Here is a 57,671-nt window from a genome sequence, read left to right as displayed (position 1 = left end):
TGCTCTACCTCTCTCAAAGGTGAGGTCACCTGTAGATTCACAAAGACCTGCTCTTCCTCAAAGGGCTGCAAAAAGTCTCGTAAGGTCTCTAGACTAGAGGTTGTCGCCAAGGCCAATTCTTTTGGTCTATGGACACAGCGAATCTCTGGATAGGCTTGCTGACAGAGTTCTAGATAGGCTAGTGAGTCTGAGGAAACCCAGATGTCACTAAATAGCTTGGAGGCTAGAGCGACTTCTATAGTATAGAAAACCAAGGGTTTACCTGCAAGCGATTTGATATTTTTATCCACTAAACCGCGCGAACCTGAACGGATCAAAATGACGGCTATGGGTTTAGATGTTGCTTTCATATAATCTTCCTAGAAGTGAGATGAAAAGGGCAGATAGGGTGGTGATGATGCTATTTAACCAAGGATTTGGATTGGCAAAAAGACCACTGTAATGATAGAGGACCAAAGCTCCCAGACTAAAGACCAGATAGATTTTAGCCAGTTGTAAACTCGGTCTTTTTAGGAGTAAGACCAAAAGGTACAATCCACCTATTACACCTAGCGTCAAGCCCATAAAGCCATTAATCCACTCATAGATGGAGTAGATTTCCGCATTCATGAGTAATAAGCAGAGAAGCCAGGATAGGCCTGCTATGACAAAGGATAGGATACTTGGCGACCAGCGAATCTTTGACCAAGCAAAATCCATCTTCAAGCAGGTCACGATTGCATTCATACTGGATGAAACCGTGGATTGGCCCGCTGCCAAGAGAGCCAGCATGATGAAACTTCCAAACCAAGGTGCTAGCCCTTCCCGAGCGTAGGCAATGAGAACGGGATTGGTCGATGTGGTGGCAAAATTTTCCTGACGAATCAATAGGCCAATCAGATACAGTAAACTAGCAATCCCAAAGGACAAGAGTCCCTGAAGCCATAAGATTTTTCCAATCTTATGACGCCCCATTTTGCTGTTAAAACGTTGGACGATATCCTGTGAAGAAACGTAGGAAAACAAGCTACTAAAACCTGCTCCTACAACTAAGATTAAGACCGTCTGCCCATCTAACGTCTCTGCAAAGTGAGATAGCTGTAGACTGCTGTTTACGACTAGACCAGATTGAGCAATTCTTGGTAGAAAGAGGGCCAATATAGCCAGCAGGACCAAGCCTTGAAAGAAATCTGTCCACAAGACAACCAAGAGACCGCCCCTTGCTAAATAATAGACCGTCAAGAGAAGGAGTAAAGCTGACAAGACCAGCTGATTGATCGGAATAAAGGGCTCTAAGGCCTGAGACAACAAATAGGTCACAACTGCTATTCGCCCCAACTGGTAGAGGATAAAAAGACCCGAGGCCAGTGAGCGAATACCAGACGATTGAAACTTGTCTTCTAAAAGATGATAAGCTGTTTCGTAGTTTCCCTTTTGATAGAGGGGTAAAAAGTAACGGTGGGCGAGGGGAATGGCTAGAAAGATGCCACACTGTGCAAACCAGAGATAGGACCTGCCTGTATAGGCATTCCCCACCAGAGTCAGAAAGGAAATAGGACTGAGTAAGGTCGCAAAGACCGAGAAGGCCAAAACTGTCACAGGAACAGCTTTCTTAACCTGATAGTAGTCCTCTTCGCTCCCTTTTTTCCGATAGGCTATCCAGGAAATCAAGCAGAAATAAAGCGATAGGGTGACTAAAATTCCCAACATCTTAGAATTTCCTATCTAGTAGTTCGCGGTAGCTTTGAGCCACCGTTCCTAGTGAATAGTGAGCCGCTAGGGCGATATTTTCTGCATTGGACTGGCGATAGTCTGCCTGCTCCATCTCTTCTATCATTTGAATCAATTGTGCCTTATTTCTGAAAAGGCGGATGGCATCTGACTGTTCGGCATAGAAACGATGGGCAATCTCCACATCTGATAACAAGGCAAGCAAACCTTGATTGAGGGCTTCGACGCAGGCGTTGGCAAATAATTCTGTAAAACTAGCAGACAGGTAGCACTGGTGGAGGTGGTAAGGAACCTCATTGACAATGCCTTTGAACTGAATGGTTGGTGGCAGATCGTAGCGATTACGCAGTTCCTCCAGACGTTCCTCTGTTCCACCATAAAAGGTAATTTGGGCCTTGGAGCCACGTTTGTAGAGTTCGATAAAGGCTTCAATGACAAACTCAACGTTCTTACCTTCTCCCATGTGACCGACCAAGCAATAGTCTAGCACAGGTCCCACTTCTTTGATTTGACCGGGATCTTCTGTAAACATAGGTGGCAGGAATCTTGTCTGATAACCTTCTTTGGCCAAGCTCTCTGTCAACTTCTCACTGGCAACCAGGTATTTATTTGCCTTGCGCAGATTGGCGAGACGTAAGTCTCGCATGATGTTTTCATGGACGACTTCATAGTAATTTTTGTCCGTGTTTTCCATGTAACGCCAAAGGCTGGGTTTGGGAACGATTTGTTGGTCACGAATGAAGAGGTCGGTTTGCTGGGCCCATCTAGCTAGAAACTTAACCAGCAAGTCCTCCTCGGAACAAATTTCTCCCTCGATACGGTAGATATACTCTGGATAAAAAATCGTTACAGGAGAGGGTTCTTTGAAAGGATCGAGAAAGCGTCCTTCAAGAGCCAGTTCTCCATTTTCGTGATACCAACGCAACTCCTTTTCTTTAAAATCTTCAAACAAGAAAGGACCCTTTGTATAGTAATATTTACCCGAACCATCTCCTAGGGTAACAGAGGCCACAAAGCCGTCCTCATTGAGCTCAACCTGATCTCCCTCTGCTAGAGTTAGGCTTTCTGGTCTCACTGTCAAATCCGCATGGCCCATATCTGAAAAGAAATGAGGAACACAGAGCAGTTCCTTTTCTAAAAATCCTAACTTAATCAAGTCTTTCTTCCAATCAGGACGAAGCTGAGGACTCGATACCAGGTGGACATATTCCAAACCCAGATGTCGTGCTATACGTGCTCGATAGACCTGAGTAGCCTCAAAACCATAGCGACGGATTTCCTTAGCTGGATGGATGGTGATAATTCTCGACATGATATGCATTCTTTCTCTACTATTTTCTGCTTACAAATGAAAAACCACCCTCACAAAAATGTGAGGGTAGTTAATCCGTTACAATGCTTGAGGATTTCCTAGCAAGTTCCCCCTCAAAAGGACTTTATGCTATTCTATCACAAAGATCGACCATCTGCAAGATAGACTAATTTAGAGATGATAGCTTGGGGGAGTCTTCTGAATAGCTCAATAATTGTCTAGAATCTCTTTATTGGTCAAGTGCATACGAAAAGCAGAGCGACAAAATCGCTTATCGCTGAGTTTACGGCTATCCTGTTGTATGAGCTTCCAATAACGCTCGATAACTTTGTATTCATGAGGTTTTCGATTAAACTGGTTCATTATTTGAACGTGCATACGACTCATAGCACGGCTAAGATGTTGGAATAAAAACAGTTCAGTGAACTGTTTCAGCCTGAACCTAGAAATATGAAAGAGAAGCTGTTTTAGCTAAGTCATAGTAAGTGCTGAACAGATTCATAGTGATGATATTAAATTTGTCAAAATCTTGAGCAATATTTTGATTGATGATACAAGGAATTTGGTGATTTTTCTTGACGATAGATGTCTCAGCGACCACCATTATCAAAAAACACGGTGCTCTCCTAGCTAAAGAAAGACTTCTCGGTATCCAATTTACGAGCAACAAAATCCTGCTGTTCTTTTTTGAATTGGGCTTGATAAATCCAAACCAAGAGACCAATCGACTGCATGATGGTGAAACAGAGAGTTGTCAAAACCTCACCGTAGAAGCCTTTTTGAAGGGCAAGCACAAGATAAATGACGGAATTGACCAAACCAAAGAGATAGTTACTGGCACGACCTTCAGCTTCTCAAAGAGCAGAAAAAAGGTTAGTAAGGCTTGAGAGATGAATCATTTTAAAGGCAAACAATTCCAACAAGACGTCATCATTGTCGCTGTTGGTTATTACCTACGTTACAATCTGAGCTATCGTGAAGTTCAGGAATTGCTTTATGACCGTGGAATAAATGTTTGTCACACTACGATTTATCGGTGGGTTCAAGAATACAGTAAAATCCTCTATCATCTCTGGAAAAAGAAAAATAAACAGTCCTTCTATTCGTGGAAAATGGATGAGACCTATATCAAAATTAAGGGGCGTTGGCATTATCTCTATCGAGCGATTGATGCGGACGGTTTAACATTGGATATCTGGTTATGAAAGAAATGAGATACTCAGGCGGCGTATGCTTTCTTAAAGCGACTCCATAAACAATTTGGACAACCGAGAGTTATCGTAACAGATAAAGCACCCTCTATAGGATCTGCATTTAGAAAGTTACAGAGAAACGGATTATACACCAAAACTGAGCATCGAACTGTGAAGTATCTGAACAATTTAATAGAACAAGATCATAGGCCAATTAAGCGACGGAATAAATTTTAACGAAGTCTCCGGACTGCCTCATCCACGATTAAGGGGATGGAGACCATTCGAGGAATATATAAAAAGAACCGAAGAAATGGTATATGATTATGACCGTGAAACAAAGTAAAATCAAACCGAGTGATCTGAGGAAGCACCCGATGATCATAAAACGTTATTAAACACAAAAGTCACCCATGTGAGTTCTTGCCAGAAGCTGAAGTTAATCCTTCAACCTGGAAAACCCGCAGAGGTGACTTTTTCTATACATCTCGATTTTTCTGGCAATAATCATTAACCGATAAATATGTCTGTGAATCACCCAGCGACTCCGCTATGTCCATAATCCGCGGTGGTAGTAATCCCACTCGCTGGACAAGTTCGTGATTGCTGAACAATTCCCGTGGACTGCCGGCAAAGCCAAACTTCCCGTGTTCCATAACATACACCGACTCAAACTCGGCAGCGACCCAATCCATGTCATGGGTGATGGTCACAACTTGGTGGCCCGAATCAGCCAACTGATGGAAAATTGCGGTCAACTTGCGCCGGCTTTCCCAATCAAGCGACATCATCGGCTCATCAAATAAATAAATCGCCGGATCCACTGCCAAAACTGTGGCAACGCTCAACAGCTTGCGTTCCGACAATGACAGGTCATATGGACTTTCAGCTGTTTTATCATCCAAGCCAACTCTTTTTAGAGCCGCTAAAGCCCGCCTCGTAATCGTGTCGTGGTCATCCATGACCTGCGCGACACTCCACTCCACCTCTCGTTGAACGGTCGGGTTGAAAAGCTGATCGTCAGGATTCTGAAAAGTAATCCCAACCTTCAGTAACTTTTCGACTGGTTTAAGATCATTAAAATTTTCTCCATCGATTTTAATCACACCGGTTTGTGGTGTCAGCAAGCCCGTCAACAATTTGAAGAGCGTTGATTTGCCGGCACCATTTTGGCCGACAATCGCCACCATCGGATCGGCGAAGTGTTTGTCTTCAACCTCCAAGCTAAAGGACCGTTCCGGATAAGTGAACGTTAGGTGGTTCAGTTCAATTGTGGGCATAACGAACCTCCTTCAAATCAGCGTCATTCACCGGATACCGGCCATCAGCCAAGTGCCAATCCATTTTTTGAGCAAGTTGCTGGATTGTCGGGGCTGGAATCTGCCAGTCAGCTGCCAAATGATTAAACACCTCACCCGGCCTACCCTGGGCTACCATTTGACCCTCGTGCAGCACCCACACAACGTCGGCGACTTCGCACAAATCGTCAATTTCACTAGTGACAATGAAGACAGTCGTCTCTTTGACTTGGGCCAGCCATTGGAAAAATTGTCGGCGGCCAAGGGGATCCATCTGACTGGTCGGATCATCCATAATCAAAACAGCCGGGTTAGCCGCAATCGCCGTGGCAATTGCCAACCGCTGGCTCTGACCACCGGAAAGGCTCTCGGGACTCAAATTCAGCTGTTCAATCAGCCCCATTTGCGTGGCAACTTCTTCAACCCGTTTTTGAATCAGTCCTTCATCCATTCCCTGATTAATCAAGTCAAAGGCGATTTCATCGGCAACCGTGTCTGCCAACCCGCTTAGTTGGCCAGCTGGATTTTGCAGTACAACTCCATTCATGGCATTATAAACGGGCCAATTGTCGGACACTCGCTGGCCAAATATGTGCCAGTCGCCCTCAATCTCAGCAGACACAATTTTGGGAATGACCCCTGCCAGCACACGGCACAAAGTCGATTTGCCGGAGTGGCTATTCCCGATAATTCCAACCACCTGGCCGGTATGAACCTCCGCGTTAATCTGACGCAGTTGTGGTTGCTCAGTACCCGGATAACGGGTGGTCAAATTTTCAATTACAATACGTTTATCTTCGTCCATATCTTCCACCCAATCAATAAAATTGCCAATCCAGTCAGACCAATGTGCAGCGTCCGCGACAGGCGATACACGCGCTGGGAGGTTCTGACAGTCCGGTTGAGATTATCAAAACCTCTCAGTTGGAGAGAAATCGACCGCGCCATCGATTGATCCAAGGTCTTAATCACCAATGGAATTAGAACCGGCAGGACTGACTTTAATTTCTGAATCAACGTTTTTTGCGGATTGGTTCCGCGAACTTTTTGTGCCTGCTGGATTTTCCGCATATTGCGCATCATTTCCGGCAAAATATAACACACCGACATCAGAACGTAGACGGTTTTATAAGACAATCCGGACAGTTCCAAATAGGCCGCGTTTTCTGAAATACTCGTGGTCACCATAAAAAAGCCACTGGTCAAAATAATCACCAATACTCGACAACCCAGAGTGGTGGCGTAAATCAAGCCTTCTTTGTAGAACGACACTCCAAGCACAGAAAACAGCACAGTTTGATTTCGACTGTAAAATAACCCTTGGATGATCAGCATGGTGCAAATCAGAAACAGGCTGAATCCCAGCGCCTTAAAGATGGTAGAACTCAATTTGGAAAATAACAATAGCAGTGTTGCGACAAGAATTAATCCGACCTGAAGTAATAAATTCATACTGGCAAAGCTCAACAACGTCATGTCCAAGATGAACAAGAGCTTAGTAATCGGATCGATCATCTGGTACCACTTGAGCTTGACCCGTGGCGCTCCAGAAATCAATGTTTGATCAGTCATCATTTATCATCCATAAAGAAGTGCACCATCCGCTTCGGCAGCTGACGATAGATGAAGAATGCCAGGTAGGCCACGCAGACTTTATCCAAAATATCCAAGACAAACTCATCGATAAATGAGGCCAGCCACACTGGTGCATGATTAGCGACCATTACCGCAAACAATGAGTCACCCCAAGCGATACCGGTCTGACCACCCCAAAAGATGACATTGAGTGGCGTTGAAATGGCAGCTGAAACGAAGGCAATAATAATAGCAGAAACAAATACTCGTCGCGCAGACGAGAACCACCCATTGGCGTGCAAAACTCCGACAGCAATCCCAATTCCGATGCTGGTAACCGCATACACGGTTGAAATTGGCGATAAGGTCATCCCATAAATCACGTTGTTGATGAAACCACTGATGGCACCGGCAACCGGCCCAGCCAACATGCTGGCAAGAAAGGTTCCCAAAGACCCCAGCCAAACGGGCAACTTTAACCCCTCCGCCAAGGCTTTGGCAACATAGTTAATCCCCACGGCAGCGGGAATCAAAGTCATGGTGGCAGCACTTAACTTAAATTTCCACATACTGGTACGATGAATCGATTCTGTTTTCATAATTTTCTCCTTTGGTTTTATTAAATCAAAAATCATAGATCTTGGACAGCAGATGCGAAGATTACACAGATAATCCCTGCACCTAAGCTACGATGTGCAAAAAGGTCAGACCAGATAGCTTTTAGGCTACCTTCAAACCCCAGCTTCTTCATCCCAGCAACCATGCGATAGTAACCACCTACCATCTCAGAAAGCGTCAAATTAATCTTTGCAATTCTCTGTTGGAAATAATTATTCATTTCGTCTCCTTTTGTTTTTAAAGAGCCGTGTCAGGAATGACTTTCGGACGCAACGCTCTATAGAATAGTTATTAGAACCATCTAGTCACTTCACCATACCAACCGTAGTCGACATGAGTTAATATAGTAAAATTACTATTTTTTCAAAGTTCATAGTCTTATCATACGCTTATTCTCGAAATTGTCAAGTCTTTTCTGAAAATTCTGCGAAAAAGTTCGGTAATTGAAAATGCCTAGCTTTTGCTAGACATCTTTTGTTTTTATAATGACTTTAATCGTTATTACTTATACTTCTTTTTTTAACAAGACAACATCTAGTCTGTTACATAAATCTCGCCACGGCTATAGAGGACAGATTTTTCTGCAAGGTAAATCCGATTTCCCTCCAAGCGACAAATAAGAACTCCGCTTCTCTCAGAAGCTTGGAAAGCCTTAAATTCTGTTTGTTCCAACTTACTAGCCCATAAAGGAATGACATGACAGTGTCCTGAACCACAAACTGGATCTTCCTTGACTGACAATTTTGGAGCAAAACTACGTGTGACGGTATCGTATTTTTCCCCTCTGGCAGTGATATTTAAGAGGAGACCATCTAAAGCTTTGACTCTGTTAAAATCTGGAGTAGCATTGATGACATCATTTTCATGGGGTAAGATACAGACTAGGTCTCTTCCCAGCCACGCTTCAAGCGGACACACTCCGATTGCTTCTTCCATCTCACTTGTGACTGGAACTTGCTGCATAGCGTATGCTGGGAAATTGAGCTCATAATAATCTGCTTTTCTAGTAACTACAAGTTCGCCACTTTGTGTTGCAAAGGTCAGTTTTTCAGCTTCTATTTCTTTAAATTGAAAGAGAACAAAGGCCGTTGCCAAAGTAGCATGACCACACAAATCGATTTCTCCACCCGGAGTGAACCAACGTAATTCATAGTAGTCGCCATTTTTAACCGTAAAAGCTGTCTCTGAAAGATTATTTTCTTTAGCGATATTCTGCAAGGTATTATCTGACAACCATTCATCCAAAAGACAAACAGCCGCCGGGTTCCCTTTAAAAACGGTATCTGTAAAAGCATCGACAATAAATTGTGGGATGGTATATTGACTCATTAACATCGGGGCTCCTTAAATTGTTATCTTTATTATATCTGAAAATAGGAGAGAAAACAGACAAATAGTAACTAAAAAAATCCTAAGACAAAGAGTCTTAGAATTTTTTTATCGTAACCAACTTTCGTCTAACTGGCCTTTACTTTTGCTAAAAGCTTTCCCATGTTCATCAATGACAGTATGAATCTCTTGGCATTGTTTGAGAGTGAAGCCTTCCAACACACCACCATATACATCATGCATTTCACTATAGGTTTTAAAGTTTCCAAATCCTAAACGTCGAAAAAGTCTCCTCGCATATTCATCCGAAATAAAAACTGGACGATCAAAAAGATAAAGTAAAAGTGCATCTGCAGTCTCTGGTCCAATCCCTTTTAACTCCAAAAGTTGCTTTCGTAAATCTTCTGTTCCAATTCTAGCATGAACCTCAAAACCACCAACTTCTCTTAACCAGATCAGAAGTCCCCTAATCGTTTGAGACTTTTGCTTAAAAAATCCGGCAGGTCGAATACGTTCCTGTAACTCTTCTAGCGGTAAAGCCAGGATACTCTCTACTGTCATGACATCCATAAGACCAGCTAAAGCCAACTTAGCATTCTTCTCTGTTGTTCGCTGGATCAGAATAGTCGATACTAAGTCTTCAATCTTGTTATCCAATTGCCACCAATTTTGTTCTCCATAATGCTTACAGAGTCGCAAAAGAGTCTCTTGTATTTCTTCTTGCTTGATCATTTCTTCAATAGTCCCTGTTTTACCAAAAACTCACGTGCGACTTTAGCAGCTGGTTTCCCTTCTACCCCGACTTGGTAGTTCATCTGACTCATCTGAGTTTCCGTAATTTTACCCGCTAGCTTCTTAAGAATACCTTCCAATTCTGGATGCTTCTTAAGGAGAGATTCTTTCATGAGGGGTGCTCCTTGGTAAGGTGGGAAGAGGTGTTGGTCATCCTCTAGAACAACTAAATTATATTGAGCAATTTCTGGGTCTGTTGAATAGGCATCTGTTATTTGGATATTGCCTTGTTGGATTGCCTCATAGCGAAGGGCCGGCTCCATGGTAGCTACATTAAGGTTTAGTCCATAAACTGATTGAAGTCCTTTGTTTCCGTCCTCACGGTCGTTAAATTCCAACGTAAAACCAGCTTTAAGCTTGTCCTCAACTTTCTTGAGATCAGAAATCGTCTTCAGATGATACTCTTTCGCAATACTTTTCGGAACAGCAATCGCATAGGTGTTTTGATAAGCCATTGGTTTGAGCAAAGCTAGATCATCTTGTTTCTTTATCCCATCACGCGCAACCTCGAAAACTTCTTTGGAGTCGTTGCTGACTTTAGGAGCAGGTTGCAAGAGAGAGCTTGTAATGGTCCCTGTAAATTCTGGATAGATATCGATATCACCCTTTTTAAGCGCTTGATAAAGGAAATCTGTCTTCCCAAAGTTAGGCTTGACCGTTACCGCCATGTCACTATTCTCCTCAATGAGTAGCTTGTACATATTCATGAGAATTTCAGGTTCAGGCCCCAATTTCCCAGCTATGACTAAATTTTCTTTCTCTTTCTGAGGCATCATGCTTGTCACATAACTTGCTCCCAAACTAATCACCATGATAGCAAAAGCTGCAAAAATAGTGCGTAACTTAGCCTTTTCCATCCATTTGAGAACAATATTGAATAAAATAGCAAGAAGTGCTGAAGAAATGGCCCCAATCAGAATCAAGCTATAATTTCTTCGATCAATACCTAGAAGGATAAAGGAACCAAGTCCTCCAGCCCCAATCAAGGCTGCTAAGGTCGCTGTCCCTATAATCATTACCGCAGATGTTCTTACCCCTGACATCACCACAGGCATAGCCAGTGGAATCTCGAACTTCTTGAGTCGCTCCCACTTGGTCATCCCAAAGGCAATCCCAGCTTCTTCTAAACTAGGGTCAATCCCACGCAATCCTGTAATGGTATTTTGCAAAATTGGGAATATCGCATAGATGACTAGAGCTGTTAAAGCAGGAAGCGTTCCAATTCCCATAATAGGGATAAAGAGTCCCAGAAGGGCCATGGAAGGAATAGTTTGAAAGACTCCAGCAATCTGTAAGACCCAGTTACTGGCACGTTCGCGCGTGCTAAAATAAATGGCCAAAGGAATTGAGAGGAAAATTGCAATAATTAAGGTCAAAAGAGACAATTGTAAGTGCTGTCCGAGGGCCGTTAACCAGTCCCCAAAACGTTCTTGAAAAGTTGAAATCAAATTAGACATGAAGGCTACCTCCAAACAAGTTTGCTACAAATTCTGTCGCAGGCGCTTGTAAAATTGTTTCAGGTTCTGCGACCTGACGAATTTCTCCATCCTGCAAAACTGCAATTCGATCCGCTAATTTTAAGGCCTCATCCGTATCATGTGTTACGAAGATGGTCGTCATGCCGAATTCTTTATGTAAAGCCTTGGTCAATTCTTGCAACTGCTTGCGAGAGATGGCATCCAAGGCTGAAAAAGGTTCGTCCATCAATAGAATTTGGGGTTCCCCAATGATAGCTCGCACAATACCAATCCGTTGTTGCTCCCCACCAGATAATTCACTAGGCATACGCTTTGCATACTCTGCAGCAGGCAGTCCAACCTTGTCCAAGAGTTCGTCGGTTTTAGAGGCAATTTGCTCCTTGCTCCAGCCCTTCATCTCAGGAATGAGAGCAATATTTTCCGCAACCGTTAAGTTAGGAAATAGGGCAATGGCTTGAAGGACATAGCCGGTACTGAGACGTAACTCCCGTTCATCATAGTCCTTGATGCGTTTCCCATCCATATAGATATTACCATCTGTCGGTTCCAAAAGACGATTAATCATCTTGATCATGGTGGTCTTTCCAGATCCTGAAGGACCCACTAGCACCATGAATTCTCCATTTTCAATGCGGAGATTAACATCTCTAAGGACATCTTTTTCAGTGTAGCGTAAGGCTACATTTTTGTATTCAATCATTTAGTCTTCCTCAATAAGTTTTCTGTCTCTAAGAATATCCAATAAGCTACTTGCTGGACGTCCTAAGACTTTTTCGACGTCTGTTGAAACCCCAGCTTGTTCCCCAACTTTGATAGCTGTATAGGTGCTGACCCAGGCATCGTACTCCCAAGTTTGTGCTGGCCATTTTTTTCGTGACTCATAGGCTTCTTCTACCGATTCGTCTACATACGTGATGGCCTTACCGGTCTCCTTTGAGAGAAGCACTACGATTTCTTCCATGGAAAGATCCTCTGGCCCTGTCAGATTCAAGCTTTGATTTTCCCACTCCTTAGGATTTAAAAGAATTTCTGCTGCAACACTAGATGTGTCCTTACGGGCAACTGCTGAAACCTTCCCACCCCCTGCTGGACCACGAATCTCTCCGTTTTCAAGAGCAATATCTATCAAGAAATCCAAGTAAAAATTATCTCTTAGAAAAGTATAGGTGAACCCTAACTCCTTGATATAGCCTTCCGTCTGGGCATGATCTCGAGACAAGGTGAAAGTTTCCTTCTCATCTGCCCCATAAAAGGAGGTATAGACGATATGTTGCACCCCCGCTAGTCTTGCAACATCCAAAAACTCCTTGTGCTCCTTGACACGCTCTGGATTTTCCCTAGCAGAAACCATCAACAAGATATCGATACCCTTTAAGGCCTCAACCACTTCTGGAGTATTGGTATACGACATTCTACGGATTTCTGAAGACGCGTAAACTTTTGCACGCTCTGGACTTCTTGCTAGATGGACTGAAGCGATTCCCTTTTTATCGATAAGATCAGCCACATAGGAACCTAATTTCCCTGTTACACCTGTAATTCCAATCATAACTGTTACTTCCTTTCCCTACACATCACTTTCTTTAGCTTTTAGATTTGTGATAATACGCTCTTGATAAGCTTCGAATTCTCGGATTTCTTGATCAGAAAATCCTTGGTAGAAAATCTCTCCCAGTTCTTTGCTGACACGATCTCCGATTTCTTTTTGCGCCCAACCGAGATCTGTCAAAGAAATATATTTTTTCCTTTTATCCTGCGTGCAAGGTTGAATCGTGACCAAGCCTTGTTCTTCCAATTTCTTAACCATACTGGTCAATGTATTATTGGCTAGACCCGTCGCAAGGGCGATATCCGTAGCCGTTGCCCGACCATCTTCTTTTTGCCAAAGCACTGTTAAGATTTTCCCTTGTTCACTACGGTATTGAGCATCTGCTTCCTTGCTCAAGAGTTTTTGAAAAATACGCCCATTCAACAAACGAATCTGTAAAGCTTGATAGCCCCCTAACATCTTGTCCATTTCGTCTCCTTTTTCTTCTATGTCGAACTTTTCAAAACTATTGTAACTATTCACATTACATTTGTCAATTATTTCGATATAGAAATAACTTCAAAAAACAAAAAAACTTCCCTAATCATCTAGGAAAGTTCTTTCTATGATTTTTGATGTCTTTAAAAAATCTTATTCAGCCTTTGTAATATCTTCACGCATTTCATCGACATTGAATTTAGCAAAAAGATACTGACGGTCTTGCACTGGGAAACGTTGGTCGAGTTGGTCAACTGGACCAACTTCGATAATACCATTTTCAATGATAAAGTCCATAACGTGACCACCAAATGTCAAGTCGTCTGAAATAAAATGGAGGTGATAACCAGCAACACTCACACCGTGGAACATTTCTGGGGTCCAGATACCAACGATAGTACCTGAAATATCATCCACCTCATACTCAGGTTGGCGGGTAGCAACATCCGCAAACTTAATATCCGGATTTGATTTTGGAATCATGCGCACGTGCATATGCTTAAAATGACCTTTGATTTTGATAGAACGGAAAAGATTGACCCCATCATAATAAGATTCAATACGATCCTCAAGTTCTTTATCAGTCATTTCATAACGTTGACGGAAGATAACTTCAGCTTGGTGAGGTACGACTGCTGCATAGGGTACTTTTTCATCAGGAGAAACCTCTACCACTTCGACCTTACCCTCAGACCCTTTGGCTTGATAAGCTTTACCGTCAAGAACAATCAACTCACCATCGATACAATCTAATGTTCCGAGACCCAAGTCTCCATGCTCCAACAATTCACCAACTGTTAAAGTACCTCCATAAAGCCCAGCCATCAAGGCTCCCAAGGTATTATATTGAAATAATTTTATGGCTTCAGACATGTCTACACCCTCTTTTTAGTAAAATTCATCTGGCAAGATAGTTTCGCCAAGTTTAATATTATCTTTATAATCAATTGGAACATCAATAAGGACTGGTCCATCTACAGCTTGAGCCAAGGCCTCTTGAAGCAAGCTAGCAAACTCTTCCTTACTTGTTGCACGATAACCTTTTGCTCCAAAGCTCTCAGCATATTTTACAAAATCAACTGGACCAAAGTCAACCCCAGATGAGCGGCCATACTTCATTTCTTCTTGGAATTCCACCATATTGTAATGACCATCGTTCCAGATAATATGGACAATTGGCAATTTCAAACGAACGGCTGTTTCCAACTCTTGTCCAGAAAAGAGGAAACCTCCATCACCAGAAACAGAAATGACTTTTGTCTTAGGACGAACCAAAGCTGCAGAAATCGCCCAAGGAAGAGCAACCCCTAAAGTTTGCATCCCATTTGAGAATAGCAAACGACGTGGTTCATAAGATTTGAAATAGCGGGCCATCCAAATATAGTGACTACCAACGTCAACGGTGACTGTCATATCATCTTTGGTTTGGTCTTGCAAAACTTCAATCAAATCTAGCGGATGTACCTTTCCTTCTTCAGGTCGGCGATCAAACTTAACATCCTCAACAACGTTATTTTTCAACCCTTTAAGGTATTCGACTGAGCCTTCTGGTAATTTATAGCCCTGAATAGCTGGCAAGAGCAAATCTAGAGTTGCTTCTACGTTACCAATCAATTCACGTTCCGGTTGGAAGTAAGTATCCACTTCTGCCGGCTCAACATCAATAACGATGATACGGGCTGAAATCTCAGCATTCCAATTACGTGCTTCGTATTCAATTGGGTCATAACCAATGGCAATAACCAAGTCAGATTTTTTGAGCAACATATCACCGGGTTGGTTACGGAAAAGACCTACACGACCAAAGAAAGTATCTTCTTCAAGGTCACGTGACACGATACCAGCACCTTGGAAAGTTTCAACAACCGGCAATTTAACATGCTTCAAAATTTGGCGAATAGAGTAGGTTACGGCTTCTGATGAAGCACCATTCCCCAAAAGAAAGACTGGCAACACGGCATTTTTAATGGCTTGTGCGAGATAGTTTATATCAGAAACAGATGCTGAACCAAGTTTTGGATCTGTCATAGGCTTAATAGCCTTAACACTGACTGTAGCATCAGTTACATCTTGAGGAATTGAAATAAAGCTCGCACCTGGTTTCCCTGACTTAGCGTGACGATAGGCATTTGCTACTGTTTCAGAAAGGGTATTAGCATCATGTACTTCAGCTGCATACTTAGTAATTGGCTCAAGCATGGCAACATTATTCATTGATTGGTGGGCACGTTTCAAAAGATCTGAACGTTTAACCTGACCACCAATAGCAAGGACAGGGTCTCCCTCATCCGTAGCTGTTACCAATCCAGTAGCCAAATTAGAGACACCTGGCCCAGATGTTACCAAAACAACACCGGGTTTCCCTGTAATTCGTCCAATACCCTGAGCCATAAAAGCAGCATTTTGCTCATGACGGGCAACTATCAATTCAGGTCCTTTATCTTCCAAGGTATCAAAAACCCTATCGATTTTTGCTCCAGGGATACCAAAGACATAATCAACATCATGGTTGATTAAACTATCAACCACTAAGTCCGCACCATACAATTGCTTTTCATCTGACATGAACACAGTCCTTCTGGCTCTTCAAAAACAGAGCCCACTTTCCTTTCAAGTATAGGTCACAAAGAGTTAAAGTATGCTCCGTTTTTCACAAACTTTAATCACTTCACAATTCTGTTATCATTATAGCACAGTTTTTAGACAATCTTGTGAAAAAAAGATTGTGAATTTTTGCACTTCAAACGTAAAAAGAAACACCTGATTGCTATCAGGTGTTTAACTATTTTTTACCTTTGCAAATTCTCTATTAAGATAATTTTGTAAGCCTTCAAAAATTCCCAATAGCTTGAGGTAATTTGACAAACTTGATCGCCCAGGGATGTCCACCACGTCCAAAGAAATCCTATCCAGGTCCTTTTCGTATAGAATACGGAAAGACACCACAGCTTGATCAGAAAAATAATTATCCCCTGCCATAATGTAGCACTCATAAATAATACCTACAGGATTAGCAACCTTCAACTCAATACGAATTGCACCTAATCCCAAGGCCTCCACTTGCTGAAAACGTTCCAACATAGCCTGTCGCTGACTAGGAATAAAATTTGTGATATCCATAGTGGCCCTCCCAACATTCCTTTTTGTCTATTATAGCCTAAAGCTGAGAAAAATGCTTGTGATGGGTTTCCTGATAAGACTAAAAGCCCCATGAATCCTTATCTAGCTTCTTTATATTCTCTAAAGTCTGATTTTATAGTATTATCGTAATATAGTAAGTGGGTTCTTCCTGACTAATGGCAACATACTGATGGCGACTACCAAAAATCTCATTGTCAGTTACCTTATCCGCTTTTAGGGCAGTCAGTAATTCTGCTACATGCTTTGTATAGCCATTTCCTAAAAAGAAAAGTATTTAGTATAGTCGCAGCATAAATCCTTCCACGCTTTGAGAAGGGCAATTTTAAAATCTTCTTTATCATAACTTTTTTACAAAAATAGCCAGAACATCACATTCTGACTATTACTCTTATTTCTCATCTTCGTCCATTGAAAGCACTGACAAGAAGGCTTCTTGTGGTACTTCAACCGAACCGATGGCTTTCATACGTTTCTTACCGGCTTTTTGTTTTTCGAGAAGTTTACGTTTACGTGAAACGTCACCACCATAACACTTAGCCAAGACGTTTTTACGAAGGGCTTTGATATCTGTACGGGCAACGATTTTTTGACCGATAGCCGCTTGGATAGGTACTTCGAATTGTTGACGTGGAATGATTTTCTTAAGTTTATCAACGATAAGTTTTCCACGCTCGTAGGCAAATTCCTTGTGAACGATGAAGCTTAAGGCATCGACCTTGTCACCATTAAGGAGAATATCCATTTTCACCAATTGTGAACGACGGTATTCTGACAATTCATAGTCAAAGCTTGCATAACCACGTGTTGAGGATTTCAATTTATCAAAGAAATCAAAGACGATTTCGGCAAGTGGAATCTGATAAATAACATTAACACGATTATCATCGATATATTCCATGGTTTCAAAATCACCACGTTTACGTTGTGCCAACTCCATAACCGCACCAACATATTCTTGAGGAACCATGATTTGAGCTTTAACATAAGGCTCTTCGATGGCATCAATGCGTGTAGGATCTGGGAACTCAGATGGGTTAGACACTTCAAGCATCTCACCGTCAGTAGTGTTAACATGGTAAACTACTGATGGTGCTGTCATGATGAGATCGATGTTAAACTCACGTTCCAAACGTTCTTGGATAACATCCATGTGAAGAAGACCCAAGAAACCACAACGGAAACCAAAACCAAGGGCTTGAGACGTTTCAGGCTCAAACTGAAGACTGGCATCGTTCAACTGGAGTTTTTCAAGGGCTTCACGCAAGTCGTTATATTTATTTGACTCAATTGGGTAAAGACCTGCAAATACCATTGGGTTCATTTGCTTATAGCCATGGAGTGGCTCTGCAGCTGGATTATCCGCAAGGGTTACGGTATCACCGACACGAGTATCCGCAACAGTCTTGATTGAGGCTGCTATATAACCAACATCACCTGTCGCAAGGTAGTCCCGGCCAACAGCTTTAGGTGTGAAGATACCAACCTCAGTAACATCAAAAGTCTTGCCATTGGACATCATTTGAATCTTATCGCCTGGTTTAACCATTCCGTTAACCACACGCACTTGGAGGATAACCCCACGGTAGGCATCATAAACAGAGTCAAAGATAAGGGCTTGGAGAGGGGCTTCAATATCACCTTGAGGGGCAGGAACTTTCTCAACGATTTGTTCGAGAATCTCTTCGATACCAATACCGGCCTTAGCTGATGCAAGCACAGCTTCAGAAGCATCTAGTCCGATGACATCTTCAACCTCTGTACGCACACGCTCAGGATCTGCAGCAGGAAGGTCGATTTTATTGATAACTGGTAAGATTTCCAAGTCATTATCAAGCGCCAAGTAAACATTGGCAAGTGTTTGGGCTTCAATCCCTTGAGCTGCATCCACCACCAAGATGGCACCCTCACAGGCAGCAAGAGAACGTGACACCTCATAAGTAAAGTCCACGTGTCCTGGTGTGTCGATAAGGTGGAAAATGTATGTTTCACCATCTTTTGCTGTATAGTTAAGCTCAATTGCATTTAGTTTAATAGTGATTCCACGTTCACGCTCAAGGTCCATGCTATCAAGGAGTTGCGCCTGCATCTCACGACTTGACACTGTCTCAGTCTTTTCCAAGATACGGTCAGCAAGGGTTGATTTACCATGGTCAATATGGGCAATAATAGAGAAGTTACGGATCTTCTCCTGTCGTTGTTTTAATTCTTCAATATTTGGCATTTTTATCTTTCCTAGTTCTTACTTGTGATTATAAAAAAACTAATCGTTACCTTCTATTATACAAAAAAGACAGGCTTTTGCCTATCTCTAATATCTGCTTTCTGACCGCATTTAGTCCTTCTTATTTCTTAAAAGTATCATTGTAGTGCTTATTAGTAATTGCTGAGCGCTTATTTTCTATTGAACTACTTGAAAATGGCCCTCCCCCCAGGCTAGTACAACAACCCCTAATAGAAAAAGGCAATAAAATGGGTGCTCAGCAATATAGTATAAAATGTCTGACATAGGAAGAGTCCTCTTAAATCATAATTAATTACGATTATATTATCAGAAATATTATGTTTCATCAAGTAAAAAAGAGAGCTTCTCGCTCTCCCTTTTAATCTTAATGAAATTGCATACCACCATCAACAATGATTGTTTGACCTGTGATGTAGTTTGAGTCAGGTCCAGCTAAGAAGCTAACTGCTGCTGCAACATCTTCAGGTTCAGACAAACGTTTGAGGGTAATATCTTTAGCAAAAGTTTGCATACCCCACTCATCATCTTTACCAGCATTTTTACCGACTTCGTGGGCAATGTCAAACATCATTGGAGTCTTAACGATACCTGGTGCATAAGCATTTACAGTGATACCTGAATCAGCCAAGTCACGTGCCAAAGTTTGAGTAATACCACGAACTGCGAATTTTGTTCCACCGTATACAGTCAAGTTAGGGTTACCAACGACACCTGCTTGTGAAGTTGCATTGATGATTTTACCACCATGACCAAGTGCTTTAAATTGTGCTTGGGCAGCTTGTGCACCCCAGATAACTCCACCAACATTAATGTTAAATGTACGTTGAAACTGCTCTTCAGTAATAGTGTCAAGGGGTGTTGTTGGTGCCACACCAGCATTATTAACAACAACATTCAAATCACCAAAGTGATCAACAACTTTTTGGAAAGCAGCTGCTACTTCAGCTTGTTTAGACACATCAACTACAACGGAAAATGCTTTGTCTTCTGACAATTCAGCAACTGCTTTTTCAGCAGTTTCAGCGTTATAGTCTAATACCCCGACTTTAAAACCATCTTCAACCAAGCGTTTTGCAATCGCAAAACCAATACCTTGACCTGCACCTGTAACAATAGCAACTTTTGACATATGAAATCCTCCTCTACCAATTGTAGTCACAAGCTTAATCACAAGCCCTATCTCAATTGGAATACGCTAAGTTAGTCAAGTTCTGGCAAAGTCATTTTCATAGGCTTTGTCTTAACTCAATTAGAATCTTACCACTTTATGAAAGCGTTGTCAATAAATTGTCATGCTTTCTGAAAACAAATAAGATCACCACTAGTGACCTTATTTCTATTATTCTTCAAATTCAAAACCTAGTGCTTCCATATCATCCAAGCTACCTAGATTAGTCACCTTAGTATAGCCTCGTTCTTTAAGGACTGATGCAGCAAATTCTGCACGAGAGCCCATTTTACAATGGAGGTAAATGGAAGCATCTTTTTCAGCTGGAATGTCTGCAGAGAAAAACTGGTTGTGAGGTATTAAGAGGGCATCCTTAACATGTCCTTCTGCATACTCTTCCGGACTCCTGACATCAATTAACAGTCCCCCCTTGGCTAGATCTGACTGAATTTGTGCTAAATTCATCCTACTCACCAAACCAAATCTTAATTTCTCGAGCCGCAGATTCTTCTGAATCAGAACCATGAACAATATTTGGAATCATGTCACCATCTGGTGCGGTTGCAAAGTCTCCACGAATCGTTCCAGGAGCAGCATCTCCCGGATTAGTTGCTCCCATCATATCACGCCATGACTTGATAACACCTGGACCAGAAATAATACCAATCACTGATGGACCACTCATCATGAATTCTGCAATGCCAGGGAAAAAAGGTTTATCAACCAATTGAGCATAATGATCTTTAAGACGTTCTTCGTCAAGCGTCAGCATTTCCATTCGTTCAATAATAAAGCCACGACGTTCAATACGATCAATCACTTGTCCCATCAAGTGTCGTTTTACAGCATCTGGTTTAATAATAAAAAATGTTTTTTGCATGTTCCCAACCTTCATTGTTTTCTTTTCATTTTACCATAGGAAGTGTCATTTTGCAGGCCAAAACCTTATATATTCTTAAACTATACCCTCAGGAAGAAAATAACTATTTTAAATTGAAACAAATAAAAAGTTTTATAGATATAAAATCTTATTTTGATGTGAATCTTATGACAAAATCTAAATTTCAATTAGTTGGTTCTCTCCTTCGTCCTGCGGATCTCCGTAAATACAAGGATGAAATCGAGCACCGTGACGACATCCAGTATCCTTTCTACGATGCCCTTCCTGGTTATCAAGAAACTGAAACTGCAGATATTAAGCAAATTGTGGCTGAGCAAAAGGCTAACGGTATTGACATTCTTACCAATGGTGAGTTTGGTCGTTCTATGTGGCACTTGGACTTTGTCTGGGGTCTCAAAGGTATTGAACGCTACATTGCTGAGCATGGTTATACATTTAAAGACCACGATGGCGGACAATATGAGACTCGTAAAGATATTGGTATTCGTATTACTGAACCACTCTCAGGTAAAAACCACCATTACCTAGATATCTATAAATTGGTTAAGGCTGAAGCTGGTGATGAAGATACCAAACAAACTGTCTGGGGACCTGCCCATGCCTACACTGAACTTGCTATCTTTGACCGTTTGGCTGGACCAGGACAAGTATATGAAACAAATGAAGACCTCAAAAAAGGTTTGATTAATGCCTATAAAGAATTCTTGGAAGAATACAAGGCTGTCGGTGGAAAAATCGTTCAATTTGACGACTGTCTCTGGGAACTCTTTGACCCATCAAAGCCTGCAAGTTTCTTTGCGGAAGGTAATTCTGATTTGGCAGAATTGGCTGATGAGTTTGTAGCTATCAATAACGAGGTAGTAGACTATGCTCACGAACTTGGTTTAACGGTTTGGACCCACAACTGTCGTGGTAACTATGAAAGCCGTTCTGCTGCCGAAGGAACTTACGAAGCCATTGCTAAGGAGTTCTTGGCAGAGCAATACTATGATCGCTTCTTCCTTGAATGGGACAGTGATACTGCTGGTGATATCAAGGCTCTCGAAGCCCTCAAAGACAGCAAGGCTGAAGTTGTACTAGGACTTTTGTCATCAAAAACAACTGAACTTGATGACAAAGAACGTGTTCTTGACTTGCTTGAAAAAGCTAGTCAAATCCTTCCTAAAGACCGTCTCTTCCTCTCTCACCAATGTGGTTTCGCCTCATGTGACTCAGGTAATGAGTTGGCAACACCACAACAATGGGCAAAAATTAAACAAGGTAAAGCTATCGCCAAGAAATTCTTTGGTTAATTGAATACTTTTAGATCTGAAAAATCCCTTACCGAATTCGGTAAGGGATTTTAATGTTGACTAAGCTTGAATAAAAGGTTGTAAATCTTTAAGAGCACGCTCAGCAATTTTTTCGTAACGCTCTTTCTTGTCACGAATACGTGGGCCTTCCAACTCTTTGATAATACCAAAGTTAACATTCATTGGTTGGAAATGTTTGCTTTCAGCATGCGTCACATAATATGGAAGACTTCCGATAGCTGTTGTATGAGGGAAGATAAGTTCCTCTTCACCTTTAAAGAGACGGGCTGCATTGATTCCAGCAACCAAACCTGAGGCAGCTGATTCAACATAGCCTTCAACACCGGTCATTTGTCCTGCAAAGAACAAGTTAGGGTTTGATTTTGATTGGAAGGTCTGTTTGAGCAAGTTTGGCGAATCCATGTAAGAGTTGCGGTGCATAACCCCGTAACGCACAAATTCAGCATTTTCAAGACCTGGAATCATTTGGAAGACACGCTTTTGCTCGCCCCATTTGAGGTGGGTTTGGAAACCAACGATGTTATAGAGACTACCAGCCGCATTGTCCTGGCGAAGCTGAACAACCGCATAAGGTGTCTTAAAATCGCCGTCACGTGGCCCTTTGTAATCCTCAGGATACTCCAAACCAACTGGTTTCATAGGGCCATAGAGCATTGTCTTGATACCACGTTTAGCCATGACCTCGATAGGCATACAGCCTTCGAAATACTTTTCTTTTTCGAAAGAATTTAAAGGAGCTTCTTCAGCTGTTGTCAAAGCCTCATGGAAAGCCATGAACTCTTCCTTGGTCATTGGACAGTTTAGATAAGCTGCTTCACCCTTGTCATAGCGTGACTTAAGGTAAACCTTGTTCATGTCGATAGTCGCTTTATCAACGATTGGTGCAGCGGCATCATAGAAATAAAACCCATCTCCACCGTTAAGCTTGTGAATTTTTTCAGCTAAAGCATCAGAAGTCAAAGGACCTGAAGCAATAACTGTAATGGCATCATCAGGAATCTCTGTGATTTCTTCACGGATAACTTCAATTAATGGATGATTTTCAATTTCTGCTGTCACTGCTTCTGCATAACCTTCACGGTCCACCGCCATGGCACCACCAGCTGGCACACGATGAGCTTCTCCATTTCGCATAATGATAGAGTCCAAGCGACGCATTTCTTCTTTAAGAAGCCCTACAGCATTGGTTAAACTATCACCACGGAAAGAGTTAGAGCAAACTAATTCTGCAAAATTGGTTGTCTTATGCTGTGGTGTTGCTTTGACCCCACGCATTTCATAAAGTTTTACTGGAATACCACGTTTGGCAATCTGATAAGCCGCCTCGGATCCGGCCAAACCAGCTCCAATCACGTTAATATAATCTGATTTTGATTGAGACATGACACTAATACCTCTTCGGGAACAAGATGAAATCCTGCCCCCACAAATCTTTCTTCATTTTTACTCTTAGTAGTATAGCAAAAAACTCCTCATCTGGCGACTAGGAGTCATCTTGTATTTAAAGGGGTAAAATGATAGTCACTCTAGCACCACCCGTGCCATTGTCATTTGAAAGAGAAAGACTACCATGGTGTAAGCGAATAATATCATTAGCAATAGTCAGCCCAAGACCACTATGATTGCGGCTCTGTCTACTTTTATCCTCTTGATAAAAGAGCTGAGTGGCCTTTTCAAGTGATTCAAGAGAAAATCCAGGACCAGAATCAAGACAGACAAACTTGAATTCATCATCTTCTACCCTAGCAGTTAAGAGCAACTGACTACCACTTGGTGTATGCTCTACCGCATTCGAAACGATATTCATAAAAGCTCGATTCAACAAGGACCTGTCCCAATGGCCTATGGTTTCTTTCTCAATATCCTTCTTGTCAAATTCCACATTGATTTTTTTCGTACGAGCTAGTGACAAGGTTTGATCGTAAATGTCTTCAACAAATTCCTTAACTGGAACTTCTTCTAGCGTCAGTGTCTTCTTCAAACTCGTTTTGTTGAGTTCAGACAACTCTTTCACATAAGCATCAACCTGTGCAATCCCTTTTTGAAAATGCTCTAATAAATCCGTCTGTTCTGCATCTAAGGACGTCATAGCTAAGAGTTCTGCATTCCCACGAGCGACTGTCAGCGGTGTCTTTAAATCATGTGTCAGAGCAGAAATCTGATTTTGTTTATCTTGCTCTGCCTTCCAATTTTCCATCAAAGACTCACGAAGTGCTACACGCATATGATCCAAGCCACATAAAACTTGATTAAACTCCTTAATTGTAGACTGAGAAGTTTGAAAATCCAAGTCTTGCTCTGCAATTTTCTCAGTTGCCTTCAATATTGGTCTTAACTCTCGACTCAATTTACTAGCATAGTAAAAAGTTAAAGTAATAAATATGAGTAGGATAGACACCATCATTGAGCCAATCATCAATAGATCAGCATTAGGCAAATGCTGGTTCAACCACTCATTACGATATCTAGGTGATAACTGATAGTTGACAATGACTATGCCATCTGACCGTTCAAAAGACTGAAAATAGCCATAATTGCCACCGTGAGCATTCTTGAATTGGTAATTTAGTAAGGACTCTTCTTGCAAGTTAACTGGCATGTTAGACTTCTTAAGCTTAAAATCTCTAGTCAAAAAGACATAGCGAGTACCATCGGGCAAGACATCTGGATTAAAGACCTTAGAAGTTTCAATTTCATTCCTGACAGCATGCAAATCACTTTCTACTTGATTTGCTGGAATGACAACCCCAAAACGATAAGACAAGCTGAACAAAGACAAAATAAGCAGGCTACTGATTGCTGATAGAACTGTAAGACTGACGACATAAGATAACAAGATTGTTCTTAGAGAGTGTTCTCGTTTTTTAATTAGTGCCACTTGTAACCAATCCCCCAGACTGTTTCAATAGGACTTTGCCCAACATTTTTGAGCTTTGCACGGATATTTTTGATATGTTCGGCCACTGCTGTCGGACTCCCTTTATCCTCATATCCATACAAATGCGTGTAGATTTGTTCTTTGGAAAAGACTTGGCCCTTATTTTCAGCCAGAAACTGACAAATACCATATTCTGACTTAGTCAAATCTAACAAGTGATTTTCAACATAAAGCTCCTGAGAAGACAAATCAAACTGAAAATCACCAAGTGAAAGCTTATGATGGTGCTCACGATGTTCCCGTCTCAAGTGAGCAGCCACACGCGCTTGCAGTTCTTTAACCCCAAATGGTTTACAAATATAATCATCTGCACCATAAGTCAAACCTTGGACAATATCCGCCTCTTGCGTTTTAGCGGTAATAAAGAGTATAGGACAGTCCACCTGATCTCGAATGTCATGACAAAACTGGAGACCGTCAACATCGGGCATCATGATATCCAGTAAAATCAAGTCAAATCGTGGCAACGAGTTCTTATCTAAGTCTAAAACACTTGTAAGTCCTGTCACATTATGTTTTTGAAGCTCTAAAGCCTTTACAACCAATTGAACAATATCTTCTTGATCATCAATAACAAGTATCTGAGCCATAAGCTTTCCTTTCGTACAAAGTTACCCTTATCATATCATCTATAGAAGAGGACTGACAAGGCGTAAAGTAGATAAATATGAGTTGGGTAGAAGACATAAAACAAATATTTTGAACCATTCCCCCTTTGACCGTTATAACTAAGCATTAAGGGAGCTGCAAAAATTTCCATCCATTCAATGTATTTAAACATTAAATCGTGAATAGAAAGTCTACCTAATACAATCGCCATTAGTACCCAAACAAGACTAACAGTCACAAAAGCAAGCACTTCTTTCTTAAGATTCTTATGACAAAGATACATAGCGATACCAGTCAATAGCAACCACGTTCCACCATCGCTGATAAATGTATGAACTGGCAACACTGTAAAATTGAGTAAATTTAGTAGAAAACCTAACATAGGTTTGTTTGCGCTTAGCAGATAAAAAGGTACCATTAACCATGGAAGCAACAATGGGAAAAGTAATGTTGGTATCCCTTTAAGGTATTTCTGTTCTTGAATCCCAGCAATGCCTTGAAGAGCAACGAGCAAGATAACGATTGATGACAACATCATATTTTGTGGAAAGAAACCATCTGCCCTTACAAGAGGATGTAGAAAATTATAGAATCCAAACTGAATCAGTCCCATCAAAATCGCTAAAACATATATTTTTAGGAAGTATTTTTTTCGATTGTGTGTATGGACGAAACCTTCAATCACAGCAAATAGGAACAAGGGGGCCGCTAATCTCCCAATCATAGTAAAACAAATGGGTATTTTCCCTGTATAGTCAAAAAAATAATGAATATGGTCGAATACCATAGTAATTAGGGCTATATATTTAAGTTGGAAACCTGATAGACTTAAACGTTTCATAATAACTCTCCTTTCTTTTCATCCTTAGTATAAAAAACAAATTTAAGGAAAGTATCAGTTTTTTTGATAAAATACAAAAAACTATCCCAAGACTTAACTTGAGATAGTTTTCTTTTTATTTAACAATAGATTCTTTGTAGTCACACTCTTCGTTACTACAGATAACTTGCTTACCGCCACCACGGACTTTCTTCTCAACGAGATAATCGCCTGATTTAGGACAGTTACGTCCAACAGGGATATCCCACGATGTAAATTCACAGTCAGGATAGCGATCACAACCATAGAAGACACGATTTCGTTTTGTCTTACGTTCGATCACCTGACCTTTACCACAGGTTGGGCAAGTAACGCCAATTTCTTTGGTTATGGCCTTAGTATTGTGACAATCTGGGAAGTTACTACATGCGTAGAACTTACCGTATCGACCAAGTTTGATGACCATTGGGTGACCACAGAGGTCACAATCAAAACCGGCTGGCTCATCCTTGATTTGGATTTTTTCAATACCTTCTTCAGCTTTTTCCAATTCTTTTTGGAATGGTTTGAAGAACTCATCAATAACCTTTTGCCACTGTTCCTTACCAATTTCAACTTTATCGAGTTTTCCTTCCATCTCGGCAGTGAATTTAACATCTACGATGTCAGGGAAGAATTCGACGATTAAGCTATTAACGATTTCACCAAGTTCAGTTGGTTCAAAACGTTTAGCCACCAATTTGACATAGTAGCGACGTTGGATAACATCAAGTGTTGGCGCATAAGTTGACGGACGACCAACACCATTTTCTTCCAAAGTCTTAATCAGAGTCGCTTCAGAATAGCGGGCTGGTGGTTGCGTGAAGTGTTGTTCAGGCGTTGTCACAACCTTCTTAACCGTATCACCTTCTGCCATATCAGGAAGCATTTTATTCTTATCAGAGTCGTTGTAAACGGCCATATAACCATCAAACTTAATTTGGCTACCATTTGCTGTGAAAATCACTCCGTTTTGAGACAAGGTCACCTTCATCGTATCAAATACAGCAGCTGTCATTTGACTCGCCACAAAACGATTCCAGATAAGAGTATAGAGCTTAAGCTGATCCTTATCCAAATACTTAGCGATGCTTTCTGGTGTTTGGAAAACATTTGAAGGACGAATAGCCTCATGGGCATCTTGTGCTCCCGAACTATTTCTCACCTTACTGCCGTGTTTTGAATACTTAGAACCAAAGCGTTCTGTGATAAATTCAGCCGCTTGGTTTTGAGCAACTGGACTGATACGTGTTGAGTCCGTACGCATATAGGTAATCAAACCTTGAGCGCCTGAACCCAGATTAATTCCTTCATACAACTGTTGAGCAACCATCATGGTCTTACGTGTACGGAAGTTAATCTTATTTGCAGCATCCTGTTGGAGAGATGAAGTTGTATATGGCAATGGCGCATTACGACGACGTTCTTTTTTCTCTACCTTATCAACGTTAAAATCATCACTTGTGATGCGAGAGAGAACCGCTTGAACATCGTCATTATTGTTGAGCTTAAGCTTTTTACCATCCAAACCATAGAAGCTAGCCTGAAACTTCTTAGCCCCCTTCTTAAAGGCACCATCAATAGTCCAGTATTCTTCTGGTTTAAAGGCCTTAATTTCATTTTCACGATCAATAATAAGCTTAAGAGCTACTGATTGTACACGACCGGCCGAAAGACCTTTCTTAACCTTCTTCCATAGAAGTGGTGAAATAGAGTAACCCACAATACGGTCCAAGACACGACGAGCTTGCTGGGCATCTACCAAGTCCATGTCAATGGCGCGTGGCTCTACGAAGGCATTTTTTACCGCATCTTTAGTGATTTCGTTAAAAACGACACGATTCTTATCATCTGGCTCTAATCCAAGAATATGTGACAAATGCCATGAAATGGCTTCCCCTTCACGGTCCGGGTCACTTGCGAGAAAGACTTGCTTGGCTTTTTTAGCTTCTTTCTTCAATTCATTGATAAGAGGTCCCTTACCTCGAATATTAATGTACTGAGGTTCGTAGTTGTTTTCAAAATCAATGGACATACTTGATTTTTTCAAATCACGGATATGCCCAACAGAGGCTACAACTTTATAATTGCGGCCAAGATACTTCTCAATCGTTTTCGCTTTAGCAGGGGACTCCACGATGACCAAATTTTTCTTTGGTGTCGCTCTCTTTTTAGTCGCCTTTTTGGCTGTCGTTTTCTTTGTTGTTTTAGTTTTCGTTGCTGTCGCCATAGACTATTTCCTTATAATGTTATAAACTGGCTGCGCCACTAATCTGTCTAACATCTAGTCACAAGACATTAAAAAATGAAACATCTCGGACCGAGCAACTAACATGATACCTTCCTTTTCTTTAACTGTCAATAAAAAACTTTATCTCTATAGGAGAACTTTGATTTTCAAGAAAACTCTGAAAGGATGTCAAACCCTGTCGTGATGCACTTTGCGCCCTCCTGAATCAAGTGATGGCATCCGTCTGACTTTCCATCTAAAATATTTCCTGGAATAGCAAAAACATCTCTACCTTCTTCCATGGCACGCTCACAAGTAATCAGGCTTCCCGAGCGAAGCTTAGCTTCTACGACCATAACTCCTTGACACAATCCAGAAATAATCCGATTGCGTTCAGGAAAATGGTACTTGAGAGGCTGTTCACCCGGTCCATATTCTGTAAGAACTAAATGATTTTTAGACATGTAGTCCTGTAAAGCTTTATTTTCTTTAGGATAATAAACATCAAGTCCTGTCCCGATAACTGCAATAGTGTTTCCCTTATTTTTCAAGGCCTCCATATGCGCACAAGTATCAATCCCACGCGCCAATCCACTCACAATAGTAAACTGATTACCAAGTTCACTAATAATTTTTCGAACAGACTGTTTGCCTGTTTCAGAACACTTTCTTGCCCCAACCATAGCTAGCTTTGGTTTAATCAGTAAATCAATATTTCCCTGATAATAAAGGAGAACAGGAGGATTATAGGTATGCTTCAGCTCAATGGGATATTCTTTATCAAAAATCGATAACGTAGGAAAACGTTCAAACTGTTCTTTGAGTTGCTTAATATCTAAACTCTTATACTTTTCCATAAAGAGTACTGCATTTTTAGACTTGGATACCACTGCCATATCACGTAAACTCAATTTTCTATCTTGAGTCTTTTGATAATCCAAAATATTTAAGATATTCAAATTCGTCAACCCAGCGGCTTTAAGTTTAAAAAGTTCAAAATTATTCATATAGATACCTCCTTTTCTTTATTCGCAACAGAAAAGAAAAAAGCTCCATTATGGAACTTTCCTTGATTATAAATCATTTTCAGAGGCAAAATAAGACGCCGCCCCTAATAGGTTACTATCGTTATGGAAATGACAGGCTTGAAGAGTTATAGGCTCAAAACCTAATTCAGACTTATCATTAAATAACTCCTCATAGGCATCGCATATTCCTTCAATTAAAGTATCTTGCCTGCTGATACCACCACCAATAACAACTTTCTCTAACCTAAAGAAGCTCTGCAAATTTAGCACAAGAACAGCAATTTCATGACAATAGTCTTTAAATAAAAGATTTAGATCTACCGATTGATTTTCCTCTATAGCTGAGAATACGGCTGGACCATCGTCTTGATTTAACCCAAGTAATTGACTGGCTTCATGAATAAAGCCTACTGCAGACCCTTTGTTATCGACAAGACTTACTAAGCCATGCATAAACAATTCCCACTGGAAGGGCAGAGAGGTTTGACTCATACTTTGGGGTCTTGGAGCTCTCAGATATTGGGTGACTGACAGAGGTGATAGCAAGTCCTCCTGTGAGACAAGTCCTAAACCAACACCCGTACCTAAAACCAAGGCAGCCCCACAATCTAACTCTTGTAGACTTCCATATCTGGCTTCAGCCAAAGCCGCCGCATCAGCATCATTGATAACCTTTACAGGTAGTTGAAATGTTTTAGTCAATCGTGACCCAAGTGGAATAGCCGTTAAATAAGGGATAAGACCGCCCTTGAAAATGAAACCACGTTTACTATTTATTTCTCCTGGGCACGCAATGGCAATCCCAGAAATGATATCCTTGTGAGACGAGACAATATGCTCTAAAGTCAACCAAAAGTCGTCTAACGTTAGTGGTGTTGGAACTTTAGATTGATTGCTAATCCTAAAATCATCATCAACTAACCCAAACTTGATAAAGGTTCCTCCGATATCAATAGCTAAAATCACGCCACTTCACCTACTTTTTATTATTGACTTTATTGGTTCGAAACTTCTTCTATGAATTGGAGTAACACCAAAGTTATCTATGCCAGTCAAATGATCCTTAGTACCATAGCCTGCATTTTTGGCAAATGCATAACCAGGAAACTCCTGATCATAGTCAGCCATCATCTTATCACGGGTTACCTTTGCTACGATAGAAGCTGCCGCAATTGATAAAGAATTAGCATCCCCTTTTATTATTGAAGTTTGTCCTATCGGTAGGTCCAAAGTCATAGCATCAATTAGCAAATGTTCAGGTTTGAGACTAAGTTTTTCGATAGCTTCAGCCATAGCAAGCTTGGTTGCTTCATAAATATTGACATCGTCAATCACATGGTTGTCCTTAATACCAACCCCAACAGCAACTGCTTCCTTCATCACCTGCTTATAAATGGCTTCATGTTTAGATTTTGGAATCTTTTTACTATCATTAAGACCTTTTATTTTGCAAAACTTTGGTAAAATCACTGCTGCAGCTACCACTGGCCCAGCCAAAGGACCACGTCCAACTTCATCAACACCTGCAATGAGTTCAATCCCCTGAGCATAAAGCGCTTTTTCGAAACTGAGCATCATCTCTAAGCGTTCTTCCTCAGCAATCTCAGCTAGGATAGCTTTTCGGCGTTGCTTAATGGCAGTCTGTACACCAGCTCGACTATCTTCCTCAAAACTTGCCCATCGGTGATCGTCAAGGTCTGTCAAAATGGCCAATTGCTCTTTGACTTCTTTAATTGTCGCCATCAGTATCGACCCCAACAATATCAAGTGTGTAACGTCCTAGTTTTCCATCACGAACTTCTTTGACAAATAGATTATAGAAACGGTCATAATCTTCACGGAAGCCAAGTTTTCGAGTCATTTCCATTATGATTTCTGGTGCCTCTTCCTCAAGGTCAATCCCTTTAAAGCGTTCCTCTAAACGTTCAGGATAGTAAGTTTTAAAATAGTTAAGTCCAAAAATCGTAACTTCATCCATTGGCAAGAGCTGGTCCTTGATGGCTCCGGTCAAAGCAAGCTTCAAGCCGACCAATTCATCTTCAAACTTAGGCCACAAAATCCCCGGAGTATCAAGGATTTCCAAGTCCTTATTAGACTTCAACCACTGTTGACCTTTTGTCACACCAGGTTTATTTCCTACAACGGCAATTTTTTTACCAGCCAAACGATTCATCAAGGTAGATTTCCCAGCATTTGGAATCCCAATAATCATGGTTCTCAAGGTCTCTTTCTGAATACCACGTTCACGTAGTCGTTGAATCTTGTCAGACATAAGACTCTTAGAAGCATCTGTCACCAACTTAACTGTAGATTGTTCCTTGGAATTGATGGCCAGGGTTTTAATCCCTTGACTCTCAAAATAGCTACGCCACTCTTTTGTACGATTACTATCAGCAAGGTCAGCCTTATTAAGAATTAAAAGTTTTGGTTTATCGCCAACAATTTTAGTCAGCATTGGATTTTGACTTGACAGTGGCAAACGTGCATCCACTAAAATTGTTACAAAATCAACATGCTTAAGATTTTCCTGAACTTGTCGACGAGCTTTGGACATGTGACCAGGAAACCATTGAATAGTAGCCATGTATATCTCTCCTCTTTATTTTCTTAGTAAAATATGATTTAAACTCTTTAAAAAAAGCCAAAGACTTGGCTTCACTTTACTTATATTATATCAGATTTAGTTTAAGATGCCCAATCGATAAAAGTTGACTAAGCCTCAACAGGCATAAAGTTACCGACAATTTTACCAATAATTCGGGGATCTTCGTCATAGGGTGCGAACTTATCACCATAACGTTTATTGAGAGAAACTAATCGTAGCCCATCTTCCTCGCGATAAACTTTTTTGATATAGGTTTGACCATCCCAGTCTACAGCATAAACAGCTCCATCATAATCAAAACCTGTTTGTTTGATTAGCACTACTTCACCATTTAGGTAGGTAGGTTCCATAGAGTCTCCAAATACCCACGATGCAAAATCATGATCTAATTCTTCATCATAGAAAACTTCATCATAGTTGCCATCACCAAAGTAAGTGTAACCAGTTCCGGCTGATAAACGCTCGAAAACTTTGTAAGAGTAAAGCGGAATAACAGGTGCTTTCTGCTTTTCCGCTTCTTGCTCTTCTAGGAGAGCCTTAGTAAGTCGCAAAGCTTCCTGACGATTTTCCTCATTTAGTTCCAAGTAAACTTCTACAATCTCATGTTCAGAAAGAAAATAGGTCTCAGCTACGCCAAAAAGTTCAGCCAAAATCGATAGGTTCTTTTGATTTGGTTTCGTCTTACCATTTTCCCAATTAAAATAAGAGGAGCGTGAAATTCCTAGATGCTTAGCTACTGATGCTTGGCTCATTCCTTGTGCTTCTCGAATTTCCCTAAGTCTTTGTCCTGAAAACATGACTACCTCCGTAAGTTAATAAACTAACATAAGTTTATCAAAAAAAGCAGTTGTTTTCAAGTGAAACTAACTACTTTTACATTTCTCTTTTATCTCATTCTTTAACTAAAAATCCTAGATGGTTAAGTGCCTCTTCAATATAATCTATATCTTGCTCACTATCTGCTTCGACAAGATGGTAATGAACACCGTTTGTCAAATCAGATAAGGGACGAAAGTCATTTGACGATGCTTGATCTAAAAAATGACTAACATCTCGACGACAAGTCAATTTCAACAAAGTCTGAATTTCTCCATAGACTGGATGATCTATCATGATATTTTGAATACGGCCTCCATTATCAACAATAGCCAAAAGCTCATCTTCCATATCAGACACTTTATGATTCACCTTAAACAGTCGACGTACATAAGAATTGTCATCGCTACTTTTATAGATATATCCCCTATTAGTTGAAATAATCTGGGCACCATCTGCACGTAAGAGTGCAATATCTTGAACAATGATTTGACGTGTCACACCAAAATGCTCCGCCAAACTCTGTCCATTCATTGCCTCTTTAGCTCCCTTTAAGAGTGCCAATAATTCTTGTTTTCGATTTGAAGCCATAGACCAACCATCCCTCTTTCAACTAACGTATTTTTCGAATACTTTTGAAAATTGATAATGCTATAACATAGTCTATCACACTATGGACAATAGTGCCAAAACCAACTAAAACAAAGAGAACAAAGAACAGTTTTTGGAAATCCTCTCCTGTTACTGAATAAAAAATCACACAAGCAAGAACTTCACCTATAGCATGGATAAGCCCTAAAACAAAGTTGAAAAGTAATGATGATTTATGGTTTTCTATCGTTCGTGGAAATTTTTTCAAATAGAGTGCGCCTAAAAAACCAAATATAATATGAGAAAAGGCTCTAAAAACAACCACAATCGGATAGCCAGCCATAAAGTATCCCAAACTAGAAGCTAAGATAACAAAAGCAGTTACCCAGGGAGATATAAACATAGCTAGAAATATTGGAACATGACTCCCCAAAGTATACGAAGCCGGTGGGATGATTAGTTTAATTGGCATGATACTTGGGATAAGGATAGCAATTGCAGTTAATAAAGCTGCAAAGGTCATTTCTTGAATTCTCTTTTTCGGTTTCATAATTTACTCCTTTTTACTGTATATACATTAGTATATTACAGTGTATGGTTATATAAGTCAATATTTTTCAGAAAAAACACTAGAGCAAAATACCCTAGCGTTCTAAGCTTCTTATTTACGTTTTTTCTTAGCTTTTTTCATCTTATTAGCTTGACGCTTCATCGCATGTTTCATGGCAAATGAACCAACCTTACCTTTAAGTCCACCACCAAGCATTTGGCTAAGATCCATATTTCCAAGATCTGGCATACCAGCGCCACCCATCATGCCTTCGAGAGCAGACATGTCCATATTACCCATATCAGGCATATTTGGCATGTTTTTTGGCAGATTATTTGGGTTAAGACCCATTTGACGCATCATTTGCTCCATATCGCCAGACATAACACCTTGCATCATTTGTTTGGCTTGATTGAAGTCTTTAATAAACTTGTTTACTTCGATGAAGGTATTACCCGAACCATTGGCAATACGGCGACGACGGCTTGGCGTCAAGAGGTCAGGATTTTCACGTTCTTCTGGTGTCATAGATGATACGATGGCACGTTTGCGAGCAATCTGTTTCTCATCTACTTTAACATTAGCCAAGGCAGGATTGTTAGCCATACCTGGCAACATCTTAAGCAAATCCTCCATAGGACCCATATTTTGCACTTGGTCTAATTGGTCAATGAAGTCATTGAAGTCAAAGGTGTTTTCACGCATCTTTTCAGCCAACTCAAGAGATTTTTTCTCATCGTACTCTTGAGAAGCTTTTTCGATAAGGGTAAGGAGGTCACCCATACCCAAAATACGACTTGACATACGGTCTGGGTGGAAAGTCTCGATATCCGTAATTTTCTCACCAGTACCCGTAAATTTAATTGGCTTACCAGTAATCTCACGAATAGAAAGAGCCGCACCACCACGTGTGTCCCCATCAATTTTAGTAAGAACAACACCAGTGATATCTAGCTGTTCGTTGAACTCCTTGGCGACGTTAGCAGCTTCCTGACCAATCATGCTATCCACAACCAAGAGAATTTCGTTTGGATGAGCAAAATCCTTAATATCATGCAACTCTTGCATGAGAGTCTCGTCAATCTGCAAACGACCAGCCGTATCAATCAAGACATAGTCATTCTTATTGGCACGCGCTTGTTCCAAGCCATTTTTGACAATCTCAACCGCTGGTGTCTCAGTACCCATATCAAAAACAGGAACATTGATTTGTTGCCCCAAAGTTTTCAACTGATCAATGGCTGCTGGACGGTAGATGTCCGCCGCAATCATCATTGGACGAGCCTCTTGTTCCTTAATCAACTTATTAGCCAATTTACCAGCAAAGGTTGTTTTACCAGCCCCTTGGAGACCAACCATCATAATGATAGTTGGAATCTTTGGAGATTTTTCAATTTCAGATGTTTCAGACCCAAGAATCTCTGTCAATTCCTCATTAACAATCTTAATGATTTGTTGCGAAGCATCAAGAGTATCAATGATTTCGTGACCTACAGCACGTTCACGTACACGCTTGATAAATGTTTTAACAACTGGTAGAGCTACGTCTGCTTCAAGTAGTGCCAAACGAATCTCTTTAGTGACTTCTTGAACTTCTTTCTCTGAAAGTTTTCCTTTACGTCTTAAATTTTTGAAAACGCCTTGCAAGCGTTCCGTTAAGCTTTCAAAAGCCATATATCATTTCCTCTCTTACTTTCTGCTTGAATCTAATCTCTATTATCAATGCTGCTCAGGATTGCAATTTGTTCCTGGAGATAGCTATCGTCTGCGTATTTTTCCATGATATCATCAAAAATTTGGCTACGGACGATGTAATCTGAATACATATGTAATTTCATCTCGTAAGCTTCTAAAATCTTCTCAGTACGTTTGATGTTATCATATACGGCCTGACGACTCACACCAAATTCCTCGGCAATTTCTGCCAAACTATAATCATCCGCATAATATAGCTCAATATAGTTCATCTGCTTATCTGTTAACAAGGCTGCATAGAACTCAAACAGGGCATTCATGCGATTGGTTTTTTCAATTTCCATAAGCTCCATTTTACCATAAAATCATGGTGTTAGCACCATTCTTATGCAGAAAAAAGCAGTGACTTCTAATTGTTCTCCAAATAAAATTCAAAACGGTCACCAACATAGTAACTTCTTACATATTCGAAAGCCTGACCGTCCTGGAGAAAGGAAATTTGTGTCAAACTCAGGAGAGCATCACCGGTCTTAACCTTAAGGTGCTTGGCTAAACTACTATTGGCCAAACTAGCTGATATTGTCTGCTGACTTTTCCCAATTTCATAACCATTATCGGTCAGCGTCTTGAAGAAATGTTCCGTAATTTCTGACTCCTTGAAACCTCGGATAATTTTCTCAGGGATACTGGCAATTTCATAGGCAACCGGAATGTCATCGGCAAAACGAACACGTTCCATACGAATGACATGGGACTGTGGCAAGACACCTAAATTCTTGATTTCAAACTCATTTGGATGTAGACGTTGATACGAAATAAGCTCACTAGATGGCTTCTTTCCTTGGGATTTGACAATCTCAGTAAAACTCGTAGTTCCACGCATCTTTTCCTTAACTCGACTGCTAGCCACAAAGGTTCCACTGCCTGGTTTGCGTTCTAAAATCCCCTCATCCACTAAAAGTGTTATCGCCTGGCGCACAGTCATCCGACTCACATCAAAAGTCTCGCAAAGATCTCTCTCGCTAGGAAGACGTTGCCCGATTTTCCAAGCACCATCATCAACATCTTCCTTAATCTTATCATGTATGCGAATATATGCCGGTAGCATCTAATCCCCCCTTATTTACCCCTATTTTACAAAAAAACTAATAGAATTGTAAAGGTGACGACAAGACTTACAGTTTCTCGTATAAATCTAGGTGCTAAGTCCATAAATTTGTGATACAATGATTGCATAAGAAAGAGTCCATGTGTGACGTAAAAAGAAAGGGTAATAATGACTGACATTTCTACTTTGAATGATGTGCAGAAAATCATTGTTCTAGACTATGGTAGCCAATACAATCAGCTGATTGCACGTCGTATTCGTGAATTTGGCGTTTTCTCTGAATTGAAGAGCCATAAAATTACCGCTGATGAAGTACGTGCCATCAATCCTATCGGTATCGTACTTTCTGGTGGTCCTAACTCTGTTTATGCCGAAGATGCATTTGGTATTGACGAAGAAATTTTCGAGCTTGGTATCCCAATTCTTGGTATCTGTTACGGAATGCAACTTTTGACCCACAAACTCGGTGGTAAAGTTGTTCCTGCTGGTGAAGCTGGTAACCGTGAGTATGGTCAATCAACACTTCGACTTCGTGCCCAATCAGAGCTCTTTGCTGGAACTCCTGAAGAACAAGTCGTTCTGATGAGCCACGGTGATGCTGTTACAGAAATTCCAGAAGGTTTCCATCTTGTTGGTGACTCAGTGGATTGCCCATTCGCTGCGATGGAAGATACTGAGAAAAACTTCTATGGTATCCAATTCCATCCAGAAGTTCGTCACTCTGTGTATGGTAATGATATCTTGAAAAACTTTGCTTTTGGCATCTGTGGTGCCAAAGGTGACTGGTCAATGGCTAACTTCGTAGATATGCAAATTGCACAAATCCGTGAAACAGTTGGTGACCGTAAAGTGCTTCTTGGGCTCTCAGGTGGGGTTGATTCATCTGTTGTTGGTGTCCTTTTGCAAAAAGCTATCGGGGATCAATTGACATGTATCTTCGTTGACCACGGTCTTCTCCGTAAAGGTGAAGGTGACCAAGTTATGGAGATGTTAGGAGGTAAATTTGGCCTTAACATTATCCGTGTTGACGCTTCTAAACGCTTTCTTGACCTCTTGGCTGGTGTTGATGACCCTGAGAAAAAACGTAAAATCATCGGTAACGAGTTTGTTTACGTTTTTGATGATGAGGCAAGCAAACTTAAAGGTGTTGACTTCCTAGCTCAAGGAACACTCTACACTGATATCATTGAATCAGGTACTGAAACAGCTCAAACAATCAAATCTCACCACAACGTTGGTGGTCTTCCAGAAGACATGCAGTTTGAATTGATTGAACCACTTAACACCCTCTTTAAAGATGAAGTCCGTGCCCTTGGTACTGAGATGGGAATGCCTGATGAAGTCGTTTGGCGTCAACCTTTCCCAGGACCAGGACTTGCCATCCGTGTTATGGGTGAAATCACTGAAGAGAAACTTGAAACTGTTCGTGAGTCTGATGCTATCCTTCGCGAAGAAATTGCCAAAGCTGGTCTTGATCGTGATGTATGGCAATACTTCACTGTTAACACAGGCGTTCGCTCTGTCGGTGTTATGGGTGATGGCCGTACTTATGACTACACTATCGCTATCCGTGCTATCACTTCAATTGACGGTATGACAGCTGACTTTGCGAAACTTCCATGGGAAGTTCTTCAAAAGATTTCTGTTCGTATCGTTAACGAAGTTGATCACGTTAACCGTATCGTCTATGATATTACAAGTAAACCACCTGCAACTGTTGAGTGGGAATAAAATATAAACCTAATTTAAAGTGACTTGATTGATTTAACAGCATTTTGAATTGTTTTAAAACGCTAAAATCTAATTAATTATATTTGGTTCCCCACCAAATACCCCACCAGAATTTCTTTCTAGTGGGGATTTTTTATATCTTGAATATACAATATAAGTGCACAATAAAAACTCATAAGATTTTCTACTAAAACATGAACAAACTAGTTACGAAAGGACAACTTATGAGCTACTATCATTTACCATAGACGATCGAATAAATATAGAAACCTACTTAGAATTGGGTTTAAAATCTTGCCAAATTGTAGGTAAACTTAGAGTCCATAAGTCTATCATTTAAAGTGCGTTAAGACGATGCAAAAATGATTATTCCCCAGCCTTAACACAGGAACACTACAACCACAGGGCTAAGCAAAAAGTCGGAAGTCTCCTTTGACACAAAGATAAAAAAGAAAGTTGATGAATGTTTATAATCCTCCTGGCCTCCTGAACAGATTTGTGGTCTTTATCAGCTTGAACAAAACTAATGACAGCTTTTGAAACCATCTATAACTGGCTCTACGCTGGTTTGGTTGGTCTGGATTTGAGCGTCCTTCATCGTAAAGGAAAAAGTCGACAACCCAAAGAAGCACGTGAAAGATTTAGAATTGGTACGCCAATTGCCAAACGTCCCCAAGAGGTCCGGAATCGTGAAACTTTTGGCCACTGGGAACTTGATACTGTGGTGTCTTCCAGAGGCAAAAGTAAGGGGTGTTTAGCGACCTTTCTAGAGCGAAAAACGCGATTTTACTTAGCTTTCAAGATACCAGATAAAACAGCCAAATCCATGTTTTCAGCCATCAAACAACTTTGTAGGCTATTTCCAAAAGAGGTTCTTAAAACCTTTACTTCAGACAGGGAAAAAGAGTTTGCCTGCTATTCTCTGGTAAAGAACTTAGGAATTCCCTTTTTCTTTGCGGACGCCTATTCATCTTGGCAGAGAGGAAGCAATGAAAACGCAAATGGCTTACTAAGAGAATATTTCCCAAAGAAAACAGATTTAGCCGCTATCTCTGAGGAGGCTTTGAACAAAGCCTTATATGATATCAATCACAGACCGCGAAAATGTTTAGCTTACAGAACTGCTTGTGAAGCTCTAATGGATGAGTTAGAGTAAATGTTGCACTTATTCTTGCAATTTATCCAATAAAAAAGATGCTGAGCTATGGACTTTAGAAATGAAACTTGAAAAAGTTCGAGGTAAAAATATTGCTGAATGTTCTACACTATTTACAGATTTTTACCATAACTGGGTAGAAACTGTAAAGAAATATGATGTCCGTGAAGCAACCTTCGACAACTATAAGCGTACTCTTGTAGTTGTCGACAGTCTTTTTGATGGGATCCATCTCAAACATCTTGATGATATTATCATGCAAAAAAAGATTGATAAATATGCTGAGTCTCACTCAAAGAAAACTGTAAAAGAGCTAGTTTTGAAGATACGTGGTTCATTAAAATATGCTTATGCTCGTGGTTTAATTACAAATGACTTTGGTTATCTCTTAAAATCAAAAGATAAAGAACTTCCTAAACTCAATATTCCACTATCAGTAACAAAATTAAAACTATTAAGACAGTATTGCTTAAATCATGCAGAAGAAGATGAATTTAATGTATTAGTAGCTCTGGCCCTTGAAACTGGTGCCAGACGTGGCGAATTACTTGGTCTCAAAAAAGAAGATATTTTTGAGTACGGTATTAAAGTTAGGCGTTCAATTAGCCCAACTAACGACGATACACAACTAAAAACCAAACATTCTAAGCGTGATATTTCTATCAATAAAGATATTTATCAAATCCTAGTAAATCTAGCTAACACTAAAACAGATTATGTTTTTGATTGGAACGGATTTAGACAAGCTGGTTAACTTCCACGCTTACTGAAACAACTTGACCTAACTAAAACAACATTTCACAGCTTACGTGATACCCATGCTTCTTTTCTATTTTCAAAAGATATTAGTCTGGATTATATTTCAAGACGTTTGGGACACAATTCAATTTTGACAACTCAGCAATATTATCTTGAATTAATGCCAAAAAAAAGCACCAGCAAGATGTCGATGCTTTAAGTCTCTTAAACGACTTATCACTATAATTAACACCAACTGACACCAAAAAGTGTCTGTAAACGTTGATATAATCGTATTGATTAACGTTTTAAGAATTGTGATGCTTTACGACTGGTTGGAAACACTTTTATTTGAATAAGTTTCAATATCCGCAAACAGAATTTCATCTAATTTGAATCAATTTCAGTTAAATGGTGTGAATTTTACCCTAAAAATACATGAATTGAGCTAGATTTTACCAAAAAGTTCACACCATTTAAATTGTTATAGTTTTATGCATTTTATAATGGATACAAATCCATAATGAAATTAAACGATAAATTTCTACAATAATTGTTTTAAGGTAAAAATTTCAGTGAAGATTCATTCTAAATTATCACGTTTTAGTAATTTTTCAAAAATAATTTGAAACACATCTTTCTCAATGAAACTCTTCAATAATCTTATATTTTCAAAAGAACCCACATGTTTCCTATACGTTTCTTTTAAACCATAATTTTCTATAAATTCCTTATCTTCTTCTGATAATTGGGCGGTCACATCATTAAAAATATTATCAACTACTCTAAGCAGTTCAGTTTCGGTTAAATTTTGAAATTCTATCTTTAAATCAATCCTAGAAAAGATAGGAAGGCCAAGGTTTTCAGCAATTTCTTGATCATTACTAAAATTTGTTGTCAAAATAAATATACAATTAGAAACATCTACCAAATAATTTATATCTTCCAACTCTCCCTCATCAAACATTTGATAAAAAGCATTGTATAAAGCGCTATTTACCTTATCAAATTCATCAATTAATACAACATTGGTTTCTCTGGATAATAAATCTTTAGCTAATGAACTTTTAGCATGAGTATCGCCAAATATATATTTATAAGCTTCCTCGGTTTGCATCATCGAAAACTGTATTCGGGTCAATTTCCCGTTAAAATATTCGCTCATTGTTTTAGCTAATTCAGTTTTACCAATTCCTGAATTTCCGTAAAATAACATGACAAGAGGAGACTTATTTGTTAGGGTACTTTTCTTTAGTAGACCAATTGAAATATCTTTTTTAGCTTGCTGTTGGCCTACAACATTAGAAGAAATCATATGATTATAGAAATCAATAATCTCCTCATTATCTATTCCCTGATAGTTTGAATAGCATTCTTCTATAATGTTTTCAAACTGAACTCTCAAGGAAATCTCTACTCTCTTGGGAGGATTTTGTATATAAAGATGTTGAATGTCATGTCCTAGAAGTACAATATTATTGAAATTTGATATCACGTGATCCGTTACAGAAGCATAATCATCAGCAAAAATGACAACATTTTCAATCTGTTTTTCGCCAAATCCATCTGGAGCATATTGTGAGGCATTAATATCATTAGCTCTTACAGTAATATTATATTGTCGAATAAGCTCCATAAATGGGGTGAAGTCTTCAACAGCTCTCTCATTTAATAATTTATTAAAATCTCTCTTAGAACCTTTAAAAAGTATAATACTATCCATTTAGTTCACTCCTGCAAGGATTACATCATAAACTGGATATTTCCGTTCTGAGCAAGTCCTATCATTTTCTACAATTCCGGTAAAAGATAGATTTTTCTGTTGTAAATTAAACTGTGTCTCAAAATTTAAGTCACTAATAGTCGTTGCGCCGACTTTTAGTGAATAAAGTTTAAGAGTCATTTTTGTTAAATCATGAATTCGATAATTATTTTTAAAAGAATTGATATTAAATCGGAAAATTCTCTCAATTTCATGTTTTTTATTATATCCTATAAGTTCAAAATAACCTTTAATCTCTCTAATTCCAGAATTAAGTTTAGAAAATGACATTGATACATTCTCCATCCCTTCTATACTCTGGGAACCTTCCATCATTTCTGAAATTGGTGCAATCATAGCAAAATAAGACATCGAATTTTCACTTATTTCTAAAGTATAATTTTCTGTAATATCAACAAGAAAATTCTTCTTACGTAACTCTACAGTATCTAAAAAATCATACAATAGAGAATTTTCAAGTATTGTCTTGGCTATTTTATTTCCTTGAATTCCCCCTGAACTAGCAGTGGAAAGAGTAACTGAACCACTTAATCCTGTCATTTTTTCAAAAATTGTTTTTAAAGCACTATTTTTACCAATTGCTCCTTCAGCATCAACTTCCACACCCGTTTCACCTTGTAATGTTGTCATAAGCTCAGTTGTTTTCGTTAATTTTCCCTTGGATTCAATCTGTAAAAAATCCATTGCTGATGATTCATCGAAATAAATTACTTTTTTTAATGTACTCATAAATTAGCCCTTCGTCACTTATCAATTTTCCCCAACTCTCTCAACCGTTCCTGTCCCACCTTCAGCATCTCTTCCTCCACCTTACTCCATTTTCCGAAGAGGCATTCTTGTAGAACTTCTGCTGCTGAGGTTTCGTCTACTTGCGAATCATAAACACACGATTGATCTCTTTGGTAAATTTGAATTTGATTAAATAGCTGATCATTTTCTAACTCTCGTAAGTTATCAACTAAATGTTCTACAATTCCATCATGGTGCTCTTTGGGAGTCGCTCTAGCTTGACTAGGATCTATAGCATAGAGCTCTTCATAACGTATCAAGGTGCTGAGATAGGACAATTCTGGCTTGGTCGCAATTAGTGCAAGTGAGACTTGATATCCTTTAGTTATCAATAATTGTGCTGTTTTTCTAGGAACTTCTGTTGTTCTCAAGGTGCCCTCGATTAATAAATGATAACCTTGTTTACCCAATTCATCTACGAGATATTCAACCATTTGACCTGCAAATACTTTGGTATAATCCACACTATCTTTGCCATACTTTTCCTGTAGGTCAAGGTAGTTCGGATGAAAAGAGCGATAACTATCTCCATCAATAATAATGATATTGCCCTGAAATTCCCTTTGTTTAATACGATGAATCGTTGTTTTCCCAGCACCACTCTGTCCACCGAGCAAAATAGCTTTAGGCTGAGATGAGGTTGTTTTTCCACGAGTTAAAGAACGAACGAGTCGTTTGGATGCTCGTTCAAAATTATCTTGACTAAATTCTTCTAGTTTCATTAAGCCACCACCAGATGACTAGCTTGTTCTAGCATCCGTTCAATACCATCCAAATATCCATTATATCGCTCTACATCCTCAAAAGTTGCAACAAGATAAATCTTCGTGTTAATCAAATCAGAAAGATCATCGCTCATTAGAACCCAAGGATTATTAACATCATCAAATGCAATTTCTAGTTCATCTTGTAAACGATAAAGTTGCGCTAAGATATTCGCCCCTCGTTCTTTAATCACTTCAATTTTCAGAGTTAACTGATAATCTTCTACTGGTGTGAGCATTTTTTCCTCCCCTACGATATCGATATACGAAACATTAAATTTCTTGCAGATACGATCTATTAATTCTGTCGAAACTCGACTTGTTCCATTTTCATAACGACTCAGACTATTTCTAGAAATACCAACAATCTTTGCAAACTCAGGCTGGGTTAATTTATATGTTTTACGTAACGTTTTTATATTTTCTCCAATCATGTAACTCCTCCTTTTATTTATTTCTATTATAGCACAAAGAATAGAAACGCACCAAAAATGGTGCGTTAATTCTATCGCTCTGGCTGAATGAAATATTCCATCTGTTACATTGATGGCAAACCAATTATCTAAAACAATGCCTTTATCAAATAATCTACTTAACTATTTTAAAGACAATGTTAGCACAAAAATACACTGAGATACTGGTCCCAGTGTATTTATTTTAGGATAACTTCATTAGTAAACTGATGGATTCATCATTTTTGAGCTCCGATAACAAGCAAATCAACCTTTCATATCCAAGTTCTTTCTTTTGCTTGATTAAAGAAATCATCACTTTCACCAAATCTTCTGGCGTAAAATTCCTTAAGTAAAGTGTAACATAACTTCCTCTATTAGAAACTAGGCTAACATGAATTGCATTATGTTCTTTTTGTCTAATTTTCATTCCTCCCGTAGACTCCCTAATATAAAACTCATACACTGTCTTTTTGGGATAGCAATCAAATGAGTTTTCGAATTCTCTGCGATTTTTATAGAGAATATAGTTAATGAGTGAATAATATTTTAGAAACATAGTTGTTCCCTACTTAAGTATTTTTATAATTATAGTATGCCTTTTTTCCAAATTATAAAAATAAAAAATTAAAAAAACTGATAAAGGTATTGTTTATTTCTCAATTTTTTTGTACTTATACCTCTTTCTCTCATCCTTCGGTCTTTTTGCAATTCTGATTTTTTCTGTGTGTTTAGCGTTGACAGAAACGTATGTGTAAGTCACGCTAAACACACAGCACTATGTAAAAGTGAATAACGTAAAATAATCTTATCCTGATTTTTTTGTTTTGTTTTTTGTGGCATACTAATATTATAGAAATAATTGATTGAGTAGAGACGTAACTAATATAGCTACGTTTTTTATGTTTGAAAGGAGGTAGCTATCGTGGAAACAGCAGGTTTTAGCTGGGTTAGGAAAGAACCCATTTTGTATTTCATTTTCTAATAAAAAATAAATGTATAGATAATAAAAGTAATGTCAATAGCAGTTTTAAAAAAAGTTTTTGGTAGTTTAAAATAAGTTGTGTAAACACAAAAAGGAATAAATCCGTTATAGTAGAGTTGCGAAACATTACTAGAAAGAGATTTATTCCTATGACTCAGTTTACCACAGAACTACTTAACTTCCTAGCCCAAAAGCAAGATATTGATGAATTTTTCCGTTCTTCTCTTGAAACAGCTATTGAATGAGCTGCTTCAAGCAGAATTGTCGGCCTTTTTAGGGTATGAGCCTTATGATAAAGCTGGTTATCTTACAGGCAACAGTCGTAACGGAACGTATTCACGAAAATTTGAAACCCAATATGGGACTGTTCAGTTAATCATTCCAAGAGATCGTAATGGGAACTTCAGTCCAGCTTTGATCCCTGCTTATGGGCGTTGTGATGACCACTTGGAAGAGATGGTTATCACAACGCTATCAAACCGGTGTAACGACTCGAGAAATTAGTGATATCATTAAGCGAATGTATGGTCATCACTATAGTCCTGCCACAATTTCTAATATCTCAAAAGCAACTCAGGAGAATGTCGCTGCTTTTCATGAGCGAAGATTAGAAGCCAGTTACTCTGTGTTATTTCCTTGACGGAACCTATCTTCCATTAAGGCGTGGAACTGTTAGTAAAGAATGTATTCATATCGCACTTGGCATTACACCAGAAGGACAGAAGGCTGTTCTTGGATATGAGATCGCCCCAAATGAAAACAATGCTTCTTGGTCCACCCTGTTAGACAAGCTTCAAAACCAAGGAATCCAACAGGTTTCTCTTGTAGTGACCGATGGCTTTAAGGGGCTTGAGCAGATTATAAGTCAGGCTTACCCATTAGCTAAACAACAACGTTGCTTAATTCATATTAGCCGAAATCTAGCTAGTAAAGTAAAACGAGCAGATAGAGCGGTTATTCTGGAGCAATTTAAAACGATTTATCGTGCTGAAAATTTAGAAATAGCAGTGCAAGCTTTAGAGGACTTTATCTCCGAATGGGAACCAAAGTATAAGAAAGTCATGGAAAGTCTGGAGAATACGGATAATCTTTTAACTTTTTATCAGTTTCCCTACCAGATTTGACACAGCATTTATTCGACAAATCTCATTGAGTCTCTTAACAAAGAAGTCAAACGTCAAACGAAAAAGAAGGTTCTTTTCCCTAACGAGGAGGCTATGGAACGTTACCTAGTTACTTTGTTTGAAGATTATAATTTCAAGCAAAGTCAACGAATCCATAAAGGGTTTGGCCAATGTTATGACACACTTGAAAGTTTATTTGATTAACATTCTTCAACTCTACTTGAGTGTTTACACATAATTATTGACAGTATCATATTTGCCTCTCTACTTTGGTAACTATATAGTATGTCAGAAAAGTTGAATTAAAAAAACAAAATATTTTTTTAATAAAGACCCACAGCTAAAAGATTATGCAGAAATAATCTACCTTTTGAAGTATTTTAAAAGAGCCGCTAATGAAAAGCGACTCTTTTTATGATTTAATAAAATGACTAGTCTTCTACTCTCTATAATAAACATCCGTACCATCACTGACATGATTTTTACTCCAAAAAATTGATTCTCTTCCATCTTGTCCCCTCGGAGTAAATACAATTGGTGTCTCACTAATACCTTCTGATGTTTTTGTAACAGCTGTGAGCTTTTCTCCTTGGACGACGAATTTATCAAAAACTACATCACCCGCAGGATTGCCGTTAACTTGAGTCAAGCCATTAGCATCAAAAGTAATACTATTTCCTTGTGCATTTCTCCAGGACCCTTTAATACTTGAAAAATTACCTGTTTGAATTTCTTGGATGTTCATACCACTAGATTCCGATTGAGTTTTTTTCTCACCTTCTATTCGTTCCGTATAATCAAGAGCAATCCATCCTTGACCAGACTGTAGTTTCCCCCAAGTGTAACCTTCTGCATTTGTTGTTTCCGAAATAGTGTGAATACCTTGAGATATCTTGCCCAAAGACTTAGTCTTAACACTCGGTTCTTTGCGTATTTCCAAATCCGATATTTGCACACGCACCTGAAAACCAGTTTCTGACTTAATATCCTCACTCTGACTAGAAGATTTCATATCGCTTTCTTTTGAAAAAGTCGTTGAACCTTTATCAATTGATTCCCACTTTAAGCTTTTGAGATTTAAAACCGTAGACGAGATACCTAATTCATCTTCGATTTTCTTCTTAGCATTCATTTGTATCGTAGTTTCTTTTTCCTTATTTGGGACACTAGCTTCAACTTTGTATAAACTTAGGTTTACTTCCAGATTCGATGACTGCCAGACAGAAAATACCACCTGACCGTTTTCATAAAATGTTTTAATTTGATTCCCCACCACTACTCATTAGAAACTTTCTACCACTAGATGTTGATCAAACTAAAATATAGGATAGCAATAGTTAGTAAATCTTTCAATAAGTCAATATTATTTGGAAGATTCCATATGCAAAAACTATTTCATCAAAATAGGACTCCGTTGAAGAGTGCAATGAATCTTCATAGAAGTCCTATAACTATTTATTGTTTTTCATAGGTGGCATCGTGGAGTGCATAACTCACATTGGTATTAGTGAATTCAAAGAAAATAGATTCAATCTTTCCTGTTGAAAGTTCACCTTCAGCTTTTGGACCACTTGTTGCTGTAAACTTAATTTTATCACCTGCAATGCGCCAAGTACCTGTTCTTGATTCTCCACTTTCTTTTGTAATTTTCAGGCTCTTATTTGATTTCAACTCAATCGTTACATCATTTTCACCGTCGTACCAAGTCCCCACAACCTGCTGCTCCGGCGACTTTTCACGTGTTAAGAACTATGCTCCTACACCAATACCTGCTAGTGCGATTATAACAACAGAAACAATAATTAATACTTTTTTCATTTTATATTCTCCTATTTTTATTCTCAACTTCTATAGAATATGGAAGTAATTTTGATTAAATTAAGGCAATGAATCTTCAGTTACGCCATAACTTCTCACTCAGTAAAGCAATTTAGAAACTGTAATTTATAACTTCTTCTTTCTCATCACTCCTGCTAAAGCAAGAAACGTAATTCCTGAAAGCGTATAAACCGCTGTCTCACCTTCACCTGTTTCAGGTAATGATGCTTGATAGATCGGTACACCATGTTTCGAAATGACATTATCGGTAATAGTACGGACAGCAGTCCTGACATCTCGGAAAAATGAAGAGTTATAACCTACTATTTGGCCATTTTCATCAAGGATAGCAACAGGAGTTCCTCCTTTTTGAACAATAGCTTCATATTGAGCTTTTACTTGAGCTTGTGTATAAGCTTCTTTTACAGCTTCATATTGAGCTACTGCATCACGTTTATTGATAAGCAACTGTTTAAGTTTTTCAGTTTCTTTATCAAGAATTGATTTAGCTTCTTTATGTTTTTCTACTGCTAGTTTGTAAGCAACTTTAGCTTTTTCTAAATTACTATCAGCATTTTCGAGTTTACTAAGATAATCTTTTGTTTCTTGAAGTTTAGTTTTAAGAGATTTAATCTCGTCTTTGATTTTAACTTCATTCACTTTCAAAGCGTTCACTGTTTCTTGAAGAGAAGCAAGTTCTTTTTCGTCTTTAGCTTTTTGAGCTTTAAGTTCTTCCAACTTAGCTTCTTCTTTTTGAAGAGTTGCTTCTGCATCCGCAAGAGCTTTAGTCTTACTTGCAACATCTGAGTTAAGATTATTAACAGCTTTTTGAGCTTTGACTAATCTTAGCTCAGCTAATTCACGCGCCGAAGTCGCTTCAGCCAATTTGATTTTAGCATCAGGTGTGAGGTCAGCAGTTGCTTTGAGTGAAGCAATTTTATTGCGAGTTTCTGAGAGTACTTCATTAGCAAGTTTATTTTTAACCTGCGCAGAATTCAATTCTTCATTAGCGACTTTGTTTGCGTTGTTGGCTTTTTCTTGTGCTATTTTTGCATTGGCAAGAGCTTTAGTTTTAGTAGCAACATCTGAGTTAAGATTGTCAACTGCTTTTTGAGCGTTGTTCAAACGAGTTTCAGCATTCTTACGTGCTTCAGTAGCCTCATCCAACTTAGCTTTCGCATTAGGTGTGAGGTCAGCAATTGCTTTGAGCGCGTTCAAAGTTTTTGTTGTGTTAGATACAGCATCCTGAGCTGCCTTATTTGCTACTGATGCTGTAGTTAATCGGTTTTGGGCTGTTTTGTTAGCATTATCCGCAGAAGTTTGAACAGCTTTAGCGTCAGCTAGTTGAGTTTTTACAACCGAAGAGTCAAATGGATTACTTAATATTTTATCAGTATCTGACGAAGTGTGATTGAAATGAATTTCATGCATCAATCCAAGACCTTCTGGTGTTACGCTTGTTGCAGCACCAATATAATTTGGAGTAACCTTACCGTTTTTATAGTCAGGTTTTCCTCCAACTGTTGTAATGACATGGGCATAATTCTGATTGTAGTCACTACCAAACGTATTGATAATAGATTTATAAATACCTTTATACAAAGCTGACATTGTAGTTGGTTTAGCTTTGATGTAACCGAGGTTTTCTGCCTTCCAATGCGTAGTATCAGTTCCATCATTAGTTAGAGCACTAAAAAGATGGTCACCATCAGGATTTGACATGTTCGAATAAGCAGTTGTGATATTCTTCATTGCTGTAACAACATCTTCTGTCACAAGAACTTCAGAATCACCCCAGATAATTTTTCGCACTTGTTGAATCAAGCCTGCTTGATAAAGTGAGAGGTTAGCAATTTGTTCTTTTGTTAAATCACTAAGATCATTGATTACAGTGTCGTCAACAGGATAGTTGTTTTCTTTGCTATAATCACGGTTATCCCACCAAGTTTGAACAGCATCGAAGAGCTTATCTTTGTTTGCTTCTGATTTATCTTCATAGAAGTTTCGATAAGCACTTGCAACTTCTTCTGGAATTTCAATAGTGCTAAGCTTTTCTAAGCTAGTTAGTTTATCTTCCAAACGTTTTACAGCTTTGTCTGCTTCTTCTTTTTTAGACTTTGCATCAGCCGCAACAGCTATAGCAGCTGTCAATTCTGTTGAAGTTCTCGAAGCAACATTTTGTTGAGCTGTCAAAGTTTCTGTCAATGCTTGGATTTTAGCTTTTTTATCAGCATCAGTCTTTTGTGCTTCTTCTAGATTGCTTTGAGCCTTGGATTCAGCAGCTTTTTTCGTTGCCAAATCACTTTGAGCATTGTCTCGCTCTGAGATGATTTCTTTAGCTCCTGTACCATCAAGTGCTGCTTGAGCATTAGTTACAGCAATATTAGCATTATTGAGTTGCTCTTTAGTCTGTTTAGACTTAGCCTCAGCATCACTCAAAGTTTTAGAAGTGTCTTCAACAGCTTTAACTTGAAGTTTTTCATCTTTTTCAGCTTGTTCAAGTTTAACTTTTTTATCAGCATCAACTTTCTGTGCTTCTTCTAGCTTGCTTTTGGCATTAGCTTCAGCAGCTTTTTTCGTTGCCAAATCACTTTGAGCATTATCTCGTTCTGAGATGATTTCTTTAGCTCCTGTACCATCAAGATTTTTTTGAGCAGTTTCAACATCGGCTTTAGCATTTGCTACATTAGTTTCTTGAGTAGTAATCTTTGTTTGATCACTGTTAACAATTTCAGTTTGTTTGTTAACTTTATCTTGAGCTTTAGCAGTCTCAGCTTGAGCATTCTGAAGTTGAACATCTTGATTTTCGATTGCTGATTCTATTTCACTAATATTTTGTTTAGTTTTATCAATTTCAGCAAGAGTGGCCTTATCTTTGATAATTTGAGCTTCATCAAGACCTTCCTTAGCCGTAGCTTCAGTTTTTCCAGCTTTTTCTTCTTCAGAGATGGCTTGATTAACTATATCTTGTTGAGCATTTACTGCTTGTACCGCTACACTTTGCTTGTTCTCAGCTTCTTTAAGAGCTTGAACAGTCACTTTAGAACTTAAGGCATCAACTTCTGTTTTTAGGGCTTCTTGTTGATTAGCATTCGCTACAGACGTTAATCCTGTCGCTGCAATCACTGTTGAGACACTAGCTAATACCTTTAGAGCTTCTTTCTTTTCCATTAATGCTAAAACTCCTTTAATTTTCAATAAATTATACAATTCCTATATTGTAATGTCTATATTATATAACTTAAAAATAACCTTGTAAAGTTGTTTTTAACCTTTTAAGGTGTTATAACCAACCTTTTAAGGTTGTAAAATTAACCCTATGAGGTGGTTTATGTCAAATCTACAAGAATATATCAGTAAGCGTATTAGAGTCTTACGAATAAAAGAGGGAATGACTCAAGAAATGCTTGAAGAAAAAGCTGAATTAGGGACAAATTACGTTTATAAAATTGAAAATCTAGAACCTAATATTAAAATCAAAACTCTTGAAAAAATTATGAAAGCCTTAGATGTGGATATCTCCACTTTCTTTGATGTCACACTAAAAGAAGAAGATAGCGATTTGGTAAAACTTATTGATAATTTAAAAGCATTGCCTGAGTACAAACAAAAGAAATTAATCACAGCTATCAATACTATTATGACTGAAACAAAATAACAGAACCTTTTAAACTGACAACTACTATAGGTTAAAATAGAATTTAAGTAAAAGACTTATCTCTATAAAATATAGAGATAAGTCTTTTTAGCTTTCTTTATTTATCATTGTGATATATAAATCGATTTTTATTCCATACAAAAGTACATACTTGTTTCAAAAGTTCCAGATTTGAGCTTTGTTTGTTATAACATCCATAAATAAACGTTTGTTACGATAAAATATCGAAAAACGATTTAATAGGATGATAAAAAATAACCTCAAGTACAGTTTACATGTACATGGAGGTTAGTGCACCTTTTCGATATTAAAAAAGTAATCTAGATATCCACTAATGTCATTAGTAAATCCCGCTAATGACTTTTTTATATCAATAACACCTAAGAGTTCGAGGTGTTCATTGAATATTCTTTTATAATCAACATTTGGTGTCAATAAAATAATTTGTGCACTAACGTTATTTCGCCTAATTTTTTTGACTTTTTTTCCATAGTTACATTTCTTTGTATGTATGATAAAATATAGACAATTGGTTGCTGTAGTAATTCTTAAACAATTAAAATGGTTGCCAATTTTAACTTTTAACTTATATTTTTTTATATACCTTTTTACAGTAATCAACAACCAAAAGTGCTTTACAATATTGAGCATACCTCTCCTCCAATTTCTATTTTTATTATAGCTTGGTTATACCATTCAATTAGTTGAATATCGTAAACGGTTCATTTATTGTCATCTACGATAAAAATATAGCGATGATGATTGTTCTCAGACTATTTACGACTTGACGGTTCTATTATTCCAATCACTACTTTTACAATATTAACTTGGAGAAGAAATATTGATTTTTATTTAGATGCTATAGAAATGCATTAATTACCCCTAAATAATATCATTCTTATCTAAAACAACAAGTCATATAATTTTTAATATTGGAAAAGACTTCGATGTCTTTTGTTTTAGGAGAAATAAAACACAGTTACTAAATATTTTAGCGAATGAGGAGTACACTAATTGTTAAATATTTTTATTTTAGAAGACGAATTTTTACAGCAAACACGAATAGAGACCGTTATTAAGAATGTTATTGCAAAAAAATCTCTAAAATGTAAAGGACCTGAGATTTTTGGAAAACCTAGCCAGCTACTTGATGCGATTACCGAAAGAGGTTCTCATCAACTTTTCTTTTTAGATATTGAAATTAAAGGAGAAGAAAAAAAGGGGCTAGACATTGCAAAAGAAATTCGGAAAAAAGACCCTAATGCAACAATTGTTTTTGTAACAACACATTCAGAATTTATGCCAGTCACTTTTAAATATAGAGTTGCTGCACTGGATTTTATTGATAAAGCTTTGGATGATGAAGATTTTTATGAACGTGTTCATTTAGCAATTGAATATACCATGGATAAAATGGGTGCCACTATTGCCCAAGATTCATTTACTTTTGAAACAGCTACGGCCCATGTTCAAGTGCCTTTTAACAATATTTTATTTTTTGAAACATCTCCAACCATACATAAAGTTATTTTGCATACTAAAGAAGAACGCATGGAGTTCTATGCCAGTATTTCAGAAGTTGAACGAGCTGATGACCGCCTATATCGATGCCATCGTTCATTTATCGTTAATCCTGAAAATATCGTTAGGATCAATAAGGAAGAGAAAATGGTAATGTTTGAAAATAATAATGAATGTCCCATTTCACGTACGAAATATAAGGGCCTCCTAGAAAAAGTTAAATCTTTGAGAAGTTAAGGTGTTTCTATGGATATAGTTATAAACTTATTGCTGTTCTACTCTAAGATATTAGTAGTATTGTTACTATTTCAACAAATAAGTAACCAACCAATCAAACCTTTGTGGTGTATTATTGGTCCATTTTTGTATGTTCTACTCCTCATCATATGTCCTCCTGTTGGGTACTTTGCATACTTTTTTATCTTTATCGCTTATAACATATATCAAAATAAGTATAAAAGTAAAATACTTGATATTTTTTATGGCTTGTACCCCATTATTGTTAATAGCTTGCTAGGTAGAATGTTAGGATTCTATGTTTTCCCTTTACTAGGAGTCTCAGTCTTCAATGAAGTCAAACTAAGTTGGTATGATATCTTAATTGAATTACTGGTTTTCCCTCTTCATTTACTCATTGTAAAATCTCTTAGGTTAGATTTTAACGAAATAAAAGAAGGTTTCAAGCGTTACTATTTCAGGTATTTATTATTACTAATTAACATCTCCATGTTTGTATATATGTTGTTAGTTTCTACATTTGTTATTTATAGAGATAAATTAGCTAATGCAGACATCTGGAGAGGACATATTAATAACTTTTATATTATTCTGTTTTTTGTAATTCTCCTCTATCTCAATGCAATCTCAAAAGAAAAACTAGAGAAGGAAATTATTAAGCAGAAAGACACCCAATTATATGAGCTATCTAGTTACAGCCATCACGTTGAATCCCTTTATGAGGAAATTAGAGGTTTCCGTCATGACTACATTAATATTTTGACAAGTCTAAAATTAGGGATTGATAATCAAGATATTGACGCTGTTAAAACTGTTTACAATGATGTCCTTAGAGACAGTGCAAACCAATTCTATGATAGTAAGTTTGATATTGCTAAACTTAGTAATATTAAGAATGATGCTATCAAAAGTATTCTTTCCGCTAAATTACTTGAGGCACACAATAGGGGAATTTCAATTTCTGTTGAGATTGAAGAACCTGTTAGTAATTTTAGGATAGAATTACTAGATTTTATAACTATCCTATCTGTACTTTGCGATAATGCTATCGAAGCTACGATTGAAGCTATAAGTCCAAGAATGACTGTTGTTTTCATAAATAATGATAATTCATTGGTACTTATCGTTGAAAATAGTATAAAATCAGAAAAAGTGGATGTTAGTCATATTTTTGCTAGGGGGTACTCTAGTAAAGGGAAAGGAAGAGGTCTTGGGTTACATAATGTAAATAGCATATTGGAAAAATACCCTAAATCTACGATTACCACTCGTAGTGCAAATCATCTCTTTTCTCAAACTATCAGATTTTGTAAGTAAGTCTCGACTTTTAACTTTAACCTCTTTAATCGACTTAGGTTTTGCATTTGAATCGTCTGTTTCTAGTATTTTTGCTATATAGATTAATAATTTTGGGGACCACTACCATAGCTAGTGGTTTTCGTAAGACCAAAAAAAGACAGTAACTTCAGAATAGTTACTGTCTTTTTTATTTCATGTTTATCTTAAAGCCTTGATAGACTTGAAAAGTAGTAGAAAAGAGCCATTAAAAAATAACATTTTCATGTTTAGTTCCGGTAGTAAGGTCCGTTCGCCCCAATAACAAGATAATCTGAGCTTCCTACTCCTCCTGCCACAACGGACAAGGCTACACTATCATCTTGAGATACAACCGATGCATTGAATGTATTATCTGAAACACCTTGAGGCTTCAATTGAGCAGTATAACCTGTTGAGTTTTTAATTATTGTACCATCAGCGTTAATTGTAACTGATTCACCATTCGCATTAGTCCAAGTTCCCACAATAGAGCTAATATCACCATTATCAAGGGCGCCGAAGTTAAGTGATGATTGACTATTATCTGTTCCCTTCTCAGTTTTAGCCTTATCTGTTCCAGCTGTAGAATCAGCAACTTGCCCACGATGTATACGATGTATAGAGCCTTCAGTTTGATTTTGCTCTTGAGAAGAAGCTTTAGGTGCTACTGCTGAATCTTGATTGTCATTTTCTTTACTTGAAACTGCTGCTGATGATTGAGCTGCTTTCTTATCCTTCTTAACAGCTTTACTTGAGCTTGAAGATGATTTCTTAACCGTTTGGACTGAACTGCTACTTGTGCCAACTCGTGCAGATTCATGGCTGTTAAATTTAGTCACCAAAAAGATAGCGAGAATAACTACGATAAGAGCTAATAGGATACCAATGAGTTTAGTTGTTGTTTTCATAATTGACGTTCCTTTTCTTATGATTTACAAGATTAGTATAATATAATGACAACTAAAGTTTCATTGAAGTCATAAACTGTAGTTTTTTCATCATAAAAGGACAACATCTTCTATTTTTAGCGTCTGTTTAAAATGATAGTCTTTAGATTGTGTTGACAAAGAACAATTAGGATACCTCCCTAAAATCTCTCGAACAGTGGACAAATATATACCATGTCCATTCCCTTTGCTTGAGTAACTAATTTTAAAGATATGATATAGAGTATATAGATAGATTCTTGAGAAGTATTTACTCTTTTAGTACTGCTTTCCATACCAGCCTCAAATATCTCTAGTCTTCCCAGCTTATATACGTATCAATTGACGTATTGATAAAATCTCTTCACAATCACTTAAATATAGATATAAAGGCGAGATTCTCTCAATCTCTTTTTTTATTTAGAAAAATAACTTACCTTTGCCAACAGAAAGGTGAATTTTTCCAAATAATTTTGGAAAAAGAGGATGCAATCCTAGCCGTCTGCAAGACCACAATAATAATGACTCTGTCATTATGTATATTGTGTTATAAGCAGCGTCAGACTCTGCTGACTGTCTCTATCAACCCCTAAAGAATTCATCATAAGCTGTTTTTTATTTTCAACTTATCAGACATAATTAATAAATAAAGGAGAAAGTTATGGACAATACATATACTATTTCAGCTCACTTTGGAAAAAAGATGAGTCGTGATCATAATATTCGTAATCGCAACATAACCAACTCGGAGGAGCATATAGACCCAGATGGTTATTTTAGAATCATAGAGGATAGGCCTATTAAACAGGCTTATTATAAAATTTTCGGACAGGCTGTGCTTGACTATAATGCGAAACAAACTCGGTCTGATAGACAAATTATAGACTATCATACGAAAGTACTTTCAGCTTATAAACGTGATCCCAATCGCAATCCTGCTACCAGCCACGAAGCGATTTTTACAATAGGAAATGTTAACCATCATCCCACAATCACAGAATCAGAAAAGATTCTCACAGATTTTTTAGAACAATTCAAAAAAAATAATCCTAACGCCATCATTTTCGGTGCCTATTTTCATTCAGATGAGCCTGGTTCTGCCCCTCATCTTCATGTTGATTTCATCTTAGTCAAACGACAAAATAAAAGAGGTTTAAGCATTCAAGTCGGTCAAGAAGGTGCCCTTAAAGAAATGGGCTACTACACAACAGGTTCTAAAAAAAAAATAAGGATTTAGTAACGGCACAAACTCGATGGCAAGCAGCTCAACGCGAACTACTTCGAACAACAGCTAGAAATCATGGATTGCAAGTTCAAGAAAGTGGCAAATCAAAAACAATAGCTAACCATCTGGACACTGAGCTTTACAAACGAACTACAAAACTTAAAGAGTTGGATCAAAAAATCGAGGAGAAAAAGATGTGGGCTGAAAATGCTAAATCTGAAGCAGAGAAAAATAAAAAGGAACTGTCAGAGATCTTGAGAAGTAAACAAGAGTTAGACATTGAAATTCAGATGAAAAAAGCAAATCTTGAAGAGATTACTAA

Annotated in this window: 51 protein-coding genes and 7 pseudogenes (1 of these 58 running past the window's edge); 11 read left to right on the top strand and 47 right to left on the bottom strand. The window is 38.5% G+C overall.

Annotated features, from left to right (window positions below; genetic code table 11):
• From RDY04_RS07845 to pnuC, 5 genes and pseudogenes are all read right to left on the bottom strand, one after another.
• On the bottom strand, nucleotides 1–350 hold the start of the coding sequence (locus RDY04_RS07845) for a cytidylyltransferase domain-containing protein (RefSeq protein ID WP_303953457.1). It extends 355 nt beyond the left edge of the window; 350 of the gene's 705 nt are visible here — the first part of the coding sequence; its start codon is at nucleotides 348–350; the stop codon falls past the left edge of the window.
• Nucleotides 334–1,689 (bottom strand): sodium:solute symporter, encoded by a 1,356-nt coding sequence (locus RDY04_RS07840; RefSeq protein WP_303953454.1) that lies wholly within the window; start codon nucleotides 1,687–1,689, stop codon nucleotides 334–336. Before RDY04_RS07840 ends, RDY04_RS07845 begins: the two co-directional genes overlap by 17 nt.
• Before the next feature lies 1 nt (nucleotide 1,690).
• Nucleotides 1,691–3,022: a glycosyltransferase gene (locus tag RDY04_RS07835; RefSeq protein ID WP_303953451.1), complete on the bottom strand. Its 1,332-nt coding sequence runs from the start codon at nucleotides 3,020–3,022 to the stop codon at nucleotides 1,691–1,693.
• Nucleotides 3,023–3,215: 193 nt separating this feature from the next.
• Nucleotides 3,216–3,533, bottom strand: a pseudogene (locus RDY04_RS07830) (ISL3 family transposase); the annotation flags it as partial.
• Nucleotides 3,534–3,672: 139 nt separating this feature from the next.
• A pseudogene (gene pnuC, locus RDY04_RS07825) lies at nucleotides 3,673–3,873 on the bottom strand (nicotinamide riboside transporter PnuC); the annotation flags it as partial.
• 39 nt (nucleotides 3,874–3,912) lie between these two features.
• Between pnuC and RDY04_RS07820 the strand changes: the two are divergent.
• Nucleotides 3,913–4,539 (top strand): annotated as a pseudogene (locus RDY04_RS07820) (IS6 family transposase).
• A 155-nt stretch (nucleotides 4,540–4,694) separates the two neighbouring features.
• On the opposite strand, the gene RDY04_RS07815 reads toward RDY04_RS07820, so the two are convergent.
• From RDY04_RS07815 to ndk, 18 genes are all read right to left on the bottom strand, one after another.
• Nucleotides 4,695–5,495, bottom strand: a complete 801-nt coding sequence (locus RDY04_RS07815) for an energy-coupling factor ABC transporter ATP-binding protein (RefSeq protein ID WP_303953448.1) — start codon at nucleotides 5,493–5,495, stop codon at nucleotides 4,695–4,697.
• On the bottom strand, nucleotides 5,482–6,318 hold the full coding sequence (locus tag RDY04_RS07810) for an ABC transporter ATP-binding protein (protein WP_303953446.1): 837 nt from the start codon (nucleotides 6,316–6,318) through the stop codon (nucleotides 5,482–5,484). Before RDY04_RS07810 ends, RDY04_RS07815 begins: the two co-directional genes overlap by 14 nt.
• Nucleotides 6,294–7,085 (bottom strand): energy-coupling factor transporter transmembrane component T, encoded by a 792-nt coding sequence (locus RDY04_RS07805; RefSeq protein ID WP_303953486.1) that lies wholly within the window; start codon nucleotides 7,083–7,085, stop codon nucleotides 6,294–6,296. Before RDY04_RS07805 ends, RDY04_RS07810 begins: the two co-directional genes overlap by 25 nt.
• Entirely contained in the window at nucleotides 7,085–7,687 is a 603-nt protein-coding gene (locus RDY04_RS07800; protein WP_303953443.1) for an ECF transporter S component, read from the bottom strand. The genes RDY04_RS07805 and RDY04_RS07800 overlap by 1 nt, the downstream gene beginning before the upstream one ends.
• Before the next feature lie 32 nt (nucleotides 7,688–7,719).
• Nucleotides 7,720–7,926, bottom strand: a complete 207-nt coding sequence (locus RDY04_RS07795; RefSeq protein WP_374110372.1) for a hypothetical protein — start codon at nucleotides 7,924–7,926, stop codon at nucleotides 7,720–7,722.
• 314 nt (nucleotides 7,927–8,240) lie between these two features.
• On the bottom strand, nucleotides 8,241–9,041 hold the full coding sequence (locus RDY04_RS07790; protein WP_303953442.1) for a PhzF family phenazine biosynthesis protein: 801 nt from the start codon (nucleotides 9,039–9,041) through the stop codon (nucleotides 8,241–8,243).
• Nucleotides 9,042–9,143: 102 nt separating this feature from the next.
• Nucleotides 9,144–9,767, bottom strand: a complete 624-nt coding sequence (locus tag RDY04_RS07785; RefSeq protein ID WP_303953439.1) for an endonuclease III domain-containing protein — start codon at nucleotides 9,765–9,767, stop codon at nucleotides 9,144–9,146.
• Entirely contained in the window at nucleotides 9,764–11,284 is a 1,521-nt protein-coding gene (locus tag RDY04_RS07780) for an ABC transporter permease/substrate-binding protein (RefSeq protein WP_303953436.1), read from the bottom strand. The genes RDY04_RS07785 and RDY04_RS07780 overlap by 4 nt, the downstream gene beginning before the upstream one ends.
• On the bottom strand, nucleotides 11,277–12,005 hold the full coding sequence (locus tag RDY04_RS07775; RefSeq protein WP_303953433.1) for an ABC transporter ATP-binding protein: 729 nt from the start codon (nucleotides 12,003–12,005) through the stop codon (nucleotides 11,277–11,279). Before RDY04_RS07775 ends, RDY04_RS07780 begins: the two co-directional genes overlap by 8 nt.
• Entirely contained in the window at nucleotides 12,006–12,854 is an 849-nt protein-coding gene (locus RDY04_RS07770) for an SDR family oxidoreductase (protein ID WP_303953430.1), read from the bottom strand.
• A gap of 18 nt (nucleotides 12,855–12,872) precedes the next feature.
• Entirely contained in the window at nucleotides 12,873–13,322 is a 450-nt protein-coding gene (locus tag RDY04_RS07765; RefSeq protein WP_303953426.1) for a MarR family winged helix-turn-helix transcriptional regulator, read from the bottom strand.
• Nucleotides 13,323–13,484: 162 nt separating this feature from the next.
• Nucleotides 13,485–14,204, bottom strand: a complete 720-nt coding sequence (gene budA, locus RDY04_RS07760) for an acetolactate decarboxylase (RefSeq protein WP_295493937.1) — start codon at nucleotides 14,202–14,204, stop codon at nucleotides 13,485–13,487.
• A 15-nt stretch (nucleotides 14,205–14,219) separates the two neighbouring features.
• Entirely contained in the window at nucleotides 14,220–15,896 is a 1,677-nt protein-coding gene (gene alsS, locus RDY04_RS07755; protein ID WP_303953423.1) for an acetolactate synthase AlsS, read from the bottom strand.
• 213 nt (nucleotides 15,897–16,109) lie between these two features.
• Complete coding sequence (locus RDY04_RS07750; RefSeq protein ID WP_154864843.1) at nucleotides 16,110–16,451, bottom strand: hypothetical protein; 342 nt, start codon at nucleotides 16,449–16,451, stop codon at nucleotides 16,110–16,112.
• A 409-nt stretch (nucleotides 16,452–16,860) separates the two neighbouring features.
• Nucleotides 16,861–18,693, bottom strand: coding sequence for a translation elongation factor 4 (gene lepA, locus RDY04_RS07745; protein ID WP_303953420.1), 1,833 nt, complete (start codon nucleotides 18,691–18,693; stop codon nucleotides 16,861–16,863).
• Between the two features lie 385 nt (nucleotides 18,694–19,078).
• Nucleotides 19,079–19,843, bottom strand: a complete 765-nt coding sequence (locus tag RDY04_RS07740) for a (S)-acetoin forming diacetyl reductase (protein ID WP_295493944.1) — start codon at nucleotides 19,841–19,843, stop codon at nucleotides 19,079–19,081.
• 210 nt (nucleotides 19,844–20,053) lie between these two features.
• Nucleotides 20,054–20,347 (bottom strand): rhodanese-like domain-containing protein, encoded by a 294-nt coding sequence (locus RDY04_RS07735; protein WP_295493946.1) that lies wholly within the window; start codon nucleotides 20,345–20,347, stop codon nucleotides 20,054–20,056.
• Nucleotide 20,348: 1 nt separating this feature from the next.
• Nucleotides 20,349–20,762, bottom strand: a complete 414-nt coding sequence (gene ndk / locus RDY04_RS07730; protein ID WP_303953417.1) for a nucleoside-diphosphate kinase — start codon at nucleotides 20,760–20,762, stop codon at nucleotides 20,349–20,351.
• A 167-nt stretch (nucleotides 20,763–20,929) separates the two neighbouring features.
• Between ndk and RDY04_RS07725 the strand changes: the two genes are divergently transcribed.
• Entirely contained in the window at nucleotides 20,930–22,075 is a 1,146-nt protein-coding gene (locus RDY04_RS07725) for a cobalamin-independent methionine synthase II family protein (protein ID WP_303953415.1), read from the top strand.
• A gap of 60 nt (nucleotides 22,076–22,135) precedes the next feature.
• Here the strand turns inward: RDY04_RS07725 and trmFO are convergent, their stop codons facing one another.
• The 15 genes from trmFO to RDY04_RS07650 all read right to left on the bottom strand — a co-directional run bounded on the left by trmFO (nucleotide 22,136) and on the right by RDY04_RS07650 (nucleotide 37,125).
• The gene (gene trmFO, locus RDY04_RS07720) at nucleotides 22,136–23,479 is read right to left on the bottom strand and encodes a methylenetetrahydrofolate--tRNA-(uracil(54)-C(5))-methyltransferase (FADH(2)-oxidizing) TrmFO (RefSeq protein WP_303953413.1); all 1,344 of its coding nucleotides are present in this window, start codon (nucleotides 23,477–23,479) and stop codon (nucleotides 22,136–22,138) included.
• Nucleotides 23,480–23,597: 118 nt separating this feature from the next.
• Nucleotides 23,598–24,974: a HAMP domain-containing sensor histidine kinase gene (locus tag RDY04_RS07715; protein WP_303953410.1), complete on the bottom strand. Its 1,377-nt coding sequence runs from the start codon at nucleotides 24,972–24,974 to the stop codon at nucleotides 23,598–23,600.
• The gene (locus RDY04_RS07710) at nucleotides 24,965–25,624 is read right to left on the bottom strand and encodes a response regulator transcription factor (RefSeq protein WP_303953407.1); all 660 of its coding nucleotides are present in this window, start codon (nucleotides 25,622–25,624) and stop codon (nucleotides 24,965–24,967) included. The genes RDY04_RS07715 and RDY04_RS07710 overlap by 10 nt, the downstream gene beginning before the upstream one ends.
• A gap of 35 nt (nucleotides 25,625–25,659) precedes the next feature.
• Entirely contained in the window at nucleotides 25,660–26,484 is an 825-nt protein-coding gene (locus tag RDY04_RS07705) for a TraX family protein (protein WP_303953405.1), read from the bottom strand.
• Nucleotides 26,485–26,599: 115 nt separating this feature from the next.
• Nucleotides 26,600–28,732 (bottom strand): type I DNA topoisomerase, encoded by a 2,133-nt coding sequence (gene topA, locus RDY04_RS07700; RefSeq protein WP_303953402.1) that lies wholly within the window; start codon nucleotides 28,730–28,732, stop codon nucleotides 26,600–26,602.
• 167 nt (nucleotides 28,733–28,899) lie between these two features.
• Entirely contained in the window at nucleotides 28,900–29,739 is an 840-nt protein-coding gene (dprA, locus tag RDY04_RS07695) for a DNA-processing protein DprA (protein ID WP_303953399.1), read from the bottom strand.
• Nucleotides 29,740–29,805: 66 nt separating this feature from the next.
• The gene (locus RDY04_RS07690) at nucleotides 29,806–30,726 is read right to left on the bottom strand and encodes an ROK family protein (RefSeq protein ID WP_303953396.1); all 921 of its coding nucleotides are present in this window, start codon (nucleotides 30,724–30,726) and stop codon (nucleotides 29,806–29,808) included.
• Nucleotides 30,727–30,732: 6 nt separating this feature from the next.
• Nucleotides 30,733–31,503, bottom strand: a complete 771-nt coding sequence (locus tag RDY04_RS07685; RefSeq protein WP_303953394.1) for a ribonuclease HII — start codon at nucleotides 31,501–31,503, stop codon at nucleotides 30,733–30,735.
• A complete protein-coding gene (gene ylqF, locus RDY04_RS07680) occupies nucleotides 31,490–32,344 on the bottom strand; it encodes a ribosome biogenesis GTPase YlqF (RefSeq protein ID WP_303953391.1) in 855 nt (284 codons plus the stop codon). Before ylqF ends, RDY04_RS07685 begins: the two co-directional genes overlap by 14 nt.
• A 128-nt stretch (nucleotides 32,345–32,472) precedes the next feature.
• On the bottom strand, nucleotides 32,473–33,162 hold the full coding sequence (locus RDY04_RS07675) for an XRE family transcriptional regulator (RefSeq protein WP_303953389.1): 690 nt from the start codon (nucleotides 33,160–33,162) through the stop codon (nucleotides 32,473–32,475).
• A gap of 94 nt (nucleotides 33,163–33,256) precedes the next feature.
• A complete protein-coding gene (locus tag RDY04_RS07670; RefSeq protein WP_037611366.1) occupies nucleotides 33,257–33,772 on the bottom strand; it encodes a transcription repressor NadR in 516 nt (171 codons plus the stop codon).
• 22 nt (nucleotides 33,773–33,794) lie between these two features.
• On the bottom strand, nucleotides 33,795–34,322 hold the full coding sequence (locus RDY04_RS07665) for an ECF transporter S component (protein ID WP_303953384.1): 528 nt from the start codon (nucleotides 34,320–34,322) through the stop codon (nucleotides 33,795–33,797).
• Between the two features lie 111 nt (nucleotides 34,323–34,433).
• Complete coding sequence (ffh, locus tag RDY04_RS07660; RefSeq protein ID WP_002883924.1) at nucleotides 34,434–35,996, bottom strand: signal recognition particle protein; 1,563 nt, start codon at nucleotides 35,994–35,996, stop codon at nucleotides 34,434–34,436.
• A 32-nt stretch (nucleotides 35,997–36,028) separates the two neighbouring features.
• Entirely contained in the window at nucleotides 36,029–36,361 is a 333-nt protein-coding gene (locus tag RDY04_RS07655; protein WP_272132788.1) for a putative DNA-binding protein, read from the bottom strand.
• 65 nt (nucleotides 36,362–36,426) lie between these two features.
• Entirely contained in the window at nucleotides 36,427–37,125 is a 699-nt protein-coding gene (locus tag RDY04_RS07650; protein WP_154864886.1) for a GntR family transcriptional regulator, read from the bottom strand.
• 168 nt (nucleotides 37,126–37,293) lie between these two features.
• Here RDY04_RS07650 and guaA point away from each other — a divergent pair, with 168 nt between their 5' ends.
• From guaA to RDY04_RS07635, 3 genes and pseudogenes are all read left to right on the top strand, one after another.
• Nucleotides 37,294–38,856: a glutamine-hydrolyzing GMP synthase gene (gene guaA, locus RDY04_RS07645; RefSeq protein ID WP_003092915.1), complete on the top strand. Its 1,563-nt coding sequence runs from the start codon at nucleotides 37,294–37,296 to the stop codon at nucleotides 38,854–38,856.
• Nucleotides 38,857–39,080: 224 nt separating this feature from the next.
• Nucleotides 39,081–40,012: pseudogene (locus tag RDY04_RS07640) on the top strand (IS30 family transposase).
• A gap of 25 nt (nucleotides 40,013–40,037) precedes the next feature.
• Nucleotides 40,038–40,996 (top strand): annotated as a pseudogene (locus RDY04_RS07635) (tyrosine-type recombinase/integrase); the annotation flags it as partial.
• 337 nt (nucleotides 40,997–41,333) lie between these two features.
• On the opposite strand, the gene RDY04_RS07630 reads toward RDY04_RS07635, so the two are convergent.
• The 5 genes from RDY04_RS07630 to RDY04_RS07610 all read right to left on the bottom strand — a co-directional run bounded on the left by RDY04_RS07630 (nucleotide 41,334) and on the right by RDY04_RS07610 (nucleotide 44,968).
• Nucleotides 41,334–42,473: an AAA family ATPase gene (locus tag RDY04_RS07630; protein WP_227279002.1), complete on the bottom strand. Its 1,140-nt coding sequence runs from the start codon at nucleotides 42,471–42,473 to the stop codon at nucleotides 41,334–41,336.
• Nucleotides 42,474–43,262, bottom strand: a complete 789-nt coding sequence (locus RDY04_RS07625; RefSeq protein WP_272132782.1) for a DUF6414 family protein — start codon at nucleotides 43,260–43,262, stop codon at nucleotides 42,474–42,476.
• 14 nt (nucleotides 43,263–43,276) lie between these two features.
• Nucleotides 43,277–44,044 carry a type II toxin-antitoxin system toxin PezT gene (pezT, locus tag RDY04_RS07620; RefSeq protein WP_303953372.1) on the bottom strand — a complete coding sequence of 256 codons (768 nt, stop codon included), beginning with the start codon at nucleotides 44,042–44,044 and terminating at the stop codon, nucleotides 43,277–43,279.
• The gene (gene pezA, locus RDY04_RS07615; RefSeq protein WP_303953369.1) at nucleotides 44,044–44,520 is read right to left on the bottom strand and encodes a type II toxin-antitoxin system antitoxin PezA; all 477 of its coding nucleotides are present in this window, start codon (nucleotides 44,518–44,520) and stop codon (nucleotides 44,044–44,046) included. Before pezA ends, pezT begins: the two co-directional genes overlap by 1 nt.
• Before the next feature lie 223 nt (nucleotides 44,521–44,743).
• The gene (locus RDY04_RS07610; protein ID WP_303953366.1) at nucleotides 44,744–44,968 is read right to left on the bottom strand and encodes a hypothetical protein; all 225 of its coding nucleotides are present in this window, start codon (nucleotides 44,966–44,968) and stop codon (nucleotides 44,744–44,746) included.
• A gap of 704 nt (nucleotides 44,969–45,672) precedes the next feature.
• Here RDY04_RS07610 and RDY04_RS07605 point away from each other — a divergent pair.
• Nucleotides 45,673–46,851, top strand: a pseudogene (locus RDY04_RS07605) (IS256 family transposase).
• 235 nt (nucleotides 46,852–47,086) lie between these two features.
• On the opposite strand, the gene RDY04_RS07600 reads toward RDY04_RS07605, so the two are convergent.
• The 3 genes from RDY04_RS07600 to RDY04_RS07590 form a co-directional block, all read right to left on the bottom strand.
• Complete coding sequence (locus RDY04_RS07600; RefSeq protein WP_303953363.1) at nucleotides 47,087–47,920, bottom strand: DUF6287 domain-containing protein; 834 nt, start codon at nucleotides 47,918–47,920, stop codon at nucleotides 47,087–47,089.
• 182 nt (nucleotides 47,921–48,102) lie between these two features.
• Nucleotides 48,103–48,360, bottom strand: coding sequence for a hypothetical protein (locus RDY04_RS07595; protein WP_303953361.1), 258 nt, complete (start codon nucleotides 48,358–48,360; stop codon nucleotides 48,103–48,105).
• Nucleotides 48,361–48,591: 231 nt separating this feature from the next.
• Nucleotides 48,592–51,636: an SEC10/PgrA surface exclusion domain-containing protein gene (locus RDY04_RS07590; protein WP_303953358.1), complete on the bottom strand. Its 3,045-nt coding sequence runs from the start codon at nucleotides 51,634–51,636 to the stop codon at nucleotides 48,592–48,594.
• A 160-nt stretch (nucleotides 51,637–51,796) separates the two neighbouring features.
• On the opposite strand from RDY04_RS07590, the gene RDY04_RS07585 reads away from it, so the two are divergent.
• The 3 genes from RDY04_RS07585 to RDY04_RS07575 all read left to right on the top strand — a co-directional run bounded on the left by RDY04_RS07585 (nucleotide 51,797) and on the right by RDY04_RS07575 (nucleotide 55,198).
• Nucleotides 51,797–52,123, top strand: coding sequence for a helix-turn-helix domain-containing protein (locus tag RDY04_RS07585; protein WP_064519801.1), 327 nt, complete (start codon nucleotides 51,797–51,799; stop codon nucleotides 52,121–52,123).
• 1,014 nt (nucleotides 52,124–53,137) lie between these two features.
• Complete coding sequence (locus tag RDY04_RS07580; protein ID WP_303953353.1) at nucleotides 53,138–53,881, top strand: response regulator transcription factor; 744 nt, start codon at nucleotides 53,138–53,140, stop codon at nucleotides 53,879–53,881.
• Between the two features lie 9 nt (nucleotides 53,882–53,890).
• Nucleotides 53,891–55,198 (top strand): sensor histidine kinase, encoded by a 1,308-nt coding sequence (locus tag RDY04_RS07575; protein WP_303953352.1) that lies wholly within the window; start codon nucleotides 53,891–53,893, stop codon nucleotides 55,196–55,198.
• Nucleotides 55,199–55,446: 248 nt separating this feature from the next.
• Here the strand turns inward: RDY04_RS07575 and RDY04_RS07570 are convergent, their stop codons facing one another.
• Nucleotides 55,447–56,106, bottom strand: coding sequence for a DUF6287 domain-containing protein (locus RDY04_RS07570; protein ID WP_303953349.1), 660 nt, complete (start codon nucleotides 56,104–56,106; stop codon nucleotides 55,447–55,449).
• Between the two features lie 679 nt (nucleotides 56,107–56,785).
• Here RDY04_RS07570 and RDY04_RS07565 point away from each other — a divergent pair.
• Together RDY04_RS07565 and RDY04_RS07560 are read left to right on the top strand one after the other, a co-directional pair.
• Entirely contained in the window at nucleotides 56,786–57,361 is a 576-nt protein-coding gene (locus tag RDY04_RS07565) for a plasmid recombination protein (RefSeq protein ID WP_303953346.1), read from the top strand.
• A 68-nt stretch (nucleotides 57,362–57,429) separates the two neighbouring features.
• A pseudogene (locus RDY04_RS07560) lies at nucleotides 57,430–57,671 on the top strand (hypothetical protein); the annotation flags it as partial.

This window comes from uncultured Streptococcus sp. (genome assembly GCF_902463925.1).
Classification (GTDB): domain Bacteria; phylum Bacillota; class Bacilli; order Lactobacillales; family Streptococcaceae; genus Streptococcus.
Note: the sequence above shows the minus strand (reverse complement) of the source record. Positions and strands in the feature narration are given on the sequence as shown.

Coding starts and splice junctions, on each gene's coding strand:
- RDY04_RS07840 (WP_303953454.1), bottom strand. CDS start 1,689: ATGTTGGGAATTTTAGTCACCCTATCGCTTTATTTCTGCTTGATTTCC.
- RDY04_RS07835 (WP_303953451.1), bottom strand. CDS start 3,022: ATGTCGAGAATTATCACCATCCATCCAGCTAAGGAAATCCGTCGCTAT.
- RDY04_RS07815 (WP_303953448.1), bottom strand. CDS start 5,495: ATGCCCACAATTGAACTGAACCACCTAACGTTCACTTATCCGGAACGG.
- RDY04_RS07810 (WP_303953446.1), bottom strand. CDS start 6,318: ATGGACGAAGATAAACGTATTGTAATTGAAAATTTGACCACCCGTTAT.
- RDY04_RS07805 (WP_303953486.1), bottom strand. CDS start 7,085: ATGACTGATCAAACATTGATTTCTGGAGCGCCACGGGTCAAGCTCAAG.
- RDY04_RS07800 (WP_303953443.1), bottom strand. CDS start 7,687: ATGAAAACAGAATCGATTCATCGTACCAGTATGTGGAAATTTAAGTTA.
- RDY04_RS07795 (WP_374110372.1), bottom strand. CDS start 7,926: ATGAATAATTATTTCCAACAGAGAATTGCAAAGATTAATTTGACGCTT.
- RDY04_RS07790 (WP_303953442.1), bottom strand. CDS start 9,041: ATGTTAATGAGTCAATATACCATCCCACAATTTATTGTCGATGCTTTT.
- RDY04_RS07785 (WP_303953439.1), bottom strand. CDS start 9,767: ATGATCAAGCAAGAAGAAATACAAGAGACTCTTTTGCGACTCTGTAAG.
- RDY04_RS07780 (WP_303953436.1), bottom strand. CDS start 11,284: ATGTCTAATTTGATTTCAACTTTTCAAGAACGTTTTGGGGACTGGTTA.
- RDY04_RS07775 (WP_303953433.1), bottom strand. CDS start 12,005: ATGATTGAATACAAAAATGTAGCCTTACGCTACACTGAAAAAGATGTC.
- RDY04_RS07770 (WP_303953430.1), bottom strand. CDS start 12,854: ATGATTGGAATTACAGGTGTAACAGGGAAATTAGGTTCCTATGTGGCT.
- RDY04_RS07765 (WP_303953426.1), bottom strand. CDS start 13,322: ATGGACAAGATGTTAGGGGGCTATCAAGCTTTACAGATTCGTTTGTTG.
- budA (WP_295493937.1), bottom strand. CDS start 14,204: ATGTCTGAAGCCATAAAATTATTTCAATATAATACCTTGGGAGCCTTG.
- alsS (WP_303953423.1), bottom strand. CDS start 15,896: ATGTCAGATGAAAAGCAATTGTATGGTGCGGACTTAGTGGTTGATAGT.
- RDY04_RS07750 (WP_154864843.1), bottom strand. CDS start 16,451: ATGGATATCACAAATTTTATTCCTAGTCAGCGACAGGCTATGTTGGAA.
- lepA (WP_303953420.1), bottom strand. CDS start 18,693: ATGCCAAATATTGAAGAATTAAAACAACGACAGGAGAAGATCCGTAAC.
- RDY04_RS07740 (WP_295493944.1), bottom strand. CDS start 19,843: ATGTCAAAAGTTGCTATTGTTACAGGTGCAGGTCAAGGTATTGGTTTT.
- RDY04_RS07735 (WP_295493946.1), bottom strand. CDS start 20,347: ATGAATTTAGCACAAATTCAGTCAGATCTAGCCAAGGGGGGACTGTTA.
- ndk (WP_303953417.1), bottom strand. CDS start 20,762: ATGCAAAAAACATTTTTTATTATTAAACCAGATGCTGTAAAACGACAC.
- RDY04_RS07725 (WP_303953415.1), top strand. CDS start 20,930: ATGACAAAATCTAAATTTCAATTAGTTGGTTCTCTCCTTCGTCCTGCG.
- trmFO (WP_303953413.1), bottom strand. CDS start 23,479: ATGTCTCAATCAAAATCAGATTATATTAACGTGATTGGAGCTGGTTTG.
- RDY04_RS07710 (WP_303953407.1), bottom strand. CDS start 25,624: ATGGCTCAGATACTTGTTATTGATGATCAAGAAGATATTGTTCAATTG.
- RDY04_RS07705 (WP_303953405.1), bottom strand. CDS start 26,484: ATGAAACGTTTAAGTCTATCAGGTTTCCAACTTAAATATATAGCCCTA.
- topA (WP_303953402.1), bottom strand. CDS start 28,732: ATGGCGACAGCAACGAAAACTAAAACAACAAAGAAAACGACAGCCAAA.
- dprA (WP_303953399.1), bottom strand. CDS start 29,739: ATGAATAATTTTGAACTTTTTAAACTTAAAGCCGCTGGGTTGACGAAT.
- RDY04_RS07685 (WP_303953394.1), bottom strand. CDS start 31,503: ATGGCGACAATTAAAGAAGTCAAAGAGCAATTGGCCATTTTGACAGAC.
- ylqF (WP_303953391.1), bottom strand. CDS start 32,344: ATGGCTACTATTCAATGGTTTCCTGGTCACATGTCCAAAGCTCGTCGA.
- RDY04_RS07675 (WP_303953389.1), bottom strand. CDS start 33,162: ATGTTTTCAGGACAAAGACTTAGGGAAATTCGAGAAGCACAAGGAATG.
- RDY04_RS07670 (WP_037611366.1), bottom strand. CDS start 33,772: ATGGCTTCAAATCGAAAACAAGAATTATTGGCACTCTTAAAGGGAGCT.
- RDY04_RS07665 (WP_303953384.1), bottom strand. CDS start 34,322: ATGAAACCGAAAAAGAGAATTCAAGAAATGACCTTTGCAGCTTTATTA.
- ffh (WP_002883924.1), bottom strand. CDS start 35,996: ATGGCTTTTGAAAGCTTAACGGAACGCTTGCAAGGCGTTTTCAAAAAT.
- RDY04_RS07655 (WP_272132788.1), bottom strand. CDS start 36,361: ATGGAAATTGAAAAAACCAATCGCATGAATGCCCTGTTTGAGTTCTAT.
- RDY04_RS07650 (WP_154864886.1), bottom strand. CDS start 37,125: ATGCTACCGGCATATATTCGCATACATGATAAGATTAAGGAAGATGTT.
- guaA (WP_003092915.1), top strand. CDS start 37,294: ATGACTGACATTTCTACTTTGAATGATGTGCAGAAAATCATTGTTCTA.
- RDY04_RS07630 (WP_227279002.1), bottom strand. CDS start 42,473: ATGGATAGTATTATACTTTTTAAAGGTTCTAAGAGAGATTTTAATAAA.
- RDY04_RS07625 (WP_272132782.1), bottom strand. CDS start 43,262: ATGAGTACATTAAAAAAAGTAATTTATTTCGATGAATCATCAGCAATG.
- pezT (WP_303953372.1), bottom strand. CDS start 44,044: ATGAAACTAGAAGAATTTAGTCAAGATAATTTTGAACGAGCATCCAAA.
- pezA (WP_303953369.1), bottom strand. CDS start 44,520: ATGATTGGAGAAAATATAAAAACGTTACGTAAAACATATAAATTAACC.
- RDY04_RS07610 (WP_303953366.1), bottom strand. CDS start 44,968: ATGAAAATTAGACAAAAAGAACATAATGCAATTCATGTTAGCCTAGTT.
- RDY04_RS07590 (WP_303953358.1), bottom strand. CDS start 51,636: ATGGAAAAGAAAGAAGCTCTAAAGGTATTAGCTAGTGTCTCAACAGTG.
- RDY04_RS07585 (WP_064519801.1), top strand. CDS start 51,797: ATGTCAAATCTACAAGAATATATCAGTAAGCGTATTAGAGTCTTACGA.
- RDY04_RS07575 (WP_303953352.1), top strand. CDS start 53,891: ATGGATATAGTTATAAACTTATTGCTGTTCTACTCTAAGATATTAGTA.
- RDY04_RS07570 (WP_303953349.1), bottom strand. CDS start 56,106: ATGAAAACAACAACTAAACTCATTGGTATCCTATTAGCTCTTATCGTA.
- RDY04_RS07565 (WP_303953346.1), top strand. CDS start 56,786: ATGGACAATACATATACTATTTCAGCTCACTTTGGAAAAAAGATGAGT.